The sequence below is a fragment of the Cellulomonas jepli genome (assembly GCF_047229345.1).
Lineage (GTDB): Bacteria > Actinomycetota > Actinomycetes > Actinomycetales > Cellulomonadaceae > Cellulomonas_A.
On sequence record NZ_JBFTER010000010.1, the window covers coordinates 1 to 54,628 of the forward strand.

Consider the following 54,628-nt stretch of genomic DNA (forward strand, 5'->3'; position numbering starts at 1 on the left):
GGCACGCACCGCACCGTCCGCGACGACCCCGCCGTGCACGGCGGCGCGCGCGGCGTCGGCGGGCCCGGCCGCGGCCACGTCGAGCTCCGCGGCGATCGCCTGGGCGGCGTCGGCCTGCGCCTGCACCGCCTCGGCGAGCTCGTCGACCCACGGGCGCAGGGCTGCGAGCGAGCCGCGGAGCGTGCGTCCGATGACGGTGCGCGCGCGGTCGGGGCCGGCGAGCATCGTGAGCCAGCGGTGGATCGGCGCGACGACCGCGGAGCCCAGCAGACCCTCGTGCGGCCCGACGTCCGGCACCACGAACAGCGGCGCCCCCTGCATCCCGTGCGCGCGCAGGCGCTCGAGCAGGTCGCCGCGCACGGTCGGCAGGGACGCCGGGGTCACGCGGTTGAGCACCATCGCGATGGAGGCCCCGCGCGCGACGGCACCCTTGAGCACCTGCCACGGGAGCGCGTCGCCGTAGCGCGCGGCCGTCGTGACGAAGAGCCACAGGTCCGCGGCCTCGAGGAGCCGGTGCGCCGACGCCCGGTTCGACTCGAGCACCGAGTCGAGGTCCGGGGCGTCGAGCAGCGCGACCCCGCGCGGGACGTGCGCGTTCGCGACGACCTCGACGGCCTCGAGGACGGGGTGGTGCGCGAGGAGGTCCTCGTCGTCCGGGTGGTGCACGAGCACGGGGCGGCGCGTCGTCGGCCGCAGCACGCCCGCGGCGGTGACCTCGGCGCCGAGCAGGGAGTTCACGAGCGTCGACTTGCCCGCGCCGGTCGAGCCGGCCACGACGACGACCGCGGGCGCCGAGAGCTCCTCGAGCCGCGGGACGAGGTGGTCGGCGAGCTGGTCGAGCAGGCGGGCCCGGGACGCCCGCGCCTCGGGGACGCCGGGGACGTCCAGGGGGAACCCCGTCCGCTCGACGTCCCGGTGCAGCACGCGCACGGCGTCGAGCAGCGACATCTGCGCCAGGGGCCGGACGAGCAGCTCCTCAGCGACTGCGGTCCCCGCGTGCGCACTCACGTCCCTATAGTCGCGTGCCGACGTGAACAGGCCAAACGCACGCGCCGCAGCGACCGCGGCGGGTCCGCCGGTGCGCGTGTCGACCGTCACAGGCGGCCCGGGCGCCTCGACCCGGCCGCGTGGCACCGGGTCGCGAGCGCGCGCGGGACGAGCCGATACGGTAGGCCGGAGAGACCCGGCGGCCCGGCGCTCCGCGCGAGCACCGACGGCCGGGCCCCGCCCTCATAGCTCAATGGATAGAGCAACGGCCTTCTAATCCGTAGGTTGCAGGTTCGAGTCCTGCTGGGGGCACACCGGCGGCACCGGCGCCGCTCCGTCACCCCGCTCCGCGTCCGCCGTGCGCACCGCGGCGAGGACGGCCTCGACCACGTCGCCCGGTCGCGTCTCGGGCAGCCAGTGCCCGGCGGCCAGCGGTCGGTGCTCGTACGGCCCGCGCACCAGAGGCCGGGTGCCCTCGACCGACGCGGGCGCGAAGAACCGGTCCTGCCGCCCGGTCACGAGCACCGTCGGCACGCACACCTCGCCCGCGGCGAACCTCCGCCCCAGCGGGATCGCGCGGTACCACCCGAGCGCCGCCGTGAGCGCCCCCGGCTCCTGCATCCGGCGCACGTCGTGCTCGGCGAGGTGCTCGGGCAGCCCGGAGCGCACGAGCGCGCGACGGAGTGCCGCACCGCCCCGCGCGAGCAGCAGGCGCTCGGGCAGCCAGGGGACCTGGAAGCCACCGACGTACGCCGAGCGCAGCGCCTGCGAGCTGCGCGTCAGGGCTCGGACCATCGCCGCCGGGTGCGCGGTCGAGAGCACCGTGAGCGACGCCGTGCGCTCGCGGCGCCGGCTCGCGAACGCCCAGCCGACGGCGCCGCCCCAGTCGTGGCCGACGACGTGCGCCCGCTCGGCACCCGCCGCGTCGAGCAATGCCTCGACGTCGGCGACCAGCTCGCGCAGCACGTACGCGCGGCGCCCCGCCGGCCGGGCACCCGGGGAGTAGCCGCGCTGGTCGGGGGCGAGGACCCGGAACCCGGCGGCGACGAGGCCGGGGACGACGGCGTCGAACGAGCGCGCGTCCTGCGGGAACCCGTGCAGGCACACGACCGTCGGGGCCCCCGCCGGCCCCGTGTCGCGGACGTCGAACGTCAGGCCGTCCCGCGTGAAGCTGTCCATCGCCGCTCACCCGTCCCGTCCGTCGCGCCCCGGTGTCGGGGTGCTCAGTCCACCGGTCGCAGCGGTTCGTCGGGCGGCAGGTCGCCCCCGTGCCCCCGCGCCGACTTCCACGCGCGCCACCGGTCCACGATCGTCACGACCCCCGTGATCGCCACCGCGAGCGCGATGGCCGCGAGCACGTCCGTGAGGAAGTGGTAGCCGAGGTACAGCCTGCTCAGCCCGACCACGGCGATGCCGAGCGCTGCCCCGATCGTCCACGTCACGATGCGGGCGGCCGTCGGGCGTCGGCGGCACGCGAGGTAGCCCGCGACGAGCAGGAACGTCGCCGTGCCGATCGTGTGACCCGACGGGAACGAGGCCGTCGTCTCCGCGCCGGGGATGTCCATCGTCTCCGTCGGCGGCCGGGGGCGCGCGACCAGCCCCTTGATCGCGAGCGAGAGCAGCGTCGAGCCCGCCATGGCGCCCGCGAGGAGCAGCGGTCGCCACCACTCCCGCCGTGCGAGGCCCCAGAGCGCGCACGCCACGACGACCACCGCCGGGAGCACGGTCGGCCCGGTGACGAACGTGATGGCCGCGAGCACCGCGGTCGCCGCCTCGCCCCGCTGCTCGACGAGCCACGTCAGCAGCGGGCGGTCGAGCTCCGTCAGGTCGTCCTGCTCCTGCACGCCGTCGAGCAGCCCCCCGAAGACGGCCAGGCCGAACGCGACGAGCAGCAGGCCCGGGACGGTCGCGCGCACGAGCGCGTCACCCGTGACCCGCGACCACGCGCGGCGCAGCGACGAGACGTCGCCGGGGACGGTGTGCTCGTGGGACATGCACCGACGCTACCCAGGCGCGTCGCGACCGGCGCGCCGAGCCCGCGGGTGGACGGGCTCGTCGCGGGGCGGAGCGAGACACGCCCTGCACCCGGTCCGTCGCGGGACCGGCCGCGCGAAAAAGGGATGACCCGGGCACCGGCGCGGTGGTTCCGTGGACGTACCGCGGTGACCTCCCGGGCCAGGCCAGGCCCACTCGCACGACCTCACGGAGACCACCACCATGCACCCCACCACGACCTACGACCTCATCCGTCGCGACCACGAGGAGCGCCTCGCCGCCGCGCGTGCGGAGCGGGCGCGCCGCCCGGTCCTCGACCGCCGAGATCCCGCGTCGGACGCCTCGGGTCGACCACCCCAACAGCGGCGCCGTCCGTGGCTGATCCTCGCGGTCCCGGCTCTCGCCGGCGCCGCACGCTGAGCCCGGCGCCGCACGCCGAGCCCGGCGCCGCACGCTGCGCCCGACGCCGCACGCTGAGCCCGGCGCACGCCGAGCCCGCGCGTGCGAACCGGCGCTCGGGGTCGCACCTCCCGGCACGACGCTGCACCGCACGACCGACGACGCGGACCACCCCCGGGGTCCGCGTCGTCGCGCTGCCCGCAGGGACCGATCCGCGCCCGCCGGTCGGGGCCGCGTGGAAGCATGGGCGCATGACTCCCCGGGTGACGCCGCCGACCGGCTCGCGCGCCCTGCCCGCGTCGTGAGCTCCGGCGACGTCGCGTCGGGCCGCCCCGCCGCACGGCCGGGCCGGGGCCCGCGCGTCCGCGCAGCCCTGCGCGCGCTCGGCGAGCGGGTCGTGCTCGGGACGGTCGCCGGCGGGGCCATGACGCTCGTCCTGGCGTGGGCCGGGCTGCCGTGGCGCACCGCGCTGGTCGCGGGCGGCGTCGCCGCGGTCGTCGTCGTGCTCGCGGGGTGGGTGGCCTCGACCGTTCCCCCCGTCCCGCCCGTGCCGGACGCGCCCGGGACGTCGAGCACCCCGGACGGGACGAGCGACGGCGCGCCAGGCGAACCGGGCAGGTCGGGCCCGCGCCGACCGGCGCCGTAGGCTGGCGGGGTGACGACGACGGGTAACGGACACACGAGCAACGACCGGATCGTGTGGATCGACTGCGAGATGACGGGCCTCGACCTCACGGCGGACGCGCTCATCGAGGTCGCCGCGGTCGTGACGGACTCCGAGCTCAACGTGCTCGGCGAGGGCGTCGAGGTGGTCGTGGCACCCCCGCCGGGCGCGCTCGAGCAGATGAACGACTTCGTGCGGGACATGCACACGACGTCCGGGCTGCTGCTCGACCTGCCCGGCGGCACGACGCTCGCCCAGGCGCAGGAGCAGGTGCTCGACTACATCCGGGAGTGGGTCCCCGAGCCCGGGCGCGCGCCGCTCGCGGGCAACTCCGTGGGCACGGACAAGACGTTCCTCGACCGCGACATGCCCGAGCTCGTCGGCTACCTGCACTACCGCGTGATCGACGTCTCCTCGATCAAGGAGCTCGCCCGGCGCTGGTACCCGCGCGTGTACTTCGCGTCGCCCAAGAAGAACGGCGGGCACCGCGCGCTCGCGGACATCCTCGAGAGCATCGACGAGCTGCGGTACTACCGGGCGGCGCTCCTCGTGCCGCAGCCGGGGCCGGACTCCAAGACCGCGAAGGCCATCGCCGCCGAGGTCGTCGCGACGTCGGTCGCGGGCGGTGCGTCCGCGGCGCCGACGGGCGCCGGGACCGGTGACGCGGCCGGCGCCGCGGTATCCGGTGCACCGCACCCCGCCTGACCTTGTACACTTCTTCTCGCGCCGTCCGCGGCGCAGGCTGGCCGGGACCCGGAGCGACGGGTGCCGCGCAGGCATGGTGGGTATAGCTCAGCTGGTAGAGCACCTGGTTGTGGTCCAGGGGGTCGCGGGTTCAAGTCCCGTTACTCACCCCAGCACGAAGGCCCCGCACTCCTCGAGTGCGGGGCCTTCGTCGTGCTGTCGGCTGCCTCGCCGCCGAGCCGGCCCCGTGGGCCGGACCCGGCTCGCGGGCCGCGGGGCTCAGAGCCTGGCCGCGAGGGCGTCCGCGAAGCGCTCGAGGGACCCGTCGCCGAGCGAGAAGAACAGCGACGGCTCCGTCAGGGCGAGCTCGAGCACGACGGGGTGACCGGCGTCGTCCGGGACCAGGTCGACGCGCGCGTACAGCAGCGGGCCCTCGAGGCCGTCCACGAGCTGCGGCAGCGCCGCGACGACGCGCTCGGCGACCGCGATCTCCTCCGCGCTCGCCTCGCGCGCGGTCATGACCTCCCGCTTCACGGTGTCACCCTCGGCGTCCTCGGCGCGGAACGGGCCCTCGAGCTGCGGGGCCTTGCGGACCGCGTGGCTGAACCGGCCGTCCACGAACACGAGCGCGCTCTCGCCGACGGAGTCGACCTGCCGGAGGTAGCGCTGGACCATGACGTGCCGGCCCGCGGTGAGCAGGTTCTTCGCGTGCGTGATGGCCAGGGCCCGCGACGGGGTCTCCCCGGCGTTGTAGCGGCCGGTGTCCCGCGAGCCCGTCGAGATGGTCGGCTTGATGACGAAGTCGCCGAACGCCGGGAAGCGCGTGTGGATCGCGCGCGAGTCGAAGTTGCGCTCCGGGTCGAGCCAGATGGTCGGGATGATCGGCAGGCCGGCGCTCTCGAGCGCGCGCTGGTACTGCTTGTCGACGTTCCACGCGACGGCCGGCGCCGGGTTGACCAGGCGCGAGACCTCCTGGACCTTGCGGGTCCAGGCGAGGAACTCCTCGGGGTGCTGGGTGTAGTCCCACGTCGAGCGGATCAGCACGAGGTCGTAGGACGACCAGTCGACCGCCGGGTCGTCCCAGACGACGGGCTCGGCGGTGATGCCGCGCTCCGCCAGGGCCGGGACCAGCGGGCGGTCGTCGGCCTCGAGCTCGGGGAGGGCGGACGAGGTCGCGAGGGCGATGCGGGGCTGGGTCACCCGTGCAGCGTAGCGAGCCGCCGTCCGGGCCACAGCGCGGCTGCGGCCCTGGGCGGTCAGGCCGTGCGACCGGCCGGCGCCTCACCGTCGTGCGCCGCGCGCGTCACGCGGTTCAGGGCGGCGAGCAGCGACGCGCCGTCGAGCGAGCCGACGACCCGCCCCTCGTCCGTGACCGGCACGTGCCCGTCGGGGGCAGCCGCCAACCGGGCGAAGGCGGCGTCGAGCGACGCCCCGAGCGGGAGGGCGTCGGCCGGCGTGACGCCCGACCCGTGCGCGTCACCAGCACCGGGAGCGCCCGGGGCGAGCGTCAGGTCCGTCAGCTCGACGCGGCCCAGCGAGAGCAGCCGGACGGCCGCCCCCTGCCCGACGAGGTCGGCCACCGCGGGGCTCGCGGGTGCCGCGAGCACCTGCACCGGGTCGGCGAGCTGCTCGAGGTGGCCTCCCTTGCTCAGCACCGCGATGCGGTCCCCGAGGCGGACGGCCTCGTCGACGTCGTGCGTGACGAGCATCACGGTCGTGCCGAGCTCGCGGCGGATCCGCGCGAACTCCGTCTGGAGGCGGCGGCGCCCGACCGGGTCGACCGCGCCGAACGGCTCGTCCATCAGCAGCACCGGCGGGTCCGACGCGAGCGCGCGCGCGACGCCGACGCGCTGGCGCTCGCCGCCCGAGAGCTCGTGCGGGTACCTCCGGGCGTACACCCCGGGGTCGAGGCCGACGAGGTCGAGCAGCTCCTCGACGCGCGCGGTGGTCCGGCGACGGTCCCAGCGCAGCAGCACGGGGACGGTCGCGACGTTCTGCGCGACCGTGCGGTGCGGGAACAGGCCGACGTGCTGGATCACGTAGCCCATGCGCCGGCGCAGCTCGACCGCGTCGGCGTGCGTGACGTCCTCGCCGCCGAGCAGGATCCGGCCCGACGAGGGCTCGACGAGGCGGTTCGCCATGCGCAGCGTCGTGGACTTGCCGCAGCCCGACGGGCCGACGAGCGCGAGCAGCTCGTGCTCGCGGACCTCGAGCGAGAGGTCCTCGACCGCGACCGAGCCGTCCACGTAGACCTTGCGCACGTGCTCGAACGCGATCGCGGTTCCCATCCCGGGGACGCTACCGGGCCGGACCGACAACGGCCCTCCCGAGCGAGCGTCCGCCCGTCCGCTGCGCGGCCGTCGGTGGACCCCCTGTGCGGCTGTCGGCGGGCGCCGGTACGTTCGCCGGGATGATCCCCTCCCGGGCGCTGCGCGCCGCGACCGAGCCCGCGAACCCGTGGCTGTCGTGGGACTACGTCGTGCGCAACCAGGACGACATCCTGCGCGCGCTCTCCCAGCACACGACGCTGACGTTCCAGGCCGTCGCCATCGCGCTCGTGCTCGCCCTGCCGCTCGGCGCGCTCGCGCACGTCCGACCGCGGCTCGCCGGTCCGCTCGTCGGGACAGCGGGCGTGCTCTACACCGTGCCGTCGGTCGCGCTCTTCGCGATCCTCGCGCCGTGGACGGGGATCGGCCGCACGACCGTGCTGATCGGGCTGGTGACGTACGCGCTGCTCGTGCTGCTGCGCAACATCGTCGTCGGGCTCGCCGGGGTGGACCCCGCGGTGCGCGACGCGGCCCGGGGCCTCGGCTACGGCCGGCTGCGGCTCCTGCTCACCGTCGAGCTGCCCAACGCGCTGCCGGCGATCGTCGCGGGGGTCCGGCTCGCGACCGTGACCACGGTCGCGCTCGTGACGGTCGGGGTCGTGGTCGGGTACGGCGGGCTCGGCCAGCTGATGTTCCGCGGCTTCCGCAGCCGCTACCACGCCGAGATCATGACGGCGACGCTCCTGTGCCTCGCGCTCGCGCTCGTCTGCGACCTCGTGCTGTACGCGGCCGGTCGCGCCGTGACGCCCTGGTCACGGGTGGGCCGGACCGCATGACGCGGGACGGCGTCGTGCGGGACGGCGGCAGGCCGGGCAGCGGCGTGCCGAGCAGCGGCGCGCCCGGCGCGACCAGGGAGGCGTGATGGACGTCGTCTCCGAGGCGCTGCTCTGGCTCAACGACCCCCTCAACTGGACCGGCCCCGGGGGCGTGCTGGCGCTGGCCCGTGAGCACCTGCTGATCTCGGTCGCGGCGGTCGCGCTCGCGGCGGTCGTCGCGCTGCCGCTCGGGGTGTGGCTCGGCCACCGGCGCCGCGGCGGGACGGTCACCGTCGTCGTCGCGAACACGTCGCGCGCGCTGCCGACGTTCGCGCTGCTCACGATCTTCGCGTCCGCCGGGCTGTTCGGGAGCTCGGCGACGACCCTCGCGGTCGCGATCTTCGCGGTCCCGCCCATCCTCACGAACGCCTACACCGGCGTCCTCGAGGTCGACGCCGACGTCCGCGACGCCGCCCGCGGCATGGGGATGTCCGCCTGGACCTCGCTGCGACGCGTCGAGCTGCCTCTCGCGCTCCCCCTGATCGGTGCGGGGCTGCGGACGGCGGCGGTGCAGGTCGTCGCCACCGTGCCGCTCGCCGCGTTCGTCGGCGGGACCTCGCTCGGCTCGATCATCGCGTCGGGCCTGGCCCTGCAGCGCTACGGCGAGGTCCTCGCGGGCGGCGTGCTCGTCGCGGGCCTGTGCCTGCTCGTCGAGGCCGTCCTGGCCGGCGGGCAGCGCGTGCTCACGCCCCGGCCGATGCGTCGGCGCGTCGCGCGCGAGCGCTCGTGAACCCGCCTGCTCCTGACCGTGGCGCGTCGGACCCTGGGCCGTCGGACCGCAGGCCGTCACACCGTGGCCGACCCGGTCAGTGACCGGCACCGGTGATGTCGCCGTGCCCGGTCGGATCGTGACCCGATGGTGACGCGCTGCACTGCCCGTGCTGTTGCCGACGCACGCCAGGACCGATCGAATTGACCCACCACCCCGCCAGGCCTTCGCGAGGAGAACGCCATGCCCGCACGTCGCCCGATCCTGACTGCCGGCGCCGCCGGACTCCTGCTCCTCGTCGCCGCGTGCGGTGCCCCCGGCTCCGGCGGGGGCGAGGAGGAGACCGCCGCCCCGACGGCCGGCGGGACCACCTGCGAGCCGGTCGCGGGTGACGAGCTCGTCGTGCTCGAGGACGACAAGGGGCTGCAGAACGCCGACAACGTCATCCCGGCGGTCAACGCCGCGGCCGTGGCGGCGGACCCGGCGCTCGTCCCGCTGCTCGACTCGGTCTCCGAGTCGCTCGACACGGACGACCTCATCGAGCTGAACCGCTCGGTCGACATCGACCGGCGCACGTCGAGCGAGGTCGCAGGCGAGTACGTCGCCGACGAGGGCCTCGCGGCGGCGGACGCGAGCGCGGGTGCCGGCAAGAAGGTCGTCATCGGCGCCGCCAACTTCTCCGAGAGCGCGACACTCTCCGAGGTCTACGGCGAGGTGCTGCGCTCCGCGGGCTACGAGGTCGAGGTCCAGACGATCGGCAACCGCGAGACCTACCTGCCGGCGCTCGAGAGCGGCCAGCTCACGCTGACGCCCGAGTACGCGGCGACGCTCGCCGAGTTCCTCAACACGAAGGTCAACGGCGACGACGCGGAGCCGGTCGCGAGCGCCGACCCGGCGGAGACCGTCACGGCGCTGACGTCGCTCGGCGAGGAGGTCGGGCTGACGTTCGGCGCGGTCGCCGAGGCGCAGGACCAGAACGCGTTCGCGGTGACGAGCGCGTTCGCCGAGGAGCACGACGTCGAGACGCTCAGCGAGCTCGCCGAGGCCTGCGGCGGCCTCGTGCTCGCCGGTCCCGCCGAGTGCCCCGAGCGCCCGTTCTGCCAGCCCGGGCTCGAGGAGACGTACGGGCTCGACTTCGCGGAGTTCACGTCCTACGACTTCGGGCTGATCGGCGAGGCGGTCCGCCAGGGCGAGGCGGCGATCGGCCTGGTGCTGTCGAGCGACGGCTCGCTCGCGAGCTGACCACGACGACGCCCCGCTCCCCCGGCACGACCGGGCGGGCGGGGCGTCGTGCTGTTTGGACGCGGGCGGCGGCTCCCGTCCCGGTCAGAGGCCCGCGGTCTCCAGCAGGCGGAGCCACACCTCGCTCACGGTCGGGTAGGCCGGCACGGCGTGCCAGAGCCGGTCGAGCGGCACCTCGCCCACCACGGCGACGGTCGCGGCCTGCAGCAGCTCGGCCGCGTCGGGGCCGGTGAAGGTCGCACCGACCACCGTGCCGCGCTGCTCGTCGAGCACGAGCTGGGCCGTGCCCGCGTACCCGTCGGCGGCGACGGCAGCCCCGGCGACGGACCCGATCGCGTAGCGCACCGTGCGCACGTCGAGCCCGGCGTCGCGCGCCTCGCGCTCGGTGCGCCCGACCCACGCGACCTCGGGGCGGGAGAACACGACCTGCGGCACCGCGGCGTGGTCGGCGCTCGCGCGGTACCGGCTCCACGGTCCCGCCGCGCGCTCGCGCTCGGCCGCTCCGTCTGCGCCGCTGAACCGCGCCGAGACCACGTCACCGACGACCCGGGCGTCGTACTTGCCCTGGTGCGTCGTGGCGGTCCGTCCGGTCACGTCGCCCGCGGCGAAGAGCCAGCCGCCCTCGACGCCGGTGACCTGGAGCGCGTCGTCGACGGCGAGCGGCTGCCCCGGCGTGAGCCCCAGCACGTCGAGCCCGAGGTCGGCGGTGCGCGGCGTGCGGCCCGTCGCGACGAGCAGCTCGTCGGCGTCCACCCGCGAGCCGTCGGCCAGCGTGAGGTGGACCCCGTGCTCGTCGCGCACCGCGGCCGTGGCCTCGGCCCGGTAGCGCACGTCGACGCCACGGCCGGCCAGCGACTCCCCGACCTCGTCGCCCGCGAACGGCTCGGCCCGCGGGAGGACGCGCTCACCGCGGACGAGCAGCGTGACCCGCGACCCGAGGTCCGTGTACGCGACGGCCATCTCGACGGCGACGACACCCCCGCCGACCACGACGAGCGTCCCGGGCACCTGCTCCGCGGACGTCACCTCGCGGCTCGTCCACGGCCGGACCCCCGCGAGGGCGTCGGGGACGACCGGCTCGCTGCCGGTCGCGACGACGACCGCGTGCCGAGCCCGCACGGCCTGCTCCTCGCCGTCGGCGCCGGTCAGCACGAGCTCGCGGGGCCCGGTGAACCGGGCGCGCCCGCGCAGCAGCGCGAGCCCGGCACCGTCGAGCCACTCGACCTGACCGTGGTCGTCCCAGTGCGACGTGAACTCGTCGCGCCGCGCCAGGGTCGCGGCGACGTCGACCGTCCCCGTGACCGCCTGGGCGGCGCCGGGGACCGCCCGGGCGGCCTCGAGCACCGCGCCCGGGCGCAGCAGCGCCTTGGAGGGCATGCACGCCCAGTAGGAGCACTCCCCGCCGACGAGCTCCTCCTCGAGCACGACGACGCTGAGTCCGTCCCGGTGCGCACGGTCGGCCGCGTTCTCCCCGACCGCGCCCGCCCCGATCACCACGACGTCGTACTCGTGCACCTGCCGGTCGTCCTGCGCCATGTCCGCTCCCTCGTGAGGTGAAGCCTCATCGTCGCGGCGGACGTCCCGGCGCACCAGCGTCGGCGGACGTCGGCGCGTCGGTCGGCCGGCACCTCGTCGGCGCGGCGCGGCGCGGGGTGAGGCGGCCGGAGCCGGCGGGCGGCCGTGCCCGAAACGGCGAAGGCCCCCGACCATCCAGGTCAGGGGCCTCGCGGTGGTGCGCCATCAGGGACTCGAACCCCGAACCCGCTGATTAAGAGTCAGCTGCTCTGCCAATTGAGCTAATGGCGCGCGGGGCGAAACGTTACCAGGGGTCAGGCCGTGGTTGCGAACCGGATACCGCCTGCGAGCGGCAGTGTGACGCGGTTCACCCTGCGGCCGCGTCGGGGTCGACCGGGAGCTCGTCCTCCGCGCCGCCGGCCGTGTCGTCCGCGGAGGCGGGGCGGTCGTCGCCCTCCCACCAGGCGTCCTCCGGGATGCCCTCGGTCTCGAGGATCGCCTGCGACACCGGACCGTCCGGCGCGGCGAGGTCGGCCAGCAGCGCGAGCGGCACGTGCTCGGCCAGCAGGTCCATCACGGAGGGCGGCGTGACGGCAGGCGTCACCGCGGTCGGCTCCACGGACGCGTCGGCAGGAGCGTCGTCGGCCGGGTTCTCGAGGTTGTCAGTCATCCGTTCATCTCCCTGGTCGACCGTCATCGCAGCATCCGCGGTGCCGTGCGCGCAAGCAGGAGCCCCCCGCGTGCCCCGAGCGGCCGCACCTGCTCGGGCGTCAGCGGGGCCCGCCGGGCGTCCCGTGACCCCGGCGCGCCGGGGGCAGGACCGCCCAGGAGCCGGGTCTCCCCGGACCGCTCCGGAGCCGGGCGTCCCGGAACCGGGCGTCCCGCAGCCGGGCGTCCCGGAACCGGGCGTCAGAGGTACAGCCCGGTGCCCTCACGACCGGCGTGCGGCTGGGCGACGGCGTGGACGTCCTTCTCGCGCAGGAGCAGGTACGTGCGCGCCTCGAGCTCGACCTCGGCGCGCTCGTCGGGGTCGAACAGCACGCGGTCGCCGATCTCGACCTGGCGGACGTGCTGGCCCGCCGCGACGACCACGGCCCAGGCGAGCCGCTTGCCGACGACCGCGGTGGCCGGGATGACGATGCCCGCCGACGACCGGCGCTCGGACGCCTCGTCGTCGAGCTCGACGAGCAGGCGGTCGTTCAGCATCCGGATCGGGAGCTCGGGACGCGAGGTGGGGACGGGCTGGCTCACGGGCCGACGCTACCCGCACGGGCGACAGCCGCGCCCCGCCGTCCCGACGTAGGCTTGCGGGCGCCGACCACCCGCACGAGCCCCTCGGAGACCCATGCCTCGCCTCACCGTCGGAGACACCGCGCCGGACTTCACGCTGCCGACGGCCGACGGCCGCAGCGTGACGCTCTCGGAGCTGCGCGGCCAGCACGTGGTCGTGTACTTCTACCCGGCGGCGATGACGCCCGGCTGCACGACGCAGGCGTGCGACTTCCGCGACTCCCTCTCGGCGCTGCAGGGGGCCGGGTACGCCGTCGTCGGGGTCTCCCCCGATCCGGTCGACAAGCTCGCGCAGTTCGCGGAGCAGGACGGCCTGACGTTCCCGCTCGCGTCGGACACCGAGCGCTCGGTGCTCGAGGCGTGGGGCGCGTTCGGGGAGAAGAAGCTGTACGGCAAGACCGTCACGGGCGTCATCCGCTCGACCGTCGTCGTCGACCCGGACGGGAAGGTCGAGCTCGCGCAGTACAACGTCAAGGCCACCGGGCACGTCGCGAAGCTGCGGCGCGACCTCAAGATCGACTGACGCACCCCGCCCGCCGGACGCGCACCTCCGGCGGGCGGCGGCAGCCGGGTGCGCACGCGGGAGTGGTGAAACGGCAGCCACGCCAGGTTTAGGTCCTGGTGCCCTCACGGGCGTGCGGGTTCGACTCCCGTCTCCCGCACACAGCTAACCCGTCGCCCCGCCTCACCCTCCTCGACCGACGTCCTCCGGAGCCGCAGGGGTCCGGGACCTCACGGGCCCGCCGGGCACAGGACGGTGGCCGCCCCCGCGTCGTCTCGACGCGGGGACGGCCACCGGTCCCGTCAGCGGGTGCGCTCGCCGGTCAGCCTCAGCTGAACGGCAGGCTCACCTTCGAGCTGGTGAGGTCGACCGTGCTGGTCGACCCGCCGAACACGTTCCAGATCTCGACGCGCACGGACCCCTTCGCGAGGTCGCCCAGCGCACCGGACTGGCTCTCCAGGCCGACGGCCTGCGTGTACCGCTCCCAGCCGGTCACCGGGTCGGTCGCGAAGTACCGGTAGGTCTCCACGCGGTCCCAGCTGCCGTTGCCGGTCAGGTCGTACGAGACCCGCACGCGCGTCGCCTGCCCGACCTTCGTCCCGGCGTCGAGCGCGACGTCGAACGACGTCGTCCCGCCGCCGAGCTTCCCGGTGAGCCCGGTCGCCGTGTAGACGAGGCCCTTGCCGGGCTCGCCGACCGCGTCGGCGCCGGTGGCGACGGGCACGGTCGCGGTGGGCGTCGTGCCCGCCTTGGAGCCGAGCGAGCCGTCCGGCTGCAGGTACAGCGTGAAGCCGGTCGGGGCGGTCGACGTCGGGGTCGGCGTCGGCGTGACGGTCGGCTTCGGCGTCGCCGTGGCGGTCGGCGTGGGTGTCACCGTCGGCTTCGGGGTGGCCGTGGCCGTCGGCTTCGGGGTCGCCGAGGCCGTGGGGGTCGGCGTCGGCTCGCCGCCGCCGGGTCCACCGGTGCCCGAGCCGCCGCTCCAGGTGTACTTGCCCGTGGTCGCCGTCGTGCCCGCGGCGACCTTGAGCGTCGTGCCGTCCGAGAAGGTCACGGTGATGTCCTTCGAGGTGACGTTGGCCGCGACGTACGTGCGGTCGCCGTCCTTGCTGAACACCGCCGACAGCGGGTGGTCACCGTGGACGCCGGTGTCGAGCGTCCCGAGCGCCGCCAGGTTGGCGATCCAGTGGTACGTGTGCGCCCGGCTCTCGCCCTCCTCGACGGTGTAGCCGGGGTTGGCGTCGAGCCCCTTCAGCGCAGCCGGCGCGTCACCCAGTGCGAGGTACTCCCACAGGATGTCCTGCCACACCGTCGGCTCGCCCGCGTTGGCCTTGACCAGCTCGGCGTAGTTCGACCGCACGTCCTCGGGACGCATCCCGAGGTACAGGTGCCCGCCGGTGATCGGGAGGGTGTTGATGCCCTGGATCATCTCCGGCTCGGCGCTGAACCACGTGGTGTACGTGGCGCCGTCGCCCCAGACCATGCCGACCGTCGTGTGGCCGAACTTCTCCGGGAGGTTGTCCGCACCGTTGAACCAGTACGCCTGGATGGCGGCGGCCTGCGTCGCGTACATGAAGACACCGGCGTCACGGACCTCGGTGTCACCGGTCGCCTCGCCCCACTGGATCAGGGCGTTGGCGAAGTTCATGCCCTCGGAGCTCGACTCCTGGTTGTTGCCCGCGGCGAACGCGCCGTGGCCCGAGGCCCAGTCGTGACCTGCGTAGATGTCGAAGTCGCGCAGGTACGGGAAGCGGGTCTCGTCCCGGTCGTAGTTGTTCGCGTCGCGGATGAGGAGGTCGACCATGCCGCCGTACTGCTCGTCCGAGGCCCACTTGGGGTCGAAGCGGGCGAGCGTCGCGGCCGCCACGATGTAGTAGCCGTAGTGGAAGTGGTGGTCGTTGAGCTCCTTGTCGGAGCCGTACGAGGCGGGGAACCCGACGAGCGTGCCCCAGTTCTCGTTGTACGCGAACACCTTCTCGGCCTTGCCGGGCGTCGCGGTGAACCACTCGGTCAGCGTCGCCTTCATCTGGGCCAGCGCCTTGTCGCGCACGTCGTCCCGGCCGACCTGGTCGGCGATCTCGGCGATGCGGGTTGCGCGGCCCAGGGCCTTGCCCGTCCAGTACGTGTCGCCGTTGATGATGCCCATCGGGTCGTCCTTGACCTGGTCGAGCAGGCCGTCGAGGCGCGTGTTCGCGGCGCCCTCGCCGGTCGCGACGGCCGGGATCTCCGGCAGCACGCCCGTGAACGGCGTCTCGGTGGTGAAGGACGTCGCGCCGACGTACGTCGTCATGTCGCCGCGGGGCGAGAAGTACTCGCGCTCGAGCTCGGTCGCGGAGCCGTCACCTGCGGCCGCCTCCGTCACGAACTGCGACTGGTGCGGGTAGAGCGAGACGATGGTGCCCGACTGCTCGCCCTCGAGGGCGGTGGTCTCGAGCGCGTACGTGGTGCGCACGGCCCCCGCCGACTCGTCGTACTCGTAGGCGACCGTGGTGCCGGTGACCTCGGCGTACGCGTGCTCCGCGTACTGCTCCGCGAGCGCCTTGCGGTCGGCGTCGGTGTCGTCGGCCGTGGTCGGCAGCGAGGCGACGCTCAGGTAGCCCTTGCCACCGAGGGTGCTGCGCAGCGACGAGCCCGAGACGGTCCAGGTCGAGCCGCTCGGGGCGTACGCGACGTAGTCGGTCCCGCCCGCGGTGAACCCGACGGTCTCGCCGTCGTTGAGCCAGACGGTCTGCTTCTCCGCCGAGCTGAGCACCGCGTCCCCGCCGGTCACGTGGTACCAGCTGAACGGCAGCCCGTGGCCGATCGTGGCGCGCAGCGACTGGTCGGAGTCGGCCCAGGACGCGGTCACGGTCCAGTCGGTCCAGTCCGCGACCTCGACGACACCGGCGGACAGGCCGGCGACGCCGACGACGACGTCCTCCGCGTAGGAGTAGTGGAACTCCCCGACCCCGCCCGGGCGCCCGCTGATCACGGGCGTCGTGGTGTACGACAGCCCGAGCCCGGTGGCGCTGGGCTGGTAGGCGAGCGGGTGCGCGTGCAGCGGCTCGCTCGCCGTGCAGTTCCACTTCTTGAAGAGGAGCGACGACCACCAGTCGTTCGTCGGGACCGGCCCCTCCGGAGCGTCGTCCGTCACGTAGGCGCGCGCGTCGGTCGCCAGGGCGGCGCAGCCCTCGGGCGCGGGGCCGACCTGGTCGGTCGTGTACCCGCCGGCCCCGACGTCGCGCACGGCGGCACCGGCGGACGACGCCACCGTGCCGACGGTCGCCGCGGCGAGCAGCGCGACGAGCGCAGCCGACGTGACCCGCGTCCGGGCGCCGCGCAGCGCGCCCGTGGAGGGTTGAGGTGAATGGTTCTCTGTGCGTGAGTGCATCTCTGGAGCCCCCGCGGAGCCGACGTCTGATCCGACGCTGCCCCGTGTGTCGGACGTCGACGCATCGTTGCGTGACGCCGAGACGCGCTCCCCGTCCGGCCCCCGTTTGGTCAGACTATGAGAGCGGTCTCATGAACACGGTATGTCGCGTCTACCCGCAGGGCAAACCGAAGGATAAGGAGGCACAAACTCCACGTCAACGGACCAAAGGATGCAAAAAGGCCCGCCTGCCGGGTGGCAGGCGGGCCCTCGACGGTGCAGGTCAGGCCTCGGCGGGCTCCGCGGCCTGGGCCGCGATCAGCTGGCGCACCTCGTCCATGTCGAGCTCCTTGACCTTCTGGAGCACGCTCTCGAGCGCCGGGCCCGGCAGCGCGCCGGCCTGGTTGAACACCAGGATGCCGTCACGGAACGCCATGAGCGTGGGGATCGAGGTGATCGCGAGCTCCTGCGCGAGCAGCTGCTCCGCCTCGGTGTCGACCTTGGCGTGCACGACGTCGGGGTGCTTCTCCGACGACTGCTCGAAGACCGGGCCGAACCGCTTGCACGGTCCGCACCACTCCGCCCAGAAGTCGATGAGCACGATGTCGTTGCTCGTGATGGTCTGCTGGATCGTGTCGTGGGTCAGCTCGGTGGTGGCCATGCGGTGCCTCCTCGGGGTCGTGGGTTCCGCCCGGTAGAGCACACGGGAGCGGCCAGGTATTCCCCTCCGGCCCTGCGGGAGCGCACGCGGGGGGAACGCGCCGGAGCGTGCCGCGAGCGGCACGAGGGCCGGGCAGGGTAGAACAGCACGGTGACCGACACCGCCGACTTCCCCCGCGAGCCCGAGCGACCCGCCGGCTGGCTCAGCCCCGACGCCATCCAGAACGCGCGTGCGACCCTCCCGCTGCTCTACGTCGACGCCGTGCCCGTGCGCGTCGACGAGTCCGGCGACGTCGTCGCCGTGGGGCTCCTGCTGCGCGTGACGCCCGAGGGCGTCATGTCCCGCGCGCTCGTCTCAGGCCGCGTGATGTACCACGAGCGCGTGCGCGACGCGCTGCTGCGGCACATCGAGAAGGACCTCGGACCGGTCGCGCTCCCCCAGATCCCCGCGTCGCCGCAGCCGTTCACGGTCGCCGAGTACTTCCCCACGCCCGGGGTCACGCCGTACCACGACCCGCGCCAGCACGCGGTCTCCCTGGCCTACGTCGTGCCGGTCTCGGGCGACTGCCGGCCGCAGCAGGACGCGCTCGACCTCGCGTGGCTCACGCCCGAGCAGGCGGCCGACCACCAGGTGCAGCTCGAGATGACCGGCGGGCAGGGACTCCTCCTGCGCCAGGCGATGGCGCACGTGGGCCGCCTGCCCTGAGCCGCCCGCCCACGCGTCCCCGGTCGGCCGTCCCGGCGGCGGGCACAGGCGAAGGAGCGGCCCCTCGGCTCCGCCCGGGCACCGACCCGGCGTCCGGTGACCGGCGGCTGCCGGGTCAGCCGAGGACGAGCTCCGGCCAGTCGGCGAGGTCGGCGCGCATCTTCCGGTCGTGCGTCGCCACGACGACGGCCGCCGAGGTCGCCCGCAGGGCCTCGGTGAGCTCGTCGACGAGCCCGATCGACAGGTGGTTGGTCGGCTCGTCGAGCAGGAGCACGTGCGGCGCGGCGAGCAGGGCGCACGCGAGGTCGAACCGCCGCCGCTGGCCGACCGAGAGCTCCTCGAGCGGGCGGTCGAGGTCCTCCTCGCTCAGCAGGCCGAGCGAGGCGACCGGCACGAGCCGCGTCGTGTCGAGCGCGCCCGCCTCGAGCAGCTCGAGCGCGCGGCGCGCGTAGGCGTCGAAGCCGCTCTCGCGCTCGGGGGCGCCGGCCCGCGACCCGGCGACCGGTGGCCGCACCCCGCGGGCTCCCCGGCCCGGCGCCACCTCGTCGAGGCCTTCCTGGCCGAGGACGCCCAGGCGCACGCCGGCCGCGACGCTGCGGGTGCCGCGCTCGAGCGCGAGCGTGCCCGCGAGCGCCGCGAGCAGCGTCGACTTGCCCGCGCCGTTCGCCCCGGTCACGAGCAGCCGCCCGCACGGCGCGAGGTCGATGCGGGTCCCCGCGAGGTCGAGCCGGTCGCGCCCACCGGCACCCGCGACCCGGGGCGCCCGGACGTCGAGCAGCGGCCCGCCCGGGTAGCCGTCCGGGACGGACGGCAGGTCGGGGAAGGCGAGCTCGAGCGGCGGGACGGGGACCTCGACGGCCTCGGCCTCGAGCCGCTGCACGAGCCGGTCCGCGGCCTTGACGTGCTGGCGAGCGCGGGTCCCGCGGCGGTGCTTGTCGGAGCCCTTGGGTGGGCGCCACTCGTCGGACAACCCCTCGTACGACGCGTCGAGCCGCTCCGCGAGCCGCACCGCGCGCTTGCGCTCGGCGGTGTACCGGGCGCGCCAGCGCCGCAGCGCCTGCGTCTTGGCGAAGCGGTAGGTCGCGTACCGCGTCGCGCCGTACAGCACGGGGCGCCCGTCCATCGACGGGTCCAGGTCGAGGATCGCGGTCATCACGTCGTCGAGCAGCTGCCGGTCGTGCGTGACGATGACGACGACGCCCGGCCAGCCGCGCAGCTGCGCGGTCAGGTACTCGATGCCGGCGACGTCGAGGTGGTTGGTGGGCTCGTCGAGCAGCAGGATGTCCGCACGCTCGGCCAGGCGGCAGCCGAGGCGCACCCGGTACCGCTCCCCCACGCTGAGCTCGTCGAGGCGTCGACCGGGGTCGCGCGGCGCACCCAGGCGGCTCAGGGCCTCGTCGACCCGGCGGTCCGCGTCCCATGCCGCGAGGTGCTCGACGCGCCCGATCGCCTCGGTCAGCGCGGCGAGGTCGCCGGTCTCGTGATCGAACCCGTCGACGACGTCCTCGAGGCGGGCGGACGCCGCCCGGACCCCGGCGAGCGACTCGCCGACGAGCGTCCCCACCGTCGCCGCCGCTGCGACGTCCAGCTCCTGGGCGACGACCGCCACGGTCCCCGCGCGGCGGACGGCGCCGTCCTGCGGGGTCAGCTCGCCCGCGAGGACCTGCAGCAGCGTCGACTTGCCCGCGCCGTTCTCGCCGACGACGCCCAGCCGCGTGCCCGCGGGCGCCGCGACGTCGACGCGGTCGAGCACCGCGCGCCCGGGGTAGCCGAACGTCACGGCGTCGGCCACGAGGTGCACGGCACCCAGCGCGACCGGGCCGGCAGCCGGGCCGACCGTCGCACCGGGCGGCTGCCCGCGCGTCCCGCCGCGCGTCGCACTCACCGCCCGTCGTCCGCGGTGCCTGCGTCCGAGGCGCCCGCGTCCGAGGCGCCCGCGTCCGGCAGGCCCGCCTCCGCGCTGCCCACCGCCGGTGGGCCGGCGTCCGGTCGGCCCGCGTCCGCGGAGCCCACGTCCGGGGTGCCGCGGCCCGGGCCGCCGTCGCCCAGGACCCGGACCAGCACCGGGACGAGGGCGCGGAACGCCTGCCCGCGGTGGCTGATCGCGTTCTTCTCCGCGGGCGTGAGCTCGGCGCACGTGCGGGTCTCGCCGTCGGGCACGAGGACCGGGTCGTAGCCGAACCCGCCGGCGCCGCGCGGCCCGTGCGTGAGCCGGCCCACGAGGTGCCCGGTCTCGACGTGCTCGAACCCGTCGGGCGTCACGAGCGCCGCGGCGCACGTGAAGCGTGCGCCGCGGTGCTCGGCGCCGATGTCCGCGAGCTGCGCGAGCAGCAGGGCGAGGTTCGCCGCGTCGTCGCCGTGCCGGCCGGCCCAGCGCGCCGAGAAGATGCCGGGCGCGCCGCCCAGCACGTCGACCGCGAGCCCGGAGTCGTCGGCGACCGCCGGCAGCCCGGTGAAGCGTGCGAGCGCCCGCGCCTTGAGCAGCGCGTTCGCCTCGAACGTCACGCCGTCCTCGACGGGCTCCGGGGCACCGACGTCGCGCGCCCCCACGACGCTCGCGGGGTCGAGGCCGGGCAGCGCGGGGCCGAGGATCGCGCGGAGCTCGTCGAGCTTGTGCGCGTTGTGCGTCGCGAGGACCAGCCGGGGGGCGACCGTCATGCGGTCACTGTGCCCGTCACCTCGCCCGCGGGCACGGCCTCGTCGGGCACCGCCTCGGCCGGCGCGGTCCCGGCAGCGGCGTGCACGAGCGTGGACCGCGACGCGCTGCCGTCCGAGGCGGGCGCGTCGAGCGCCGCACGCTGCAGCCGGGTGAGCTCGGCCGTCCCCGCCAGGGCGAGGTCGAGCAGCGCGTCGAGCTCCGTGCGGTCGAACGGCGCGTGCTCGGCGGTGCCCTGCACCTCGACGAACGTGCCCGAGCCGGTCACGACGACGTTCATGTCGGTCTCCGCGCGCACGTCCTCGACGTACGGCAGGTCGAGCACCGGGACGCCGTCGACGATGCCGACGCTCACCGCGGCGACCGAGTCGCGCAGCACGGGCTTCTTGCGGCTGATCGCGCCCTTCTTCAGGCCCCACGCGACCGCGTCGGCGAGCGCGACGTACGCGCCCGTGATGGCCGCGGTGCGCGTGCCGCCGTCGGCCTGCAGGACGTCGCAGTCGAGCACGATCGTGTTCTCCCCGAGCGCGCTCACGTCGATGATCGCGCGCAGCGAGCGCCCGACGAGCCGCGAGATCTCGTGCGTGCGGCCGCCGACCCGGCCCTTGACCGACTCCCGGTCCGAGCGGGTGCTCGTCGCCCGCGGCAGCATCGAGTACTCCGCGGTGACCCAGCCCTCGCCCGAGCCCTTGCGCCAGCGCGGCACCCCCTCGGTGAACGACGCGACGCACAGCACCTTGGTGCCCCCGAACTCGACGAGCACGCTGCCCTCGCCCGCCTCGAGGAACCGGCGGGTGATCGTCACGGGGCGGAGCTGGTCGGGGCGGCGGCCGTCGGGGCGCGTCGCGGGCGTGCCGGAGGTCACGGGAGTCGTGGGGGTCATGCGGACGAGCCTAACGGCGGCCCCGGGCGACGCCGCGGGAGCGCCGGCGGCCGGCAGCGAGGGCGGGTCGGGGCGGGGACGGGCGTCAGAGCACGTGCACGTCGCCGGTCCGGGCGAGGTCGAGCGGGCCCGCGTACACCGCGCGCGCCTCGGCGAGGGCCTCCGCCGGGTCGTTCCACGCGGGGATGTGCGTCAGGACGAGGCGCCCGGCCCGGCCCGCGGCCGCGGCGAGGCCGGCGCGGCGCCCGGTCAGGTGCACGCCGCGCAGCCCGTCGTCCCGGCCCTCGACGTACGCGGCCTCCGCGAGCAGGAGATCGACGCCGTCGGCGAGCTCGGTGAGCCCCGCGCACTCGTCGGTGTCGCCCGTGTACGCGAGCGTCACGGTGCGCGCGGCGTCGTGGTCCGACGGCCCGGTGACGCGGAAGCCGAACGCCGGCACGGGGTGCTCGACGACCACGGGCACGAACGTCAGCGGGCCCACGACGACGGGCACGCCCGGCTCCCACGTGCGGAACGCGAACTGCCCGGACACCTCGGTCGCGGGGTCCTTGCCGGCCATGAGCGCGAGGCGCTCGGACGCACCCTCGGGCGCGTGGACCGCGACCGGCGGGCAGGGTCCGCCGGGCCGGTACCGGCGCAGCACGTTGAGCACCACGAGGTCCGCCACGTGGTCGGAGTGCAGGTGGGACACGGCGATCGCGTCGAGCGCGGTCGGGTCCGCGAGGCGCTGCAAAGGGCCCAGCGCGCCGTTGCCCAGGTCCATGAGCACCGTCCAGGTGCGCACCGTGCCGGTGCGCTCGTCGGGCCCCTCGGCCTGCACGAGGTACCCGGACGCCGCGGCGTCCGGCCCCGGGAACGACCCGGCGCAGCCCACCACCACGAGCCTCATCGTGCGCCCCCCGCGCGGTGTCTCACCGGTGCGCCTGCCAGCGCAGCGCGAGCCGGTCCTCGACCGCTCCGACCTCGGGCCCGAGGAAGCGGCGTGCGAGCACGTGGAACGACTCGGGGTCGCCGGTCGCCAGGAACCGGTGCTCGGGCGGGCCCGCGGCGGGGTCCCGCTCCAGGTCGTGCGCGACGAGCGTGCGGTACACGTCCTTCGCGGTCTCCTCGGCGCTCGAGACGAGCGTGACGCCCTCGCCCATGACGTAGGAGATGACGCCCGTGAGCAGCGGGTAGTGCGTGCAGCCGAGCACGAGGGTGTCCACGCCCGCGTCGCGCACCGGGTCGAGGTACTCGTGCGCGGCAGCGAGGATGTCGGGGCCCGACGTGATGCCCGCCTCGACGAAGCCGACGAACCGCGGGCACGCGCGGGTCACGAGCTCGATGCCCGGCGCGACGGCGAACGCGTCGTCGTACGCGCGGGACTCGACGGTCGACCGGGTCGCGATCACGCCGATGTGCCCGGTCCGGGTGGCGGCGACGGCGCGGCGCGCCGCCGGCAGGACGACCTCGACGACGGGGATGCCGCGGCGCTGGGTGTAGCGCTCGCGCGCGTCGCGCAGGACCGCCGACGACGCGGTGTTGCAGGCGATGACCAGCATCTTCACGCCCGCGTCCACCAGGTCGTCCATGACCTCGAGCGCGTGCGCCCGGACGGCGGCGAGCGGCTTCTCGCCGTACGGGGTGTTGAGCGTGTCGCCGATGTACAGCGTCGACTCCTGCGGGAGCTGGTCGAGGATCGACCGCGCGACGGTGAGCCCTCCGACACCGGAGTCGAAGATGCCGATCGGGGCGTCGTTCACGCGGCCGAGCCTAACGGCTCCGTCGCGGCGGACCGGTGCCTCGCGGGTGTGACGCGCCTCGCGTGCGCGTCGTCGGGGTCACGACGCCGGTCCGACCACCACCGGAGGGTCAGCGCGGGCCTCACCGCGAGCGGCGCAGGTCCTCGAGCATCACGGCGAGCAGCGACTCCTGGAGCCAGCTCAGCGCCGCGTACACCGACCCGAGGTACTGCCGCGCCTGGCCGGCCGCGTCGTCCTCGGCGACCTCTCCCTCGAGCGTCTCGTAGAGCGCGTCGGCGGCCTCCTCGTCGACGATCCCGAGGCGGTCGGCGAGCACGAGCCGGAGGTCGGTGAGCGTCGCCGCGAGCGCCTGCGCGTCGGCGGGCTGCACGACGAGCGCGCCGCCGCGCCCGCCGGTGGCCGTGAGCTGCTGCCACACCGCGCCGAGGCGCGCGATCTTGGTGCGTCGCAGGTCCGCCTCGGTGAGCCGCCGGAACTCGGCGGCGACGGCGGGGTCCTCGCGCGACGCGTCGGGGAGCAGACGGCGCACGGCTGCGTCCTCGGGCGGCGCGACCCACTCCTCGTCCACGCGCAGGCCGAGCGGGTCGGGGTGGGCGCTCGAGGGCGGCGGGCCGTCCTCGAAGCGCGCGGCGCCGAGCAGCTCCGCGACGTCGGCGACGACCGACGCGACGACCTCGCGCTCCTGCGCGTCGAGCTCCGCGACGAACGCCCCACGCTCACGCCGGAAGCCGCGCATCACTGCCCCCCGCGCTGCATCGTCGCCCAGAGACCGAAGCCGTGCATCGCCTGCACGTCGACCTCCATGGTCTCGCGGTTGCCCGTGGAGACGACCGCGCGCCCCTGCTCGTGCACCTGGCGCATGAGCTTCTCGGCCTTGGCGCGCGGGTAGCCGAAATAGGACTGGAACACGTAGCTCACGTAGCTCATGAGGTTGACGGGGTCGTTCCAGACGATCGTGACCCATGCGTCGCCGAGCCCCGTCTGCTCCTCGGCGGCGACGGTCTCCTCGGGAGCGAGCTGGGCGACCACGCGCCCACTCTAGGTGCGGGCGCGACACCCGTCCGCCTACGTTTGCGCCATGAGCGCTCCGCAGACCGCCGCCATGCCCGACGCCGTGGCGGACCGCCGCGCCGCCCGTCACCGCAGCACCGCGCTGCTGACCGACCGCTACGAGCTCACGATGCTCGACGCGGCGCTCACCGACGGGACGGCGTCGCGGCACTGCGTGTTCGAGGTGTTCACGCGGCGGCTGCCCGCCGGACGCCGCTACGGCGTGCTCGCGGGGACGGGCCGCGTGCTCGAGGCGCTCGCCGACTTCCGGTTCGAGGAGACCGAGCTCGAGTGGCTCGCCAGGGCGGGCGTCGTGAGCGCGTCGACCCTCGACTTCCTCGCCGGCTACCGGTTCACGGGGTCGATCACGGGCTACGCCGAGGGTGAGATGTTCTTCCCGCAGTCCCCCGTGCTGGTCGTCGAGGGCACGTTCGCCGAGGCGGTGCTGCTCGAGACGCTCGTGCTCTCGGTGCTCAACTACGACTCGGCGGTCGCGTCCGCCGCGTCGCGCATGACCAGTGCGGCGATCGGGCGGCCCTGCCTCGAGATGGGGTCGCGGCGTGCGCACGAGGACGCGGCGGTCGCGGCGGCCCGGGCCACCGCCGTGGCGGGCTTCGCGGCGACGTCCAACCTCGAGGCAGGCCGCCGCTACGGGATCCCGACGATCGGGACCGCCGCGCACGCGTTCACGCTCCTGCACGACGACGAGGAGTCGGCGTTCCGCGCGCAGGTCGCGACCCTCGGGCCGGGCACGACGCTGCTGGTCGACACCTACGACGTGCGCCGCGGCGTCGAGACCGCGGTCCGGGTCGCGGGTCCCGGGCTCGGTGCCGTCCGGCTGGACTCGGGCGACCTCGGGGTGCTCGCGCACGAGGTGCGCGCCCAGCTCGACGCGCTCGGGGCGACGGGGACGCGGATCGTCGTGACCTCGGACCTCGACGAGCACGCGATCGCGTCGCTCGCGGTCGCGCCGGTCGACTCCTACGGCGTGGGGACCTCGGTCGTGACCGGGTCCGGCGCCCCGACGTGCGGGATGGTCTACAAGCTCGTCGCCCGCGAGGGGCGGGACGGGACGCTCGAGCCGGTCGCGAAGGCGTCGCGGCTCAAGACGAGCGTCGGGGGCCGCAAGGGTGCGGCGCGCCGGCTCGACGACGAGGGCCGGGCGGTCGAGGAGGTGCTCGTCACGGGGGCCGACTCGGACGTCACGTCCTGGAGCCCGGAGGACCAGACGATGCGCCCGCTGCACGTGCCGCTCGTGGTGCACGGCGCCGTCGACACGCGCTGGACCGGGGCCGCGGGCGTCCGGACGGCGGCAGAACGACACCGGGCCTCCCGAGACGAGCTGCCTCGGGGGGCCCGGCGTCTGTCCGCGGACGAGGCCGCGGTCCCGACGGTGACGCTGCGGCTGGGTGGGGGGACCGCCGCCGCGGACGTCGCGTCGTAGGTGTTAGATGCGTGCGCCGCGGCCACGGCCGACGAGGCCGAGGATCAGGCTGACCACGAGGACCGCGACACCGATCCAGAGCAGGAACTGGCCGATCTCGGTCGCGACCCCGAGCACGATGAGGACGACGCCGACGAGGATGAGCAGGAGCCAGGACGGCATGATGCGCCCCTTCCGTTCAGACGGCCCGGAGGCCGTTCGCTTCAGCTGACCGGGGGTACCCGGTGCTGGGTGATGGCTCAACCGTGGCACTGCCCCTTCGGGCCGGCATCCGCTGCGTTGCACTTGCGTCCGGGCCCGTCGCTGGTAAGTGGTCGCGCGTCCAGCGCGCTGAACTGCAGGAACGCTTCGATGAGAGATCAGTGAGAGCGCGCAAGACCCTGTCCATCATGTGAGACGCCGCGCGGGGAGTGCCAGGCTCCGGCCCGCCGGACGAGCGCTCAGCGCTTCCCGACGAACCAGCCGCGGAGCATCTCGACGCGCGCCGCGAGCTGGTCCGGGTCCGCGAGCGCGACCTCCGGACCTCCGCAGCGGCGGCGCAGCTCGGTGTGCACAGCGCCGTGCGGCTGACCGCTGCGCCGCGACCACGCGCCGACGAGCTGCGCGAGCTCCTTGCGCAGCTCCGCCTGCTTGCGGTGGTCCATCTCCGCGAGCCGCTCGGCCTCCTGCTGCGCGCTGGCCTTCGGGCGCCGCTTGCCGCTGAGCTGGTCGGCCTGGCGCTGCCGCAGCAGCGTCGTCACCTGGTCCGCGTCGAGGAGCCCCGGCAGCCCGAGGAAGTCGAGCTCCTCCTCGGAGCCCACGTCCGCGCCCGTGCCGAACTCGCCGCCGTCGAACAGCACGCGGTCGAACGACGCCTGCGCCTCGAGCGCCTCGAACGACCCCTGCAGCCCGTCGGGGCCCACGGCGTCCGCTCCCCCGCGAGCCGAGTTCGCCGCGGCCAGCAGGGCGTCCTCGGGGTTGTAGTCGTCGCCCTGCTCCTCGGCGGTCAGCGGGCGGTCGAGGGCGTGGTCCCGCTCGGCCTCGAGCGTGTTGGCGAGCGCGAGCAGCTGCGGCACGCTCGGCAGGAACACCGACGCGGTCTCGCCGCGCCGACGGGCACGCACGAAGCGCCCGACCGCCTGGGCGAAGAACAGCGGCGTCGCGGTGCTCGTGGCGTAGACGCCCACCGCGAGCCGGGGGACGTCGACCCCCTCCGAGACCATGCGCACCGCGACGAGCCAGCGCGAGTCCGACGCGGAGAACTCGTCGATCCGGTCGCTCGCCCCGTCGTCGTCCGAGAGGACGACCGTCGGCGAGGTCCCGGTGAGGCGCGCGAGGTGCCCCGCGTACGCGCGCGCGTCGGTCTGGTCGGTCGCGATCACCATCGCGCCCGCGTCGGGGACCGAGCGCCGGACCTCGGTCAGCCGGCGGTCCGCGGCGGCGAGCACCGACGGGATCCACTCGCCGTTCGGGTTGAGGGCCGTGCGCCACGCCTGCGCGGTCATGTCCTTGGTCAGGGCCTCGCCCAGGCGCGCGCTGATCTCGTCGCCCGCCTTGGTGCGCCAGCGCATCGCGCCCGAGTACGACAGGAAGATCACCGGCCGGACGACGTGGTCGCGCAGCGCGTCGCCGTAGCCGTAGGTGTAGTCCGCGGCGCTGCGCCGGATGCCGTCCTCACCGCGCTCGTACGTGACGAACGGGATCGCCGCGGTGTCCGAGCGGAATGGCGTGCCGGTCAGCGACAGGCGTCGCGTCGCGCCCTCGAACGCCTCCCGGACCGCGTCGCCCCACGAGAGGGCGTCGCCGCCGTGGTGCACCTCGTCGAGGATGACCAGGGTCGGTGCGGCGCCCGTGCGTGCGGCGTGCAGCGCGGGCTTGCTCGCGACCTGCGCGTAGGTGACCGCGACGCCGTCGAACCCGTGGCCGTGGCGGCCCTGCGCGTTCTTGAAGTTCGGGTCGAGCGTGATCCCGACGCGCGCGGCGGCGTCCGCCCACTGGCGCTTGAGGTGCTCGGTCGGCGCGACCACCGTGACGCGGCGCACCGCACCCGCCTCGAGCAGCTCGGTCGCGATCCGGAGCGCGAACGTCGTCTTGCCGGCGCCGGGCGTCGCGACCGCGAGGAAGTCGCGCGGGTTGCGCGTGCGGTACAGCTCGATGGCCTCGGCCTGCCAGGCGCGGAGCTTGCCCGCGGTCCCCCACGGCGCGCGCGCCGGGAACGCCGGCGGCAGGTGCTGCGCGGCCGACGTGGACGCGTGCGTCGAGGGGACGGAGGGCAGGCGCTGGGGCGCGCTCACTTCCCGCCGGAGGAGTCGCCGGAGCCCTTGTCGTCCTGCGGCGGGCGCAGGCCGTCGTAGATCTCCTTGCACACCGGGCAGACCGGGAACTTCTTGGGGTCGCGCCCGGGGACCCAGACCTTGCCGCACAGCGCGATCACGGGGTTCCCCGAGAGCGCGGAGGCCATGATCTTGTCCTTGCGGACGTAGTGGGCGAACCGCTCGTGGTCACCCGGCTCGACCTGCTCGGTCGTCTCGGACCGCTCGAGGACGCTCGTCGAGGTGCCCGAGCCGGGGTCGGCCCCGAACGGGTCGTCAGGACCGGTGCTGGGGGGCAGGGGCTCGCTCATGGGGTCCGAGTCTACGGCGCCGGACCGACACCGCCGAGGTCCGCCCGCCCGCGCGTCGGGCCGGCGACCGGCGTCGAGCCCGCTCCGCCCCGACGACCCAGGCAACACCGGGGCCGCCGGGCCGCCTGGGCCGCGACTACATTGACGCACTGACTAGTCAGGCGTACTTTCTAGTCATGCCGACCGACGCCCACCCCCGCCCCGCGTCGCCGCCGGTCCCGACCGAGCCGTGGCCCGGTGAGTGGCTGCGCGGCGCGCTCGAGGTCTGCGTCCTCGCGGTGCTCGACGAGGGACCCACGTACGGGTACGCCATCACCACGCGCCTCGAGGAGCTCGGGCTCGGCGTCGTCAAGGGCGGGACGCTCTACCCGCTCCTCGCGCGCCTCGAGGAGTCCGGCGCCGTGACCGTCGAGTGGCGCCCCGGGGACGGCGGGCCCGGGCGCAAGTACTTCACCCTGACCGACCGCGGACGGACGGCGCTCGCGACGCGGGGCGCGGCCTGGACGCGCTTCGCCGCCACGACGGCCGCGGTCGTCGCCGACGCGGCGGCGCGGCACGCGACCGCAGGGCGCCCAGCACCCGTCGGGCCGGCCGAGCCCCGCACGTCCGCCACCACGACCCGCAGCTGAGAGAGGCCACCATGACCACGACCCAGCGGCTCCCCCGCGCCTGGCGCGACGAGCTCGTCCTCACGCTGCGCGAGCGCGACGTGTCCGGCGCCGACATCGGCGACGCGCTCGCGCACGTCGAGTCGTTCTGCGCCGACGCCGGCCAGGACGCCGACGAGGCGTTCGGGCCGGCGCGCGACTACGCGGCGAGCCTCCGGCTGCCGAGCGGCTCGCCGACCCCCACGCCCGGACCGCTGCTGACGCGCGCGATGCTGCTCCGGTACGCCGTGGGGATGGTCGCCGTCGCCCTCGTCGGGATGTCGGCCGCCTCCTGGGCGCGCGCCGAGCCGCTGCGGCTCGGCGCGGCGCACCTCGCCGTGACGGTCGTCGCGCTCGTCTGCCTGGGGCTCCTGGTCCGCCACCTGACCACGTTCGTCCGCTGGTGCACCACGCGCTCGTGGGTCGCGTGGATCGTGACGCAGGCCGGGGCGTGGGTCGCGGTCGGCCTCGGCTTCCTCGCCGCGCACCTGCTGCCCGGCGTCGGGGTCACCGTGCCCGCCGCACCGCTCACGGCGGTCGCCGCCGCGGTCCTCGTCGTGCCGGCCCTCGTCGCCCAGCTCCGCGGCTCGCTCGACGACGCGGACGTCGTCGCCGGCCCGCTCGAGGACCCCGCCGCGGTGGGCCGTCGCTCGCGCCGAGCGAACACGCTGCTGACGTGGGCACTGCCCCTGTGCGGCCTCGTCTCGGCGGGCCTCACCCTGGGCCTGGACCAGCTCCTGCGCGGCTGACGGCGCCGGCGGGAAGCACGCGGCACCCCCACGCGTTGTCGCCCCCATGGAACTCGGCTTCTACACGTTCGGCGACATCCACCCCGACCCGGTGACCGGCGCGGTCACCGACCCGGCGCAGCGCCTCGCCGACGTGCTCGAGCGCGTGCGGCTCGCCGAGCAGGTCGGGCTCGAGTACGTGGGCATCGGCGAGCACCACCGGCCCGACTACGCGATCTCCTCGCCGTCGACCGTCATCGCGGCGGCGCTCGCGCAGACGGAGCGGATCACGGTCGGCAGCGCCGTCACCGTCCTGTCGACCGAGGACCCGGTCCGCGTGTTCCAGCAGTTCGCGACGATGGACCTGCTCTCGCGCGGTCGGGTCGAGCTGCTCGCCGGGCGCGGCTCGTTCATCGAGTCCTACCCGCTGTTCGGCGCGTCGCTCGACGACTACGACGCGCTGTACGACGAGAAGATCGTGCTCCTGCTCCGCCTCGACGCCGACGAGCGCGTCACGTGGTCCGGCCGGTTCCGCCCGGCCCTCGACGACGCGCTCGTGCTGCCGCGCCCGTACGACCGGCCGGGCCGCGGTCGCCACCTGGACATCGCCGTCGCCACGGGCGGGAACCCCGAGTCCTCGGTGCGCGCGGGCGTGCTCGGCCTGCCGATCAGCTACGCGATCATCGGCGGGCAGCCGGCCCAGTTCGCGCCGCTCGTCGAGCTCTACCGCAGCGCGCACGAGCAGTCCGGGCACGACGCGTCGACCCGGAAGGTGTCCGTCGCCGGCATGGGCTTCCTCGCGGACGACGGGCGCGCCGCGCGCGACTTCTTCTACCCGTACTGGCACGACTCGATGCGCCGGATCGCCTCCGAGCGCGGGTTCGCGATGCCGAACCGCATCTCGTTCGAGTCCCAGGCGGCCCGCGGCGGCGCCTACTTCGTGGGCGGTCCGGAGGAGGTCGCGGAGCGCATCGTGGCGCTGCACGAGGTGCTGGGCCACGACCGGCAGGCGTTCCAGATGGACCTCTCGGGCGTGCCGCAGAAGGAGTCGCTGCGCGCGATCGAGCTGCTCGGCACCCGCGTCGCCCCGCTGGTGCGGGAGGCCCTCGGCGGCTGACCAGCGCGGGGCCGTGGGCGCGCTCTCGCAGGTCAGCGCGCTGCCGTGAGACATCTCTCACGTTGTACAACGGTCATTGACGGCATTTCGGACGCCCGTCTACCTTGACGACGCCGCGTGCGGTCGTCGCCTCCCCCGATCGACGTCCTGCGTCAGCGCGGCCTCCCCCGCTGCGCCCCCGCGCGGCGGACGACGGAAGGTAGTGAGCGTGAACATGCAGCAACTCCGACGTGCGCGAGGCGGCCGGTCGGCCTGGTCCCGCACCGTCGCCACCCTCGTGGTCGGCGCGGTCGCCGCCCTCGGCGGCGTGGCCTTCGCCGGCTCCGCGCAGGCAGCGCCCAGCATCGACACCGGCTCCTGGTACTCGCTCGTCAGCTGGCGCAGCAAGAAGGCGGTCGACGTCGCCGGGTCCTCGACCGTCCCCGGCACGGCCGTCGCGCAGTGGACCCCCACGGGTGCGACGAACCAGCAGTTCCAGTTCGTCGCCGTCGGCAGCGGGTTCTACGAGGTCCGCGCGCGGCACTCGGGCCTCGCCCTGACGATCGCGACCGGCTCCGGCTCGCTCGCGACGCAGTCGACGAGCACGGGTGCGGCGACCCAGCAGTTCACGGTCGCTGCCGGCTCCTCGGGCCGCATCAAGCTCGTCAACCGTGCGAGCGGCCTCGCGCTCCAGGTCGTCGGCGCGTCGAAGGACAACGGCGCACGCCTCGAGCAGGCTGCGGACACGAACGCCAACCACCAGCAGTTCACGCTCGTCGCCCAGGGCAGCGCCCCGAGCCCGACGACGCCGGCGCCCACCGCGAGCGCGACGCCCAGGCCCACGACGAGCGCCACGCCCAAGCCGACTGCGAGCGCGACGCCCAAGCCGACCGCCACCTCGCAGCCGACCACGCCGCCCGCGACGGGCGCCTGGCCCACGCCGACGTCGTCGCAGAAGGTCTCGGCGACCATCGAGATCAGCGGCACGAAGGACATGGGCCTCGTGCGCTACCACGGCATCTCCTCGGGCGACCAGGGCGAGAGCCAGCCGCCGATGTTCAAGCTCGCCGACGGCGCCGTGCTGCGCAACGTCATCCTCGGCACGGGCGCGGGTGACGGCATCCACTGCACCGGCACGTGCACGATCGAGAACGTGTGGTTCGAGGACGTCGGCGAGGACGCCGCGACGTTCAAGGGCACCTCGGCCTCGCAGACCATGACCATCAACGGCGGCGGCGCCCGCTCCGCGTCGGACAAGGTGTTCCAGCACAACGGCCCGGGCACCTTCGTCATCAAGAACTTCCAGGTCTCGGACATCGGCAAGCTCTACCGCTCGTGCGGCAACTGCTCCAAGCAGTACGCCCGCACCGTCGTCGTCCAGAACGTCACCGTGACCGCCCCGGCGAAGTCGCTCGTCGGGATCAACTCGAACCTCGGTGACAAGGCCACGCTCTCGGGCCTGACCATCGTCGGGGACTCCTCCAAGAAGATCGCGATCTGCGAGGAGTACAAGGGCGTCACCTCGGGCGAGCCCACCAAGGTCTCCTCGGGGCCGTCCGCCGCGTGCGGGTACACCCCGTCCGCGATCGTCTACCGGTGACGCCGGGGCCGCTCGCCGGCCCCGACCCAGCCGCACCCCCTCGGTGACCTCGGTCACCCCAGGAACCACGCCCGGTTCGCCGCACCCCCCCTGCGGCGGGCCGGGCGTGCTGCGTCCGCCCGTCAGAAGTCGGCGAGCGCCCAGCGGATCGCACGGACCATCGCGTGCCCCGACGCCCGCACCACGGTCGCCTCGACCGGGGGCGCGTACGGCAGGCCGAGCGGGCGGCGCGTCCACCGCGGCAGCATCGCGACCCCCGCCCCGGCGAGCGCGCCGTACGGCATGCGCGCGGCGAGCGGCAGCGGCGGGTGGACGAGCAGGAACCGCGCCGCGTCCCGGGCCGCCTGCGTCCCGCGCAGCTCACCGCGGTACCGGGCGAGCGCGCGCTCGAGCGCGGCGACGTCCGTGGGCACGTCCACACCGCCGAGCTTGCGGGCGACGACCGCCGCCTGCGCGACGTACTCGTCGCAGCCGGTGGGATCGAGCGGGTTCTCGCCGTAGAGCTGGTGCGCGCGCAGGAAGCTGTCGACCTCGGCGACGTGCACCCAGTCGAGCAGGTGCGGGTCGGAGGCCCGGTAGGGGACGCCGTCCTCGTCCTTGCCACGGACGCGCTCGTGCACGTCGCGCACGTGGCCGACGACGCGCTCGGCGTCGGCGGCCGTGCCGAAGGTCGTGACCGCCAGGAACGTGCTCGTGCGCTGCAACCGCCCCCACGGGTCGCCGCGGTAGCCCGAGTGCCCGGCCACCGCCGCCATGGCCTGCGGGTGCAGCGACTGGAGCAGCAGGGCACGCAGCCCCCCGACGAACATCGAGGCGTCGCCGTGCACGCGCTGGATCGCGCTGCCGGGCTCGAACCAGCGGTCCCCAGGGCTGAAGTGGATGCGGTCGTGCTTGTCGCGGTGGTCGTCCCCGGCGACCCGCCCGAGCAGCGCGGTCGCGAGGCGGGCGCGGGCGGACTCGGCGACGGACATGCCTCATGGTCACCGCCGGGCGGTCGGGTCGCGAACCGGGCCTCTCAGCGGCGTCTCAGGTCGGTGTGCCCGCGCGGACCCGCACACGGGGGCGCTCCCGGCGCTCAGCGCACGCGCGTCGAGGCGCCGGCGACCCAGCCGCGCGCACCGCGCGCCTGCACGGACCGGCTCGCGACGCGTGTCGCCGCGGTCAGCGCGAGCACGGGGTCGACGCCGCGCGCGAGCTGCTCCGCGAAGGCGCCGTGCAGCACGTCGCCCGCGCCGAGGGTGTCGACCACGTGCTCCCGCGGGACCACGGGCGGCTCGACCGTGCCGGCCTCGTGGTGCGCACCCGTGACCCGGCGGCGGAACCGCACCGGCCCCGGCCCCGCCGAGCGGGCGACGAACGCCGGGCCGAGGAGCGCGACGGCGGCGAGGTCGTCGTCGCCCGGCGTGCCGCCCGCCAGGACGTGCCCGGCGGGCGCGGTCGCGGCGAGGTCCTGCCCGTCCCGCGCGCCGCTCCTCGGGACCCGCGCCGCGCCGCGGAGGTGGTCGGGCAGGCGGAAGTCCGCCGAGAGCACCGCGTGGTCCACGTGCGCGAGCAGCTGGTCGGTGCGCGGCTTCCAGCTGCCGCCGTCGAGCACGACGGGGACGCCCCGCGCACGTGCAGCCTCGGCGAGCACGAGCGCCGCACCGAGGTGGTGCCCGTCGAGGAGGAGGACGTCCGCGCCGTCCAGCACGGCGGCGGCGCGCCGGCGCGCGGCGGGGGCCAGGTCGCCGGACGCGCTCGCGTTGACGGACACGACCGCGCGCTCCCCCGTCCCGCGGGTCACGAGCACGGTCGAGACGGCCGGCGAGGCCGGGGCGCCGTCGAGCAGGTCGACGACCTCGACCCCCGCCTCGTCGAGGCCCGCACGCACGAGCGCCGCGACCGGTCCCGACCCGAGCGCCGTCACGAGCCGGGCCCGCACACCGAGCGCGACGGCCGTCGCCGCCGCGTTCGCCGCCGGTCCGCCGAAGGTCACGTCGAGCCCGGTCGCGACGAGCTTCTCGTCGGGCGCCGGCACGTGGTCGACGTCCTGCAGCACGTCGAGCGTCACGAGCCCGCAGGCGACGACGAGCGGCGGCGGGGACGTCATCCGCCCATCCTGCCCGGCCGAGCCCGACGCCGGCCCGGAACGGTCAGGCGCGTGCGTCGGTGCTGACGGCACGCACCGCGGCCGCCCGGTCGACGAGCAGCCACACGCCCACGCCCGCCACGAGCGCCGCCAACAGGACCGAGGGCCAGGGCCCGAGCGCGTCCGCGGCCAGGTGCGAGCAGACGAACGCGGCGAGCGCCACAGCCCCGGCCGCGACCGTGCGCAGGAGCCCCGCCGCCCGGAGGGAGCGGGCCGCGCACCAGGCCAGCCCCGCCGCGAGCACGATCCCGCCGAGCCCGCGCACCCCCGTCCCCTGGGCGACGGCGAAGCCCACGACGAGCGTCACGGCGGCGATCACGGCGGTCGGCAGGCGGCTCATGCGCGCCACTCTAGGCAGCGGTCGTCGGCACCGTCGGCCGTCCGGGCTCGCGTGGACCTCGTCGGCCACGAGCCCTCGTCGGCGCGTGCTCCGTGGTCTCCCGTCCCTCCACGTCGGCCCCCTCGCGCCGTCCGGGCGGACGTCCCAGGACCGTCCCCGCCCACCGCAATACGGTGGTGCCACGACATCGCGAGAGGGAGCACCGTGACCACCACACCCACCGACGCCACCACCACGAGCGCCTGGAAGGACCTCACGGCCCACCGGTCGGCGCTCACGCCGGACCTGCGCGGCTGGTTCGCCGCCGACCCCGACCGTGCGACGCGGCTGACCCGGACGGTCGGGGACCTGCACGTCGACCTGTCCAAGAACCTCGTGACCGACGAGACGCTCGAGCTCCTCGTGCGGCTCGCCGACGAGGTCGGCCTCCCCGGGCGCATCGAGGCGATGCTCTCCGGCGAGCACATCAACGTGACGGAGGACCGCGCGGTCCTGCACACGGCGCTGCGGCGTCCCGCGGGCGCCACCCCCGCGCTGCACGTCGACGGCCAGGACGTCGACGCCGACGTGCAGGCCGAGCTCGCGAAGGTCTCGGCGTTCGCCGACAAGGTGCGCAGCGGCGAGTGGACCGGCGTCACGGGCGCGCGCGTCGCGACCGTGGTCAACATCGGCATCGGCGGCTCCGACCTGGGACCCGTCATGGCCTACGAGGCGCTCCGGCCGTACGTGCAGGACGGGCTCGAGGTCCGCTTCGTGTCGAACATCGACCCGACCGACCTCGCCGAGACGGTGCGCGGGCTCGACCCGGCGACGACGCTGTTCATCGTCGCGTCGAAGACCTTCGGGACGCTCGAGACGCTGACCAACGCCCGGCTCGCCCGCACCTGGCTCTGGGAGCAGCTCCTGGCGGCCGGCGCGATCGAGGACACCGACGAGGCGCGCACCCAGGCCGTCGCCCAGCACTTCGTCGCGGTCTCCACCGCGCTCGACAAGGTCGCGGCGTTCGGCATCGACCCGGCGAACGCGTTCGGCTTCTGGGACTGGGTCGGCGGCCGCTACTCGCTCGACTCGGCGATCGGCACGTCGCTCGCGATCGCGATCGGCCCCGACGGCTTCCGCGACCTGCTGGCCGGCTTCCACGCCGTCGACGAGCACCTGCGCAGCACGCCGTTCGCGCAGAACGTGCCCGTGCTCATGGGGCTGCTGAACGTCTGGTACGTCAACTTCCTCGACGCGCACACGCACGCGGTGCTCCCGTATGCGCAGTACCTGCACCGCTTCCCCGCCTACCTCCAGCAGCTCACGATGGAGTCGAACGGCAAGTCCGTGCGCTGGGACGGCACACCCGTCACGACGGACACCGGGGAGATCTTCTGGGGCGAGCCCGGCACGAACGGCCAGCACGCGTTCTACCAGCTCATCCACCAGGGCACGCGGCTCATCCCGGCGGACTTCATCGCCGTCGCGACCCCCGCGCACCCGCTGCGCGACGGCGACGCCGACGTGCACGAGCTGTTCCTGTCGAACTTCTTCGCGCAGACCAAGGCGCTCGCGTTCGGCAAGACGGCCGACGAGGTGCGGGCCGACGGCGTCGCGGAGGAGATCGTCCCGGCGCGGGTGTTCCCGGGCAACCGCCCGACGACGTCGATCATGGCGCCGTCGCTCACGCCGTCCGTGCTGGGCCAGCTCATCGCGCTCTACGAGCACATCACGTTCGTGCAGGGCGTCGTGTGGGGCATCGACAGCTTCGACCAGTGGGGCGTCGAGCTCGGCAAGGTGCTCGCGATGCAGATCTCCCCCGCCGTGTCCGGCGACGCCGAGGCGATCGCGGCGCAGGACCCGTCGACGCGCGGGCTCATCGAGTACTACCGCGCGCACCGCGACGCCTGAGGCTGCGTCCGGCCGGGTGGCGCACGTGCGCTGCCCGGCCGACAGGCGGCTCAGGCCGCCGGCGGCTCAGGCCGTGGCGTACCGCTCGGCCGACCGGGCCCGGCGCTTCTCGGCCTCGACGTCGCGGTCCTTGGGCGGCGCGGACGTCACGAGCGCGTCGAGGAGGTGGCGCGTCGCGTGCGCGATCTCCTCGACGGCCCGGTCGAACGCCTCGCGGTTCGCCTGCGACGGCACGGTCGAGCCGCTGACCTTGCGCACGTACTGCAGCGCTGCGGCGTGCACCTCGTCCTGCGAGGCGGGCGGCTCGAAGTTGTGGAGGGTGTGGATGTTCCGGCACATGCTCCCGACGGTACGGCGGACCCTGCCCGCGCGGAACCCCGGGTGCGCGCCCGGCCCCCGCGCGGACCGTGCCGGGGCGCACGGCGGGCCGAGAACCGCGGAGCACCGCGTGATCACCCGCTCCAGCAGTCGCGCTCACCCGCGCCGGGAGCGGACACTGAGGAGCCCGGAACCGTCCGCGGGGAGCGGACACGCCAGCAGGTCTCGCATCCGGGCCGCACACCGGCTATTGTCGTGCCCGGAGTTACTGTGATTCGCACGTCCTTGACCGTCGAGGCTGAGCCTCGGCGTTGCGTTCTCTAGGGAGCGGACGACGACACCGTGATATCGCCCCCGACACCCGGGGTCGTCCCCTAACCCGCAAGGGAGCAACCATGACGACTGGAACCGTGAAGTGGTTCAACGCCGAAAAGGGCTTCGGCTTCATCGCGCCTGACGACGGCGGCGCCGACGTCTTCGCGCACTACTCGGCGATCCAGAGCAGCGGCTACCGCTCGCTCGAGGAGAACCAGAAGGTGCAGTTCGACGTCACGCAGGGCCCGAAGGGCCCGCAGGCGGAGAACATCCAGCCCCTCTGATCCTCGGATCGGCTCGCTGACCCTCATCGGTCGGCACACAGCACGCAGAACCGCCCCGGCCTCGGCCGGGGCGGTTCTGCTGTTCCCGGCCCCGGACCCGGTCGTGAGCGTGACGTCCGCCCCCGTCCCAGCCGGGACGGCTCTGCGGTTCTCGACCCCCCCACGCACACGGTGCCCCGACCCGTGAGGGCCGGGGCACCGCGGCTGACGCGGCCCTGCGCCGGTCAGCCCACCGGCGTCCGCCCGCCGGTCGTCGGCGCACCCGGGGGCGCGCCGGCGTTCGTGGTCAGCGTGCGGAGCAGCTGACTGTCGCACCCGCGCCGGAGCCGGTGCCCTGGAAGCCGACGTCGGTGCTGCGGCCCGCGGCGAGCGAGCCGTTCCAGGCGGCGTTCTGCACGGTCACCGAGCTACCGGACGAGCTCGCCTGCCCGCCCCAGACGTTCGCGACCCCACCGTTCGGGAGCGCGAGGGTCACCGTCCAGCCGCTCACCGGCGCCGAGCCGGCGGTCACCGTGACGGCGCCGATGAAGCCGCCCTGCCAGCTGTTCGCGACGCGGTAGACCGCCGTGCAGCCGGCACCCGCGGTCGGGGTCGGGGTGGGCGTGGGCGTCGGGGTGGGCGTGGGCGTCGGGGTGGGCGTGGGCGTCGGGGTGGGAGTCGGCGTGGGCGTGAGGGTCGGGGTCACGCCGTCGAGCACGCCCGCGAGCGCCGGGTACCACCGGTCCGCGAGCTTGGCGATGCCGGCGTCGTTCGGGTGCACGCCGTCGGACGTGTCCGCGGCGGGGTTCCAGCCGGTCCACTGGTCGACGACCGTGATCGGCGACGCGCTCGTGCTGAGCGACGCGGCCCACGCGGGGATCGCGGCGTTGAGGGCCAGGGTCCGCTGCGCGCACTCGCCGCACGTCGGGGGTGCGACCGGGATGATCTGCGCCACGAGCACCTTCATGCCGGGGTTGCTCGCGCGCATCTGGTTCACGAGCGTCGTGTAGGCCGCGAGGATCTGGGTCGTCGAGCGGTTGCTCCACACGTCGTTGGTGCCGAAGTGCATGAGCACGACGTCCGGCCGGGTCTGCGCGAGCCACCCGGTCAGGAGGCCCTCCGAGGCGACGTTCGTCGCGAGCAGGCCGCCGTGGCCCTCGTTGTCGCCGTCGTGCGCGATGCCGCAGCCCTGCGTGGGCAGCGTCCCGACCATGTCGACGTCGGTGTACCCGCCGCTCTGGAGCTTCTGCCACAGCAGCGCCCGCCAGCACCCCGGTGACCCGGTGATCGAGTCGCCGAGGGCCATGATGCGGACCGGTGCGGCTGCCGCGCGGCTCGGGGCCGCCGCGGCGAGGACACCCGTGAGGAGCACCGCGACGACCGCGACGAGGGCCAGGAGCGAGCGGTGGGCGGGGCGTGCGGACGACGTCGTCATGGCGCAGGTCTCCCTCTCGAGGGGGCTGGGGACGGGACGCGCGGGGACAGCGCGCGGCCGGACTGGCAGCCTGACGGGCCCGCCGAGGACCGCGCCAGGACGCGCGCGGGGTCAAATCGATTAGGGCGCCACCGCCCGGTGATCGACCTCACCGCTCCTCACCTGGGCGGTCGGGCGGGTGCGTGCGACCCTGGAGGCAGGGCCCCCACGGGTTCCCGGACGAGGTGCGCCGTACCCGGAGTGCGACAAGACGGCGCCGAGGGAGATCGTCATGTCCTGGCTCGTGCTGGTGCTGTCCGGTGTTCTCGAGGCCGTCTGGGCGACCGCGCTCGGCCGGTCGGAGGGGCTCACGCGGGTGGGGCCCACGGTGGCGTTCGCCGTCGCGCTCGTGCTCAGCATGGGCGGGCTCGCGTACGCGATGCGCGAGCTGCCGACGGGGACCGCGTACGCCGTGTGGGTCGGCGTCGGTGCGGCTCTGACCGTCGCCTACGCGATGGCGACCGGTGCCGAGCCGGTGTCGCTCGTGCGGATCCTGCTGCTGCTCGGGATCGTGGCCTGCGTCGTCGGCCTCAAGGTCGTCGGCTAGCGCGCCCGGCGCCGGCTCGGCCGGCCAGGGGCTGCCCTGCAGGCCAGGGCGCTCCCCGGCCGGGTCCGGCGCACCCGCAGCGTCCGGACGGGCACCTTTCACCCCGCGCACACCTCGCACGCCGCCGTCCCCGGCCGATCACCTCGACGAAGGACCCGCCGGGGTCCGGCCGCCGCGCGGCCGGCGTCCCGGCGACGTGGGGCCTCGTCGTCGATGCGATTGGTGCGTGATCTGGGTGAGGAGCGCGTGGTCCCGCTGGCTCGCGGTCTCCGCGACCGTCACCCTCGTGCACCTGGCGCTCCCCCTGGGGTTCCCGCGCGGCATCATCTACCAGCTCGTCGGCTTCGTGTCCGTCGCGGTCATGCTCGTCGGGATCCGTCGCAACAGGCCCTCGCGCCGGGTGCCCTGGTACCTGCTGACGGCCGGCATCGCGCTCATGACGGTCGGGGACTTCCTGTGGTCCTGGTTCGAGCTCGTGCTCGGGACGGACCCGTACCCGTCGGCCGCGGACGTCGTCTACCTCGCCGCCTACCCGTTCCTCGGTGCGGGGCTGCTCGTGCTCGCCCGGGCGCGCGGCAGCGAGCGGCACCCGACCGCGGCGATCGACAGCCTGCTCGTGTCGATCGGGCTCGGGCTCGTCGCGTGGGTCACCCTCGTCGCCCCCGCGCTCCGCGACCCCGAGCTCGACCTCGCGAGCACGGTCGTCGGTGCGGCGTACCCGATCGTCGACATCATCCTCATCGGGCTCCTGGTCCGGCTCCTGACCGCGCCCGGCGCCCGGTCGACCGCGTCGGTCCTGCTCGTGAGCGCCACGGGTCTGCTGATGGCGGTCGACGCGCTGTTCCAGCTCTCCGCGATCGTGCCGGCGCTCGAGGCGCACGTGCTCCTGCTCGACGCGGGCTGGCTCGTCGCCTACGCGCTGTTCGGCGCCGCGACCCTGGACCCCGGCATGCGCCTGATGTCCGAGCGCGCCGTCGAGCCCGAGCAGCGCAAGGGCCGCCAGCGGCTCATGCTCGTCGGCCCTGCCGTGTTCATGGCGCCGACGGTCCTCGTCGTGCAGCTCGTGCTCGGCGGCACCGTCGACGTGTGGGCCGCCGCGGTCGCGGCCGTCGCCCTGACGGTGCTCTCGCTCATCCGGATGGCGCGCATGACCCGGTGGCTCGAGGAGCAGGCGCAGAGCCTGCGCGGGGCCGCCGACACCGACATCGTGACCGGGCTCGCGAACCGCCGGCTGCTCGTGCGGGCGATCCGGGACGCCCTCGCGGCACCGCGGGCCCGCGTCGCGCTCGTCCTCGTCGACGTCGACCGCTTCAGCGAGATCAACGAGACGTTCGGGCACCGCATCGGCGACGAGGTCCTGATCCGCATCGGCGAGCGGCTGCGGTCCGTGGCGGGCCACGCCGGGCTCGTGGCGCGGCCGGGCGGCGACGAGTTCGCGATCCTGTTCCGCGACGTGCCCGGCAGCGGCACGGCGATGAGCCTGGCGCAGTCGGTGCACGACGCGCTCGCCCGCCCGGTCCGCCTCGACGACCTCGAGGTGCGGGTGCAGGTGAGCGTCGGGCTCGTCGTCGCGCCCGACGACGGGACGGACCCGCTGGACCTGCTGCACCGCGGCGACGTCGCGCTCTCGACCGCCAAGCGCGGCTCGCGCCTGCCCGCCCGGTACGACGTCTCGATGAGCTCGGGCAGCACGCTCGCCCCCGCTCTGGGCGGCACCCTGCTCGGCGCCATCTCGCGCGGCGAGCTCGTGCTGCACTACCAGCCGATCGTCGAGGTCAGCACCGGTCGCGTCGTCGCCGTCGAGGCGCTCGTGCGCTGGCAGCACCCCGAGCACGGCCTGCTCACCCCGAACCTCTTCATCCCCACCGCCGAGCGCACCGGGGTCATCGGCCCGCTCACGCGCGACGTCCTCGACCAGGCGCTGCGCGCGGTCGCCGGCTGGCGCGCGGACGGCCTCGACATCGCCGTGGCAGTCAACCTGGCCGCGCAGAACCTGCTCGACCCGGAGATCGTCTCCGACGTCCGCTCCGCGCTCGCGCGCCACGGGCTGCCGGCGTCCGCGCTCGAGCTCGAGATCACGGAGAGCAGCGCGATGAGCGACCCCGAGCGCGCGCTCGAGGCCCTCGACGCGCTCGAGCGCCTCGGTGTCGAGCTCGCGGTCGACGACTACGGCACCGGCCACAGCTCGCTCGCGTACCTGCACCGCCTCCCCGTCGGCCGGCTCAAGCTCGACCGGGCGTTCGTGGGCGGCATCGCGCAGGACCGGGCGAGCGAGGCGATCGTGCGCTCCACGATCGAGCTCGCCCGCCACCTCGGGCTGTCGGTCGTCGCCGAGGGGGTCGAGGACGACGCGACGTTCGCGATGCTCGCCGAGATGGGCTGCTACGCCGCCCAGGGCTTCGGCCTCGCCCGTCCCGGACCGCAGGCGGGGATCCCGGCGGTCATCGCGGAGATCACGCGGACCCGCGCCCCCGCGGTGCCGGTCCGCCGGGACGCCGTCCCGGCCCCCCGCGCGGCGGCGGCACCGGCACCTCGCTGACCCCGCGCGGGGCCGGACCGGGTCGCCGCGCCGCTAGCGTGGACCGATGACCCCCTCCCGGCCGCGCCCGGCCTCCCCCGCGTCCGCCGCCGTGCTCGGCGCGGTCCTCGCCCTCTCGGGCGTGCTGCACCTCGTCGTGCCACGCGTCTACGAGCCGCTGATCCCGCGCCCGCTCGGGAACCCGCGTGCCTGGGTCCTCGGCAGCGGCGTCGCCGAGCTCGTGTGCGCCGCGGCACTCGTCCCCGCCCGCACCCGGAGCGCCGGGGCGCTCGCGACGGCCGCCCTGCTCGTCGCCGTCTTCCCGGGGAACGTCACGATGGCGCTCCGCACGCGCCGCGGAGCACCGGGGATCACCACGCGGCGGGTCGTCGCGTGGGGGCGGCTGCCGCTCCAGGTGCCGCTCGTCGGCTGGGCGCTCGCGGTCGCCCGGGGGGCGCGCACCGCTGCGGCCGCCGCACCTGCCGCCCAGGTCACGTCGGGCACCACCCGATGACGGCGTCGAGCGCACCCGCGCCCACGACGACCCAGTACCCCGTCCCCGGCCTCGTCGTGCGCGAGCACCGCGTCGCGGTCCCCGTCGACTGGTCCGCGCCCGAGCGGTACGCGCCGATCGAGGTGTTCGCGCGCGAGCTGGTCGACCCGCGCCGCGCCGGGGACGACCTCCCGCTGCTGCTGTTCCTGCAGGGTGGGCCGGGCGGTGCGAGCCCGCGGCCGCTCGGGAGCGGCTGGTGGACGACGCTGCTCGCGACGCACCGGGTCGTCCTGCTCGACCAGCGCGGGACCGGCCGCTCGACGCGTGTCGCGGCCCGCGAGGTGGCCGCCCTCGGGACCCCTGCGGAGGCCGCGGACTACCTCGCGTGCTTCCGCGCCGACGCCGTCGTCGCCGACGCCGAGCACGTGCGGCGCACCGTCTACGGGGGGCGGCGCTGGGCGACCCTCGGGCAGTCCTACGGCGGCTTCGTCACGCTCGCGTACCTGTCCCGGCACCCCGAGGCGCTCACCGAGTGCCTCGTGACCGGAGGCCTGCCGCCGCTGACCGCGACCGCCGAGGAGACCTACGCGCGCACCTACCCGCGACAGGCGGCCCGCAACCGCGAGCTCGCGCGCCGGTACCCCGGGGACGTGGCGCTGCTCGGCCGGGTCGCCGACCGCGTGTCCGCCGGCGACGTCCATCTGCCCGACGGCGACCTGCTCACCGTCGAGCGGCTGCAGCTGCTCGGGATGCCGCTGGGCATGAGCACCGGCGTCGACGCGCTGCACTGGCTCCTCGACACCGCGCTCGACACCACCGGCGAGCTCGCGGACCCGTTCCTCGCGGCGCTCGCGCACGGGACGTCGTTCGTCGACAACCCGCTGTATGCGGTGCTCCAGGAGGTCATCTACCACCAGGGCGAGCGCAGGGGCGGCTGGGCCGCGCAGGCCGAGCACGAGCGGTGGGACGCGTTCGCGCCGGGCGCCCGGCCGCTCCTGCTGACCGGCGAGGCGATGTTCCCGTGGATGTACGAGCAGATCGGCTCGCTGCGGCCGTTCCGGGCGGTCGCCGAGGAGCTCGCCGGGCGCACGTCGTGGCCCGCGCTCTACGACGCCGAGCGCATCGCGTCGAACGAGGTCCCCGTCGCCGCCGCGCAGTACTACGACGACCCCTACGTCGACCTCGACCTCGCGCTCGACACGGCGTCGCGCGTGGGGGCGACCCAGGTGTGGGTGACCAACGAGTTCCTGCACGACGGCCTGCGCGTCGCGGGCGACGTGATCCTGCCGCGCCTGCTGGACCTCGCGGCCGGCCGGTGGAGCGTCACCGGACGCTGACCCGCGGGGGGCCGCGGCCGGGCGCCGCCCCGGCACGGGCGACCGGCGCTCACCCGGCGAGGCGCTCGCGCCGCTCGACGACCCGCCCGGCCTGCGCGGCGTCGTCCCACGCGTAGACGCCCACGCCCTCGATGAGGACGTGCTCGACGCGGGAGTGCACGTCGAGCGGGTCCCCGGACCAGACCACGACGTCACCGTCGAGACCCGGGCGCAGCGACCCGACCCGCTCGTCGAGCCCGAGGATCGCCGCCGGGTTGACGGTGAGCGCCTCGAGGGCGGTCGTGCGCGGCAGCCCCTCCTTGACCGCGAACGTCGCCTGGTGCACGAGGAAGTTGACCGGCACGACGGGGTGGTCGGTCGTGATCGCGACGCGCACGCCCGCGGCGGCGAGCGTCGCGAGGTGCTCGATGCCGCGGTCGCGCAGCTCGACCTTCGACCGGTTGGTGAGCATCGGGCCGTAGATCACCGGGATGCCGCGCTCGGCGAGCACGTCGGCGATCTTGTGGCCCTCGGTCCCGTGGTTGACGACGAGCCGGTACCCGAACTCGTCGGCGAGGCGGATCGCGGTCGCGATGTCGTCGTGGCGGTGGCAGTGCTGGTCCCACGCGAGCTCGCCGTCGAGCACCCGCACCAGCGTCTCCAGGCCGAGGTCGCGCGCGAACGGCTCGCCCTTCGTGGCGGCCGCGGCCCGAGCGGCGGCGTAGTGCTGCGCCTTGACGAACGCCTCGCGGATGACCTTCGCGACCCCGAGGCGGGTCGAGGGCGTCTGACCCTTCTCGCGGTACACGCGCTTGGGGTTCTCGCCCAGGGCGGACTTCACGCTCACCGAGGCCGAGAGGACCTGCTCGTCGATCGTCCGGCCGCCCCACGACTTGAGCGCGACGGTCTGCCCGCCGATCGGGTTGCCCGACCCCGGCTTCACGACCACCGACGTGACCCCGCCCGCGAGCGCGTCGCGGAAGCCCTCGTCGTCGATGTTCACGGCGTCGACCGCGCGCACCGCCGCCATGTCGGGGCCCGTCATCTCGTTGACGTCGTCCCCCGCGACGCCCTCGCCCTCCTCCCAGATGCCGACGTGCCCGTGCGCCTCGACGAACCCGGGCAGCACCCAGCGGCCGGTCGCGTCGACCACGTGCGCGCCGTCCGGGACGGCGACGTCGAGCCCGACGGCGACGATGCGCCCGTCCTCGATGAGGACCGTGCCCCCGTCGAGCGGCTCGGAGGAGACGGGGACGACGTACCCGCCGGTGACGGCGACGACGGACGGGGTGCTCGCGCTGCGGTGGACCATGCCCAGCACGCTAGCCCCGGCGGGAGGCGCGGGCAGGTCGGCGGCCGCGCCCACCGTGGCGGCACGAGCAGCGGGCACGAGCACGCCGACGCCGTGACGGACGCGTGCGACACAATGAGGCAACCCCTGCCCGTCCTGACGAGAAGGCCGACCGTGAACCAGCCCCGCATGAACGTCGAGTCGTTCAACCTCGACCACCGCACCGTCGCCGCGCCCTACGTCCGCCTCGCGGACCGCAAGGTCCTGCCCGCGGGCGACGTCCTCAGCAAGTTCGACGTGCGCTTCACGCAGCCGAACGTGGGCCACCTCGAGATGCCGGTCGTGCACTCGCTCGAGCACCTGTTCGCGGAGCACTCGCGCAACCACTCGACGCAGGTCATCGACTTCTCCCCGATGGGCTGCCAGACCGGCTTCTACCTGATCCTCGAGGGCGAGTGGGAGCCCGAGGCCGCCATGGGCCTGGTCCAGGAGACGCTGGAGGACGTCACGCGGGCGACCGAGGTCCCCGCCGCGAACGAGGTGCAGTGCGGCTGGGGCGCGAACCACACGCTCGAGGGCGCGCAGGAGGCGGCCCGCACGTTCCTCGCCGCCCGCGACGGGTGGAGCCAGGTGACCGCGTGATCGCGGTCGACGCGGTCGTCGTGACCGCGATGGCCGACGAGGCGGAGGCGTTCGTCGAGCGCGCCGACTTCGTCGGGCCCGTCGCCCAGGTCGGGCACGCGCTGCACCGGGTCCTGTCGGTCGAGAGCCGCGGGGTCCTGCTCGTGCAGTGCGGCATCGGGCTGGTCAGCTCGGCGACCGCCGCGGCCGTCGCGATCAGCGGGACCCGCCCGAGCGTCGTCATCAGCGCGGGGAGCGCCGGCGGCATCGGCGAGCAGGTCCGGGTCGGCGACGTCGTGGTCGGCACCGAGTTCGTGTACTCGGGTGCCGACGCGCGCGCCTTCGGGTACGCGCTCGGGCAGGTTCCCGGGATGCCGGCACGGTTCGTCGCGAACGAGGCGCTCCTCGAGGCGACCCTCGGCGTCCCGCACGACGGCCTGACGGTGCGCGCGGGCACGATGCTCTCGGGTGACGCGTTCATCGACGCCTCGCTCGTGGACGCGGTCCGGGCGTCGTTCCCCGACGCGCTCTCGACCGACATGGAGACCGCGGCGCTCGCCCAGACCTGCCACCTCTACGGGGTCCCGTTCCTCTCGGTGCGCGGGATCTCCGACCTGTGCGGTCCCGCGGCGAACGACGACTTCCTCACGCACGTGGACGACGCCGCGCAGCGGTCCGCGAGCGTCGTGCTCGCCGCGCTGCACCGGGTCGTCCCGCGCGACTGACGCGCCGCCGCCGGGCCTCAGGGGCCGTTCAGGGGCCGGGTCAGGGACGTACCCGATGACCCGGCCCCCGACCGGTGCGAGCGTGGTGCACGGCCCGGACGTCCCGGGCCGCGTGCTCATCGTGAGGTCACCCATGTCGCTGCGTCCCGTGCTCGCCGTCACCTCCGTCGGTGCCCTGCTCCTGCTCACGGGGTGCGGGGCCGCCGCGTTCGGTCCGTCCACCACCGAGGAGCGCCCGGCCGACGGCGTCACGGCCGTCGAGCTCTCCACGTCGGGGACGCTCGTGGTCGAGCACGGCGACGAGCCGTCGCTCACGGTCACCGCGGGCCGCAACGTGCTGGCGCAGCTCACGAGCGAGGTCCGCGACGGCGTGCTCGTGCTCGACCACGACGACCGGCCGGGCTGGTCGCGCACCGGCGTGGTCGAGTACCGCCTCGTGGTCGACCACCTCGACGCGATCCGGGTCGAGGGCTCGGGGGGCGTGCAGGTCGACGGCGAGGTCGCGACCGGCGACGAGCTCGCGGTCCTGGTCGAGGGGTCGGGCGACGTGGACGTCGAGGGCGTCGACGTCGACGAGCTCGACGCCAGCAACCAGGGGTCCGGCCGCATCACGCTCGCCGGCGCGGCCGAGGTGCAGCGCGTCACGGTCGCCGGCTCGGGGGGCTACGACGCCGCGGCGCTGCGCACGCGTGAGGCGGCGGTCGCGGTCGAGGGATCCGGCGACGCCGTCGTGGACGTCACCGGGACGCTCGACGCGAGCGTGTCCGGGAGCGGGTCGGTCACGCACACCGGCGGCGCACGGGTGACGTCGGACGTCGACGGCTCGGGGTCGGTGCGCGAGGGGTCGTGAGGCCCGCTCCCCGGCTCATCCCTCCCGCCCGGCCCTGACCAGGCGCACGTGCGTGACCGCCGGTGAGCTCACGAGCTCGACGCACGTGAAGCCCGTCGGTCCGCCGCCGAGGTCGTCGAACAGCCGCTCGCCCGCGCCGAGGAAGAGCGGGACGACCGCCAGGTGCAGCTCGTCGACGCGGTCGGCGCGCAGGTAGAGCTGGACCGTGCGGGCGCCGCCGCCGAGCCGGACGTCGCGGCCGCCCGCGAGGTCGGACGCGAGGTCGAGCGCCGCGTCGGGGTCGTCGACGAAGTGGAACGTCGTCCCGCCCTCCATCGTCAGGGCGGGGCGCGGGTGGTGCGTCAGGACGACCACCGGGTGGTGGAACGGCGGGTTCGGCCCCCACCAGCCGCGCCACGACTCGTCGGGCCACGGGCCGCGCACCGGACCGAACATGTTCCGGCCCATGAGCGTCGCGCCGATCCCCGTCTCGCCGCGGCGCACGAAGTCGTCGTCCACGCCCCGCTCGCGCGTGGTGTCGCCGTCGCGTCCCTCGCCGCCGTGGAACGAGGGCGTCGCGAACTGCCAGTCGTGCAGGCGCTCGCCGCCGACGCCGAGCGGGTGCTCCCGGCCCTGGTGCGGGCCGGCGACGTAGCCGTCGAGCGACATCGCGAGGTTGTGGACACGCAGCAGCGGCACGGGGACCTGCCTCCTCGGGGCTCGGGCGGCGGACACCGGGAAGACCGGGCAGACGCGCGGAACTCATCGGTGACCCCGGCTGCGCGACACCCGGGCACCGGGATCACCCGGTCCGCCGGTCGCCGCCGTCTCCCCGCGGTCCTCGCCGCGGCCCGCTCAGGCGAGCTCGGCCCGGCGCCGCACGAGGAACGCCCGCTCGCCCTGGTTGGCGCACCGGTCCAGCGCCGCCTCGTACGCCGCGACCGCCTCGCCGCCGCGACCGAGCCGGCGCAGCAGGTCGGCGCGGACCGCGTGGAAGACGTGGAACGTCGTGAGCCCGAGCGGGTCGACGGCCGCGAGCGCGACCTCCGGGCCCTCGACCTCCGCGAGCGCGACCGCCCGGTTGAGCGCGACGACGGGTGAGCCCGTGAGCGCGAGCAGGTGGTCGTAGAGCGCGAGCACCTGCGCCCAGTCGGTCGAGGCGACGTCCGGCGCGTCGGCGTGCACCGCCTGGATCGCCGCCTGCAGCTGGTACGGCCCGGGGCGCCCGCGGCGCAGGCACCACCGGACGAGCTCCTGCCCCTCGGCGACGAGCGCCTGGTCCCACCGGCTCCGGTCCTGCTCCGCGAGGGGGACGAGCGAGCCGTCGGGCGCGGTCCGGGCGGCGCGGCGGGAGTCGACGAGCAGGAGCAGCGCGAGCAGGCCCGCGACCTCCTCCTCGTCGGGCATGAGCTCGGCGAGCAGCCGGGCGAGCCGGACCGCCTCCGCGCACAGGTCGGCCCGCACGAGGGCGTCGCCCGCGCTCGCGGTGTGCCCCTCGGTGAACACGAGGTACACGACCGCGAGCACCGCGCGGAGCCGGTCGGGCAGCTCCGCGTCGTCGGGGACCCGGTACGGGATGCGGGCGTCGCGGATCTTGCCCTTGGCGCGCACGAGCCGCTGCGCCATCGTCTGCTCCTCGACGAGGAACGCGCGGGCGATCTCGGCGGTCGTGAGCCCGCCGACCATCCGCAGCGTGAGCGCGACGCGCGCCGCCGGGGAGAGCGCGGGGTGGCAGCAGGTGAACACCAGGCGGAGCCGGTCGTCGCGCACGGGGCCCTCCTCGACGGGCTCGGACGGGGCGTGCAGGAGGGCGGCCTGCGCGTGCCGGTCCGCGCGGCTCGACTCGCGCCGGATCCGGTCGATGGCCCTGCGGCGCGCGGTCGTGAGGATCCAGCCCGCCGGGCTGGGCGGGAGGCCGGTCACGGGCCAGCGCTCGACGGCGGTGGCGAACGCGTCCTGCACCGCGTCCTCGGCGAGGTCCAGGTCGCCGAGGACGCGGGTCAGGACGGCCACGGCCCGCGCGTGCTCCTCGCGGAACACGCGCTCGACGTCCGCGAGGCCGATCGTGGTCATGCGGCGGTCAGCGCCCCTGCGCGAACTGGAAGGGGCGGACCTCCACGGGGAGCGTGGTCGCCTGCGCCATCCGGCGACCCCAGTCGAGCGCCACGTCGAGGTCCGGCACGTCGATGACCGTGAGGCCGCCGAGGTGCTCCTTGCCCTCGAGGTACGGGCCGTCGGTCACGAGCACGTCGTCGTCCTTCGCCCGCAGGACCGTCGCGGTGCTCGCGTCGTGCAGGCCGCCCGTGAACAGCCAGACCCCGGCGGCACGGAGCTCGGCGTCGAGCGCCTCGACCGCCGCCATGATCGGCGCGAAGACCTCCGGCTCGGGCGGCGGGCCGTCGGGCTGCATCACGCTGAGGAGGTACTGCGTCATGGGAACCCCTCCTTGGGGATCTCGGCCGGCCCTGCGCCGGCCTCTCACCTTCTACACGAACGGCCGGCCCCGAGATCGACGTGCGGCGACCGATGAGTTCTCGCCCGGAATCAGGTCGACCCGTGTCGGTGGGGGCGAGCACACTGGTCGCTCCCCCGCCCGCGCCGCACCACCGGCGCGTGCGCTCTGCGCGACGCCGCGCGTCCCCGTTCCTCCCCAGCGACAGGTGTGACTTGTGACCGAGACCCGGACCGAACCGGCCCCGCACGCCCTACCGGGCGCCTCCGGGCCCACCGACCCGTCCGACCCCGCCCCCGACCGGATGACGGCCCGCGACCGCACCGCGGTCTCGCTGCTCCTCGTGTCGGCGTTCGTCGTCATCCTCAACGAGACCGTCATGGGGGTCGCGCTCCCGCGGCTCATGGAGGACCTCGCCATCACGGCGAGCGCCGCCCAGTGGGTCACGACCGCGTTCATGCTCACGATGGCCGTGGTCATCCCGATCACGGGCTTCGTGCTGCAGCGCACGACGACGCGCGCGGCGTTCCTCGCGGCGATGGGCCTGTTCAGCATCGGGACGCTCGTCTGCGCGCTCGCGCCCGGGTTCGAGGTGCTCCTGCTCGGCCGGGTCGTGCAGGCGGGCGGGACGGCGATCATGATGCCGCTGCTCATGACGACCGTCATGACCGTCACCCCGCCCGCGAGCCGCGGTCGCACGATGGGCAACATCTCCGTCGTCATCTCGGTCGCCCCGGCGCTCGGCCCGACGATCTCCGGCGTGGTGCTCAGCGTCCTCGACTGGCGGTGGCTGTTCGGCCTCGTGCTCCCGATCGCCGTGGGCGCGCTCGCGCTCGGGGCGGCGCGCCTGGTCAACCTCACGACGCCGCGCGAGGCCCGCATCGACGTGCTCTCGGTGATCCTGTCGGCGCTCGCGTTCGGCGGGATCGTGTACGGCCTGAGCCGCGTCGGCGAGTCGGCGGCGGGCGGCGGGGCGGGCGAGGCGTGGACCGCGCTGGGAGTCGGGCTCGTGACGCTCGCGCTGTTCGTCGCGCGCCAGCTCGTGCTCCAGCGGACCGACGCGGCGCTGCTCGACCTGCGCACGTTCCGCTCCCCGGTGTTCACCGTCGCGATCGTGCTCATGGCGATCAGCATGATGTCGCTGTTCGGCACGATCATCCTGCTGCCGCTCTACGCGCAGCAGGTGCTGGGCCTCGAGGCGCTGCAGACGGGCCTGCTCATGCTGCCGGGCGGCCTGCTCATGGGGTTCCTGGCCCCCTCGGTGGGGCGCGCGTACGACCGGTTCGGGCCGCGCGTGCTGCTCGTGCCGGGCGCGACGATCGTCAGCGTCGCCGCGTGGCTGCTCGCGACGCTCGGGGAGCAGAGCTCGCCGTGGCTGCTGCTGACCGGGCACGTCGTGCTCAGCATCGGGCTCGCGCTCATGTTCACGCCGCTGTTCACCGCGTCGCTCGGCTCGCTCACGCCGAACCTGTACTCGCACGGCAGCGCGATGGTCGGCACCGTCCAGCAGGTCGCGGGCGCCGCGGGGACAGCGCTGTTCGTCACCGTGCTCACCGCGCAGGCGGCGTCGCTCACCGAGACCGGGGCGGGACCCGTCACGGCGATGGCGGGCGGGGTGCACGCCGCGTTCCTCGTCGGTGCCGTGATCTCGGTCCTGGCGATCCCGGCGGCGTTCGCGGTGCGCGTGCCGAAGACCGACCGGGGAGCGGTGGACGCCGGGTCGGCACCCGTCGGGGCGCACTGACCGGGACCCGGACGTAGCAGACGTAGCGGACGCCACCCGTGTGCGGTGCGTCACGGTTCCCGCTCGGGAGCCGTGACGCGCTTGCTCCGGGTGGCGTCCGTCTGCCTACGGTGGGGTCACCGACGTGCCACCGACCGGGGGGAGCTGCGCCGTCGTGCGACGCCTCATCCCTGCGCTGGTCCTCGCGGCCGGCGCCCTCGTCCTCGTCGTGGTCCTGCTCGCAGGGCCGCTCTCGCCGAGCCAGGAGCCCGAGCCGACGGCCGCGGCACCCGCCACCTCCGCCGCACCCCAGCGCGTCAGCACCGTCCTGTCGAGCGAGTTCGAGGACGGCACCGACGGCTGGGAGGGGCTCGGGACCGCCGAGGTCACGACGCGCGAGGGCGACGCCCGCAGCGGCGCGTCGAGCCTGCTCGTGAGCGGGCGGACGGAGGCGTGGAACGGTGCCCTGCTCGGGCTCGAGGGGGTCCTGACCGCCGGGACGGAGCACACGCTCTCCGTGTGGGTCCGCCTCGCGCCGGGTTCCGGGGGTGCGGAGCCGGCCGCCGGGGACTCAGGCGACGACGACTCCGGCGAGTCCGGCGAGTCCGGCGAGTCCGGCGAGTCCGGCGAGTCCGGCGACGAGGCTGCCGCCGGCGGCGGGGCCGACGAGCTCCAGCTCACCGTCCGGCGCGACGCCGACGGCGAGCGCGTCTACGACCACCTCGTGCACACGCCCGTCGGCACCGACGCCTGGGTCGAGCTGCGCACCGCGTACACGCTGCCCGAGGGCTCGGAGCACCCGGAGCTCTACGTCGAGTCGACCGGCACGCTCGCCGACGTGCTCGTCGACGACGTGACCGTGACCAAGGAGGCACCCCCCGTGCAGACCGACGTCCCCGCGCTGCGCGACGCCCTCGCGGGCGACTTCCCGGTCGGCACCGCGGTCGGGCGCCAGGACCTCGACGGCGCGCCCGCGGAGCTCCTGACCCGGCACTTCTCGACCATCACGCCCGAGAACGCGCTCAAGCCCACGAGCCTGCAGCCCCACGAGGGCGAGTTCACGTTCGAGCAGGCCGACCAGGTGCTCGACTTCGCCGTCGAGCACGGGCTCGCCGTGCACGGTCACACCCTCGTGTGGCACCGCTCGACGCCGGACTGGTTCTTCCGGGCCGCCGACGGGCGGGAGCTGGGGCAGAGCCCCGAGGACCAGGCGCTGCTGCTCGCGCGGCTCGAGGCGCACGTCCGGACGGTCGCGGACCACCTCCGGGAGCGCTACGGCGACGCGAACCCGGTCCGCACGTGGGACGTCGTCAACGAGGCCATCGACCCCGAGGAGGACGACGGCCTGCGCCGCAACCAGTGGTACGCGGTGCTCGGCCCCGAGTACGTCGCGCACGCGTTCCGGATCGCCCGCGAGGCCTTCGGCCCCGACACGGTGCTGTACCTCAACGACTACGGGACCGAGGGAGCGGCGAAGCGGCGGGCCGCGGCGGACGTGGTGCGGAGGCTGCTCGACGAGGGCGTGCCGGTCGACGGGGTGGGCCACCAGATGCACGTGAACCTCGGCGTCCCCGTCTCGCGCATCGAGGACACGATCGCGACGTTCGAGGACCTCGGCGTCCGGCAGGCCGTCACCGAGCTCGACGTCGCGATCGCGGAGTCGCCCGACGAGGCGCTCGACCACACCCCGCGCGAGCGGCTCGACGAGCAGGGCCGGTACTACCAGGACCTGCTCGCCGCGTTCCGGCGCCACCCCGGCGCCGTCTCGTCGCTGAGCGTCTGGGGGCTCTACGATGCGCGGAGCTGGCTGCGCGCCTGGCCGACCGAACGCCCCTACGAGGCGCCCCTGCTGTTCGACGGGGACCTGCAGGCGAAGCCGGCGTACTGGGGTCTCGTCGACCCCGCGCGGCTGGACTGAGGCCGGGGCAGCCCCCCGAGGGCGTGCACCGACCCGCCCGGGTCCCCCGGACGTCAGGCGGGCGTCCCGTCCCGGGCGAGCCCCGCGGCCTCGCGCGTGCGCCGGTTCGCGTGCGGCGACCAGCGCGGCACCGTGACCCCGAGCGCGACGGCCGCGAGGAGCGCCAGCCCGCCCGTCGCGGCCACGCCGAGCGCGAGGCTGCCGAGCGCCGCTCCCCCGGCGACGACGAGCGGACCGGCGGCGACGCCGGAGTCCTGCAGGAGCCGCCACGCCCCCAGGAACTGCGACCGGGCAGCCGGCGGCGCGACGTCCGCGCCGAGGGTCATGAGCAGCCCCGAGCCGATGCCGTTGCCGAGACCCAGCGCCATCGCGGCGACCGCGAGCGCGGGCAGCGTGCCGGCGAGCGGCAGGAGCAGCAGCGCGACGCCCATCACCAGCATCGACGGGATCGCGACCCACAGCCGCCCGCGCCGGTCCATGACGTGGCCCGCGGGGTAGAAGAGCAGCATGTCGACCGCGCCGGAGAGCCCGAAGACGAGGCTCGTGGTGGCCGGCGCGAGCCCGAGGTGCTCGGACCACAGCGGCAGCACGACCTGGCGGGCGCCTCGCACCGCGCCGACGAGGAGCACCCCGACACCCAGGGACGTCAGGACGCGCCGGTGCTGGCGCAGCACCGCGCGCACCGGGACCCGGGCCGCGGTGCGCCGCCGCACCGTCTCGGCCCCCGCGGCGTCCGGCACCGCGAGCACGACGGCACCGGCGAGCAGCGCGGTGGCCACCGCGAGGCCGAACGCCGCGGACGTCCCGCCGAGGTGCACCGCGAGCGCCCCGGCGAACGGCCCCAGGAACAGCCCGATGCGGCTGACGCCGCCGAGCGTCGACAGCGCCCGGGCACGGGTCTCGACCGGGGTGATCTCCGTGAGGTACGACTGCCGGGCCAGCTGGTAGACCGACGCCGTCGCACCGGTCCCGAGCACGGACACGGCGAGCACGAGCAGGTCCTGGGACAGCGCCGCGCCCGTGAGCGTGAGCGCCGCGACGCCCGAGGCGACGAGCATCGCCCGGCGGTCGCCGACGCGCGCCGCGAGCCAGCCCGCGGGCACGTCGCCGAGGATCTGGCCGACGCCGACCATCGCGGCGAGCAACCCGGCGAGCGCGAGCGACGCGCCGCGCTGGGA

Annotated in this window: 53 protein-coding genes, 4 tRNA genes, 1 pseudogene and 1 riboswitch (1 of these 59 cut by a window edge); of the genes and pseudogenes, 27 read left to right on the forward strand and 31 right to left on the reverse strand. The window is 75.1% G+C overall.

Going from position 1 to position 54,628, the window contains the following annotated elements; translation table 11 throughout:
• Window positions 1–948: dynamin family protein (locus tag AB6N24_RS03910; RefSeq protein ID WP_489672051.1), on the reverse strand; the 948-nt coding region annotated here is incomplete at its 3' end.
• A gap of 278 nt (window positions 949–1,226) precedes the next feature.
• On the opposite strand from AB6N24_RS03910, the gene AB6N24_RS03915 reads away from it, so the two are divergent.
• Window positions 1,227–1,299, forward strand: a tRNA-Arg gene (locus AB6N24_RS03915).
• Here the strand turns inward: AB6N24_RS03915 and AB6N24_RS03920 are convergent.
• On the reverse strand, window positions 1,261–2,166 hold the full coding sequence (locus AB6N24_RS03920; protein ID WP_412868184.1) for an alpha/beta fold hydrolase: 906 nt from the start codon (window positions 2,164–2,166) through the stop codon (window positions 1,261–1,263). The genes AB6N24_RS03915 and AB6N24_RS03920 overlap by 39 nt on opposite strands.
• Window positions 2,167–2,210: 44 nt before the next feature.
• Window positions 2,211–2,981, reverse strand: a complete 771-nt coding sequence (locus AB6N24_RS03925; RefSeq protein ID WP_412868122.1) for a phosphatase PAP2 family protein — start codon at window positions 2,979–2,981, stop codon at window positions 2,211–2,213.
• Window positions 2,982–3,204: 223 nt separating this feature from the next.
• Between AB6N24_RS03925 and AB6N24_RS03930 the strand changes: the two genes are divergently transcribed.
• The 4 genes from AB6N24_RS03930 to AB6N24_RS03945 all read left to right on the forward strand — a co-directional run bounded on the left by AB6N24_RS03930 (window position 3,205) and on the right by AB6N24_RS03945 (window position 4,902).
• Window positions 3,205–3,402, forward strand: a complete 198-nt coding sequence (locus tag AB6N24_RS03930) for a hypothetical protein (protein ID WP_412868123.1) — start codon at window positions 3,205–3,207, stop codon at window positions 3,400–3,402.
• Window positions 3,403–3,616: 214 nt separating this feature from the next.
• Window positions 3,617–4,027: a hypothetical protein gene (locus AB6N24_RS03935; RefSeq protein ID WP_412868124.1), complete on the forward strand. Its 411-nt coding sequence runs from the start codon at window positions 3,617–3,619 to the stop codon at window positions 4,025–4,027.
• 9 nt (window positions 4,028–4,036) lie between these two features.
• Window positions 4,037–4,750 (forward strand): oligoribonuclease, encoded by a 714-nt coding sequence (orn, locus tag AB6N24_RS03940; RefSeq protein ID WP_412868125.1) that lies wholly within the window; start codon window positions 4,037–4,039, stop codon window positions 4,748–4,750.
• A 76-nt stretch (window positions 4,751–4,826) separates the two neighbouring features.
• A tRNA-His gene (locus AB6N24_RS03945) sits at window positions 4,827–4,902 on the forward strand.
• A gap of 106 nt (window positions 4,903–5,008) precedes the next feature.
• Here AB6N24_RS03945 and AB6N24_RS03950 read toward each other — a convergent pair.
• Both AB6N24_RS03950 and AB6N24_RS03955 read right to left on the reverse strand, forming a co-directional pair.
• On the reverse strand, window positions 5,009–5,929 hold the full coding sequence (locus tag AB6N24_RS03950) for an ATP-grasp domain-containing protein (RefSeq protein ID WP_412868126.1): 921 nt from the start codon (window positions 5,927–5,929) through the stop codon (window positions 5,009–5,011).
• A gap of 56 nt (window positions 5,930–5,985) precedes the next feature.
• Window positions 5,986–7,017, reverse strand: a complete 1,032-nt coding sequence (locus AB6N24_RS03955; protein ID WP_412868127.1) for an ABC transporter ATP-binding protein — start codon at window positions 7,015–7,017, stop codon at window positions 5,986–5,988.
• Window positions 7,018–7,139: 122 nt separating this feature from the next.
• On the opposite strand from AB6N24_RS03955, the gene AB6N24_RS03960 reads away from it, so the two are divergent.
• The 3 genes from AB6N24_RS03960 (at window position 7,140) to AB6N24_RS03970 (ending at window position 9,822) form a co-directional block, all read left to right on the forward strand.
• A complete protein-coding gene (locus tag AB6N24_RS03960; RefSeq protein WP_412868128.1) occupies window positions 7,140–7,832 on the forward strand; it encodes an ABC transporter permease in 693 nt (230 codons plus the stop codon).
• 85 nt (window positions 7,833–7,917) lie between these two features.
• The gene (locus tag AB6N24_RS03965) at window positions 7,918–8,601 is read left to right on the forward strand and encodes an ABC transporter permease (protein WP_412868129.1); all 684 of its coding nucleotides are present in this window, start codon (window positions 7,918–7,920) and stop codon (window positions 8,599–8,601) included.
• Window positions 8,602–8,823: 222 nt separating this feature from the next.
• Window positions 8,824–9,822, forward strand: coding sequence for a glycine betaine ABC transporter substrate-binding protein (locus AB6N24_RS03970; protein WP_412868130.1), 999 nt, complete (start codon window positions 8,824–8,826; stop codon window positions 9,820–9,822).
• An 84-nt stretch (window positions 9,823–9,906) separates the two neighbouring features.
• Here AB6N24_RS03970 and AB6N24_RS03975 read toward each other — a convergent pair whose 3' ends face one another.
• The 4 genes from AB6N24_RS03975 to AB6N24_RS03990 all read right to left on the reverse strand — a co-directional run bounded on the left by AB6N24_RS03975 (window position 9,907) and on the right by AB6N24_RS03990 (window position 12,543).
• A complete protein-coding gene (locus AB6N24_RS03975) occupies window positions 9,907–11,358 on the reverse strand; it encodes a dihydrolipoyl dehydrogenase family protein (RefSeq protein WP_412868131.1) in 1,452 nt (483 codons plus the stop codon).
• A gap of 194 nt (window positions 11,359–11,552) precedes the next feature.
• Window positions 11,553–11,628 (reverse strand) — tRNA-Lys (locus tag AB6N24_RS03980).
• A 76-nt stretch (window positions 11,629–11,704) separates the two neighbouring features.
• On the reverse strand, window positions 11,705–12,007 hold the full coding sequence (locus tag AB6N24_RS03985) for a hypothetical protein (protein ID WP_412868132.1): 303 nt from the start codon (window positions 12,005–12,007) through the stop codon (window positions 11,705–11,707).
• A gap of 239 nt (window positions 12,008–12,246) precedes the next feature.
• Complete coding sequence (locus tag AB6N24_RS03990) at window positions 12,247–12,543, reverse strand: GroES family chaperonin (RefSeq protein WP_412868185.1); 297 nt, start codon at window positions 12,541–12,543, stop codon at window positions 12,247–12,249.
• 139 nt (window positions 12,544–12,682) lie between these two features.
• On the opposite strand from AB6N24_RS03990, the gene bcp reads away from it, so the two are divergent.
• Both bcp and AB6N24_RS04000 read left to right on the forward strand, forming a co-directional pair.
• The gene (gene bcp / locus AB6N24_RS03995) at window positions 12,683–13,150 is read left to right on the forward strand and encodes a thioredoxin-dependent thiol peroxidase (protein WP_412868133.1); all 468 of its coding nucleotides are present in this window, start codon (window positions 12,683–12,685) and stop codon (window positions 13,148–13,150) included.
• 56 nt (window positions 13,151–13,206) lie between these two features.
• A tRNA-Leu gene (locus AB6N24_RS04000) sits at window positions 13,207–13,289 on the forward strand.
• A 168-nt stretch (window positions 13,290–13,457) separates the two neighbouring features.
• Here AB6N24_RS04000 and AB6N24_RS04005 read toward each other — a convergent pair.
• Together AB6N24_RS04005 and trxA are read right to left on the reverse strand one after the other, a co-directional pair.
• Window positions 13,458–16,496, reverse strand: a complete 3,039-nt coding sequence (locus AB6N24_RS04005) for a glycosyl hydrolase (RefSeq protein ID WP_412868134.1) — start codon at window positions 16,494–16,496, stop codon at window positions 13,458–13,460.
• A gap of 262 nt (window positions 16,497–16,758) precedes the next feature.
• A complete protein-coding gene (trxA, locus tag AB6N24_RS04010) occupies window positions 16,759–17,136 on the reverse strand; it encodes a thioredoxin (RefSeq protein ID WP_412868135.1) in 378 nt (125 codons plus the stop codon).
• Between the two features lie 150 nt (window positions 17,137–17,286).
• Here trxA and AB6N24_RS04015 point away from each other — a divergent pair, with 150 nt between their 5' ends.
• Complete coding sequence (locus AB6N24_RS04015; protein WP_258726567.1) at window positions 17,287–17,841, forward strand: NUDIX hydrolase family protein; 555 nt, start codon at window positions 17,287–17,289, stop codon at window positions 17,839–17,841.
• A 115-nt stretch (window positions 17,842–17,956) separates the two neighbouring features.
• Here the strand turns inward: AB6N24_RS04015 and AB6N24_RS04020 are convergent, their stop codons facing one another.
• The 7 genes and pseudogenes from AB6N24_RS04020 to clpS all read right to left on the reverse strand — a co-directional run bounded on the left by AB6N24_RS04020 (window position 17,957) and on the right by clpS (window position 24,151).
• A complete protein-coding gene (locus tag AB6N24_RS04020) occupies window positions 17,957–19,642 on the reverse strand; it encodes an ATP-binding cassette domain-containing protein (protein WP_412868186.1) in 1,686 nt (561 codons plus the stop codon).
• A 242-nt stretch (window positions 19,643–19,884) separates the two neighbouring features.
• Window positions 19,885–20,499 (reverse strand): annotated as a pseudogene (rdgB, locus tag AB6N24_RS04025) (RdgB/HAM1 family non-canonical purine NTP pyrophosphatase); the annotation flags it as partial.
• On the reverse strand, window positions 20,496–21,380 hold the full coding sequence (gene rph / locus AB6N24_RS04030; RefSeq protein ID WP_412868136.1) for a ribonuclease PH: 885 nt from the start codon (window positions 21,378–21,380) through the stop codon (window positions 20,496–20,498). The gene rph and the pseudogene rdgB, both read right to left, overlap by 4 nt.
• Window positions 21,381–21,465: 85 nt before the next feature.
• Window positions 21,466–22,269 carry an MBL fold metallo-hydrolase gene (locus AB6N24_RS04035; RefSeq protein WP_412868137.1) on the reverse strand — a complete coding sequence of 268 codons (804 nt, stop codon included), beginning with the start codon at window positions 22,267–22,269 and terminating at the stop codon, window positions 21,466–21,468.
• A 22-nt stretch (window positions 22,270–22,291) separates the two neighbouring features.
• On the reverse strand, window positions 22,292–23,122 hold the full coding sequence (gene murI / locus AB6N24_RS04040; RefSeq protein WP_412868138.1) for a glutamate racemase: 831 nt from the start codon (window positions 23,120–23,122) through the stop codon (window positions 22,292–22,294).
• Window positions 23,123–23,243: 121 nt separating this feature from the next.
• Window positions 23,244–23,858 (reverse strand): DUF2017 domain-containing protein, encoded by a 615-nt coding sequence (locus AB6N24_RS04045; RefSeq protein ID WP_412868139.1) that lies wholly within the window; start codon window positions 23,856–23,858, stop codon window positions 23,244–23,246.
• Entirely contained in the window at window positions 23,858–24,151 is a 294-nt protein-coding gene (gene clpS, locus AB6N24_RS04050) for an ATP-dependent Clp protease adapter ClpS (RefSeq protein ID WP_412868140.1), read from the reverse strand. The genes AB6N24_RS04045 and clpS overlap by 1 nt, the downstream gene beginning before the upstream one ends.
• A gap of 73 nt (window positions 24,152–24,224) precedes the next feature.
• On the opposite strand from clpS, the gene AB6N24_RS04055 reads away from it, so the two are divergent.
• Window positions 24,225–25,616 (forward strand): nicotinate phosphoribosyltransferase, encoded by a 1,392-nt coding sequence (locus AB6N24_RS04055; protein ID WP_412868187.1) that lies wholly within the window; start codon window positions 24,225–24,227, stop codon window positions 25,614–25,616.
• Between the two features lie 3 nt (window positions 25,617–25,619).
• Here AB6N24_RS04055 and AB6N24_RS04060 read toward each other — a convergent pair whose 3' ends face one another.
• The 3 genes from AB6N24_RS04060 to AB6N24_RS04070 form a co-directional block, all read right to left on the reverse strand.
• On the reverse strand, window positions 25,620–25,778 hold the full coding sequence (locus AB6N24_RS04060) for a hypothetical protein (RefSeq protein WP_258726559.1): 159 nt from the start codon (window positions 25,776–25,778) through the stop codon (window positions 25,620–25,622).
• Window positions 25,779–26,056: 278 nt separating this feature from the next.
• Window positions 26,057–27,889, reverse strand: a complete 1,833-nt coding sequence (locus AB6N24_RS04065) for a DEAD/DEAH box helicase (RefSeq protein WP_412868141.1) — start codon at window positions 27,887–27,889, stop codon at window positions 26,057–26,059.
• A complete protein-coding gene (locus AB6N24_RS04070; RefSeq protein ID WP_258726557.1) occupies window positions 27,886–28,218 on the reverse strand; it encodes a DUF3039 domain-containing protein in 333 nt (110 codons plus the stop codon). Before AB6N24_RS04070 ends, AB6N24_RS04065 begins: the two co-directional genes overlap by 4 nt.
• Before the next feature lie 176 nt (window positions 28,219–28,394).
• Between AB6N24_RS04070 and AB6N24_RS04075 the strand changes: the two genes are divergently transcribed.
• From AB6N24_RS04075 to AB6N24_RS04090, 4 genes are all read left to right on the forward strand, one after another.
• Window positions 28,395–28,847: a PadR family transcriptional regulator gene (locus AB6N24_RS04075; RefSeq protein WP_412868142.1), complete on the forward strand. Its 453-nt coding sequence runs from the start codon at window positions 28,395–28,397 to the stop codon at window positions 28,845–28,847.
• Window positions 28,848–28,858: 11 nt separating this feature from the next.
• Window positions 28,859–29,614: a hypothetical protein gene (locus AB6N24_RS04080; protein ID WP_412868143.1), complete on the forward strand. Its 756-nt coding sequence runs from the start codon at window positions 28,859–28,861 to the stop codon at window positions 29,612–29,614.
• A gap of 46 nt (window positions 29,615–29,660) precedes the next feature.
• Window positions 29,661–30,710 carry an LLM class flavin-dependent oxidoreductase gene (locus tag AB6N24_RS04085; protein WP_412868144.1) on the forward strand — a complete coding sequence of 350 codons (1,050 nt, stop codon included), beginning with the start codon at window positions 29,661–29,663 and terminating at the stop codon, window positions 30,708–30,710.
• Window positions 30,711–30,924: 214 nt separating this feature from the next.
• Window positions 30,925–32,289, forward strand: coding sequence for a pectate lyase (locus tag AB6N24_RS04090; protein WP_412868188.1), 1,365 nt, complete (start codon window positions 30,925–30,927; stop codon window positions 32,287–32,289).
• A 122-nt stretch (window positions 32,290–32,411) separates the two neighbouring features.
• On the opposite strand, the gene AB6N24_RS04095 is transcribed toward AB6N24_RS04090, so the two are convergent.
• The 3 genes from AB6N24_RS04095 to AB6N24_RS04105 all read right to left on the reverse strand — a co-directional run bounded on the left by AB6N24_RS04095 (window position 32,412) and on the right by AB6N24_RS04105 (window position 34,757).
• Complete coding sequence (locus AB6N24_RS04095) at window positions 32,412–33,260, reverse strand: oxygenase MpaB family protein (protein WP_412868145.1); 849 nt, start codon at window positions 33,258–33,260, stop codon at window positions 32,412–32,414.
• A 104-nt stretch (window positions 33,261–33,364) separates the two neighbouring features.
• The gene (locus tag AB6N24_RS04100) at window positions 33,365–34,378 is read right to left on the reverse strand and encodes a PfkB family carbohydrate kinase (protein ID WP_412868146.1); all 1,014 of its coding nucleotides are present in this window, start codon (window positions 34,376–34,378) and stop codon (window positions 33,365–33,367) included.
• Between the two features lie 43 nt (window positions 34,379–34,421).
• Complete coding sequence (locus AB6N24_RS04105) at window positions 34,422–34,757, reverse strand: hypothetical protein (protein WP_412868147.1); 336 nt, start codon at window positions 34,755–34,757, stop codon at window positions 34,422–34,424.
• A 204-nt stretch (window positions 34,758–34,961) separates the two neighbouring features.
• Here AB6N24_RS04105 and pgi point away from each other — a divergent pair, with 204 nt between their 5' ends.
• Window positions 34,962–36,647: a glucose-6-phosphate isomerase gene (pgi, locus tag AB6N24_RS04110; RefSeq protein WP_412868148.1), complete on the forward strand. Its 1,686-nt coding sequence runs from the start codon at window positions 34,962–34,964 to the stop codon at window positions 36,645–36,647.
• A gap of 66 nt (window positions 36,648–36,713) precedes the next feature.
• Here pgi and AB6N24_RS04115 read toward each other — a convergent pair whose 3' ends face one another.
• Complete coding sequence (locus tag AB6N24_RS04115; protein ID WP_412868149.1) at window positions 36,714–36,986, reverse strand: DUF2277 domain-containing protein; 273 nt, start codon at window positions 36,984–36,986, stop codon at window positions 36,714–36,716.
• 374 nt (window positions 36,987–37,360) lie between these two features.
• Here AB6N24_RS04115 and cspE point away from each other — a divergent pair, with 374 nt between their 5' ends.
• Window positions 37,361–37,564, forward strand: a complete 204-nt coding sequence (cspE, locus tag AB6N24_RS04120; protein ID WP_034634923.1) for a transcription antiterminator/RNA stability regulator CspE — start codon at window positions 37,361–37,363, stop codon at window positions 37,562–37,564.
• A 286-nt stretch (window positions 37,565–37,850) separates the two neighbouring features.
• Here cspE and AB6N24_RS04125 read toward each other — a convergent pair whose 3' ends face one another.
• A complete protein-coding gene (locus AB6N24_RS04125) occupies window positions 37,851–38,978 on the reverse strand; it encodes a GDSL-type esterase/lipase family protein (RefSeq protein WP_412868150.1) in 1,128 nt (375 codons plus the stop codon).
• A 196-nt stretch (window positions 38,979–39,174) separates the two neighbouring features.
• Window positions 39,175–39,238, forward strand: a riboswitch (guanidine-III (ykkC-III) riboswitch).
• An 11-nt stretch (window positions 39,239–39,249) separates the two neighbouring features.
• Between AB6N24_RS04125 and AB6N24_RS04130 the strand changes: the two genes are divergently transcribed.
• The 4 genes from AB6N24_RS04130 (at window position 39,250) to AB6N24_RS04145 (ending at window position 43,912) form a co-directional block, all read left to right on the forward strand.
• Window positions 39,250–39,564, forward strand: a complete 315-nt coding sequence (locus AB6N24_RS04130) for a DMT family transporter (protein WP_412868151.1) — start codon at window positions 39,250–39,252, stop codon at window positions 39,562–39,564.
• A gap of 226 nt (window positions 39,565–39,790) precedes the next feature.
• A complete protein-coding gene (locus tag AB6N24_RS04135; RefSeq protein WP_412868152.1) occupies window positions 39,791–42,103 on the forward strand; it encodes a putative bifunctional diguanylate cyclase/phosphodiesterase in 2,313 nt (770 codons plus the stop codon).
• A 46-nt stretch (window positions 42,104–42,149) separates the two neighbouring features.
• On the forward strand, window positions 42,150–42,596 hold the full coding sequence (locus AB6N24_RS04140; RefSeq protein ID WP_412868153.1) for a DoxX family protein: 447 nt from the start codon (window positions 42,150–42,152) through the stop codon (window positions 42,594–42,596).
• The gene (locus AB6N24_RS04145; RefSeq protein ID WP_412868154.1) at window positions 42,593–43,912 is read left to right on the forward strand and encodes an alpha/beta fold hydrolase; all 1,320 of its coding nucleotides are present in this window, start codon (window positions 42,593–42,595) and stop codon (window positions 43,910–43,912) included. Before AB6N24_RS04140 ends, AB6N24_RS04145 begins: the two co-directional genes overlap by 4 nt.
• Window positions 43,913–43,961: 49 nt before the next feature.
• On the opposite strand, the gene AB6N24_RS04150 is transcribed toward AB6N24_RS04145, so the two are convergent.
• Window positions 43,962–45,203, reverse strand: coding sequence for an amidohydrolase (locus tag AB6N24_RS04150; RefSeq protein WP_412868155.1), 1,242 nt, complete (start codon window positions 45,201–45,203; stop codon window positions 43,962–43,964).
• A 168-nt stretch (window positions 45,204–45,371) separates the two neighbouring features.
• On the opposite strand from AB6N24_RS04150, the gene AB6N24_RS04155 reads away from it, so the two are divergent.
• Genes AB6N24_RS04155 through AB6N24_RS04165 form a run of 3 tightly spaced genes read left to right on the forward strand, consistent with a single transcriptional unit; the run spans window position 45,372 to window position 47,378 of the window.
• Window positions 45,372–45,824 (forward strand): S-ribosylhomocysteine lyase, encoded by a 453-nt coding sequence (locus AB6N24_RS04155; RefSeq protein WP_412868189.1) that lies wholly within the window; start codon window positions 45,372–45,374, stop codon window positions 45,822–45,824.
• A complete protein-coding gene (mtnN, locus tag AB6N24_RS04160; protein ID WP_412868156.1) occupies window positions 45,821–46,528 on the forward strand; it encodes a 5'-methylthioadenosine/S-adenosylhomocysteine nucleosidase in 708 nt (235 codons plus the stop codon). The genes AB6N24_RS04155 and mtnN overlap by 4 nt, the downstream gene beginning before the upstream one ends.
• 55 nt (window positions 46,529–46,583) lie before the next feature.
• Entirely contained in the window at window positions 46,584–47,378 is a 795-nt protein-coding gene (locus tag AB6N24_RS04165) for a head GIN domain-containing protein (protein ID WP_412868157.1), read from the forward strand.
• A gap of 15 nt (window positions 47,379–47,393) precedes the next feature.
• On the opposite strand, the gene AB6N24_RS04170 is transcribed toward AB6N24_RS04165, so the two are convergent.
• The 3 genes from AB6N24_RS04170 to AB6N24_RS04180 all read right to left on the reverse strand — a co-directional run bounded on the left by AB6N24_RS04170 (window position 47,394) and on the right by AB6N24_RS04180 (window position 49,791).
• Window positions 47,394–48,056, reverse strand: a complete 663-nt coding sequence (locus tag AB6N24_RS04170; protein ID WP_412868158.1) for a dihydrofolate reductase family protein — start codon at window positions 48,054–48,056, stop codon at window positions 47,394–47,396.
• Between the two features lie 156 nt (window positions 48,057–48,212).
• Complete coding sequence (locus tag AB6N24_RS04175) at window positions 48,213–49,430, reverse strand: RNA polymerase sigma factor (RefSeq protein WP_412868159.1); 1,218 nt, start codon at window positions 49,428–49,430, stop codon at window positions 48,213–48,215.
• A gap of 7 nt (window positions 49,431–49,437) precedes the next feature.
• Window positions 49,438–49,791 (reverse strand): YciI family protein, encoded by a 354-nt coding sequence (locus tag AB6N24_RS04180; RefSeq protein ID WP_412868160.1) that lies wholly within the window; start codon window positions 49,789–49,791, stop codon window positions 49,438–49,440.
• Window positions 49,792–50,113: 322 nt separating this feature from the next.
• Here AB6N24_RS04180 and AB6N24_RS04185 point away from each other — a divergent pair, with 322 nt between their 5' ends.
• Window positions 50,114–51,553: an MDR family MFS transporter gene (locus AB6N24_RS04185; RefSeq protein ID WP_412868190.1), complete on the forward strand. Its 1,440-nt coding sequence runs from the start codon at window positions 50,114–50,116 to the stop codon at window positions 51,551–51,553.
• A 154-nt stretch (window positions 51,554–51,707) separates the two neighbouring features.
• On the forward strand, window positions 51,708–53,450 hold the full coding sequence (locus AB6N24_RS04190) for an endo-1,4-beta-xylanase (protein ID WP_412868161.1): 1,743 nt from the start codon (window positions 51,708–51,710) through the stop codon (window positions 53,448–53,450).
• A 53-nt stretch (window positions 53,451–53,503) separates the two neighbouring features.
• Here AB6N24_RS04190 and AB6N24_RS04195 read toward each other — a convergent pair whose 3' ends face one another.
• Window positions 53,504–54,628, reverse strand: partial view of an MFS transporter gene (locus AB6N24_RS04195; protein WP_412868162.1) — the 3' portion only. It continues 123 nt past the right edge of the window; only the last 1,125 of its 1,248 coding nucleotides appear in the window; its start codon lies off the right edge, out of view; the stop codon is at window positions 53,504–53,506.

Coding starts and splice junctions, on each gene's coding strand:
- AB6N24_RS04085 (WP_412868144.1), top strand. CDS start 29,661: ATGGAACTCGGCTTCTACACGTTCGGCGACATCCACCCCGACCCGGTG.
- cspE (WP_034634923.1), top strand. CDS start 37,361: ATGACGACTGGAACCGTGAAGTGGTTCAACGCCGAAAAGGGCTTCGGC.
- trxA (WP_412868135.1), bottom strand. CDS start 17,136: ATGGCCACCACCGAGCTGACCCACGACACGATCCAGCAGACCATCACG.
- AB6N24_RS04005 (WP_412868134.1), bottom strand. CDS start 16,496: ATGCACTCACGCACAGAGAACCATTCACCTCAACCCTCCACGGGCGCG.
- AB6N24_RS04035 (WP_412868137.1), bottom strand. CDS start 22,269: ATGAGGCTCGTGGTGGTGGGCTGCGCCGGGTCGTTCCCGGGGCCGGAC.
- AB6N24_RS04130 (WP_412868151.1), top strand. CDS start 39,250: ATGTCCTGGCTCGTGCTGGTGCTGTCCGGTGTTCTCGAGGCCGTCTGG.
- AB6N24_RS03990 (WP_412868185.1), bottom strand. CDS start 12,543: ATGCTGAACGACCGCCTGCTCGTCGAGCTCGACGACGAGGCGTCCGAG.
- AB6N24_RS04070 (WP_258726557.1), bottom strand. CDS start 28,218: ATGAGCGAGCCCCTGCCCCCCAGCACCGGTCCTGACGACCCGTTCGGG.
- AB6N24_RS03955 (WP_412868127.1), bottom strand. CDS start 7,017: ATGGGAACCGCGATCGCGTTCGAGCACGTGCGCAAGGTCTACGTGGAC.
- AB6N24_RS04145 (WP_412868154.1), top strand. CDS start 42,593: ATGACGGCGTCGAGCGCACCCGCGCCCACGACGACCCAGTACCCCGTC.
- AB6N24_RS04045 (WP_412868139.1), bottom strand. CDS start 23,858: ATGCGCGGCTTCCGGCGTGAGCGTGGGGCGTTCGTCGCGGAGCTCGAC.
- AB6N24_RS03920 (WP_412868184.1), bottom strand. CDS start 2,166: ATGGACAGCTTCACGCGGGACGGCCTGACGTTCGACGTCCGCGACACG.
- AB6N24_RS04100 (WP_412868146.1), bottom strand. CDS start 34,378: ATGACGTCCCCGCCGCCGCTCGTCGTCGCCTGCGGGCTCGTGACGCTC.
- AB6N24_RS03985 (WP_412868132.1), bottom strand. CDS start 12,007: ATGACTGACAACCTCGAGAACCCGGCCGACGACGCTCCTGCCGACGCG.
- rph (WP_412868136.1), bottom strand. CDS start 21,380: ATGACCCCCACGACTCCCGTGACCTCCGGCACGCCCGCGACGCGCCCC.
- AB6N24_RS04180 (WP_412868160.1), bottom strand. CDS start 49,791: ATGACGCAGTACCTCCTCAGCGTGATGCAGCCCGACGGCCCGCCGCCC.
- AB6N24_RS03965 (WP_412868129.1), top strand. CDS start 7,918: ATGGACGTCGTCTCCGAGGCGCTGCTCTGGCTCAACGACCCCCTCAAC.
- AB6N24_RS04185 (WP_412868190.1), top strand. CDS start 50,114: ATGACGGCCCGCGACCGCACCGCGGTCTCGCTGCTCCTCGTGTCGGCG.
- AB6N24_RS04155 (WP_412868189.1), top strand. CDS start 45,372: ATGAACGTCGAGTCGTTCAACCTCGACCACCGCACCGTCGCCGCGCCC.
- AB6N24_RS04165 (WP_412868157.1), top strand. CDS start 46,584: ATGACCCGGCCCCCGACCGGTGCGAGCGTGGTGCACGGCCCGGACGTC.
- AB6N24_RS03970 (WP_412868130.1), top strand. CDS start 8,824: ATGCCCGCACGTCGCCCGATCCTGACTGCCGGCGCCGCCGGACTCCTG.
- AB6N24_RS04055 (WP_412868187.1), top strand. CDS start 24,225: ATGCCCGACGCCGTGGCGGACCGCCGCGCCGCCCGTCACCGCAGCACC.
- AB6N24_RS04060 (WP_258726559.1), bottom strand. CDS start 25,778: ATGCCGTCCTGGCTCCTGCTCATCCTCGTCGGCGTCGTCCTCATCGTG.
- AB6N24_RS04090 (WP_412868188.1), top strand. CDS start 30,925: ATGCAGCAACTCCGACGTGCGCGAGGCGGCCGGTCGGCCTGGTCCCGC.
- AB6N24_RS03960 (WP_412868128.1), top strand. CDS start 7,140: ATGATCCCCTCCCGGGCGCTGCGCGCCGCGACCGAGCCCGCGAACCCG.
- AB6N24_RS04150 (WP_412868155.1), bottom strand. CDS start 45,203: ATGGTCCACCGCAGCGCGAGCACCCCGTCCGTCGTCGCCGTCACCGGC.
- AB6N24_RS04140 (WP_412868153.1), top strand. CDS start 42,150: ATGACCCCCTCCCGGCCGCGCCCGGCCTCCCCCGCGTCCGCCGCCGTG.
- AB6N24_RS04105 (WP_412868147.1), bottom strand. CDS start 34,757: ATGAGCCGCCTGCCGACCGCCGTGATCGCCGCCGTGACGCTCGTCGTG.
- bcp (WP_412868133.1), top strand. CDS start 12,683: ATGCCTCGCCTCACCGTCGGAGACACCGCGCCGGACTTCACGCTGCCG.
- AB6N24_RS04125 (WP_412868150.1), bottom strand. CDS start 38,978: ATGACGACGTCGTCCGCACGCCCCGCCCACCGCTCGCTCCTGGCCCTC.
- AB6N24_RS03975 (WP_412868131.1), bottom strand. CDS start 11,358: ATGGCGCAGGACGACCGGCAGGTGCACGAGTACGACGTCGTGGTGATC.
- AB6N24_RS03930 (WP_412868123.1), top strand. CDS start 3,205: ATGCACCCCACCACGACCTACGACCTCATCCGTCGCGACCACGAGGAG.
- AB6N24_RS04080 (WP_412868143.1), top strand. CDS start 28,859: ATGACCACGACCCAGCGGCTCCCCCGCGCCTGGCGCGACGAGCTCGTC.
- AB6N24_RS04115 (WP_412868149.1), bottom strand. CDS start 36,986: ATGTGCCGGAACATCCACACCCTCCACAACTTCGAGCCGCCCGCCTCG.
- AB6N24_RS04075 (WP_412868142.1), top strand. CDS start 28,395: ATGCCGACCGACGCCCACCCCCGCCCCGCGTCGCCGCCGGTCCCGACC.
- AB6N24_RS04175 (WP_412868159.1), bottom strand. CDS start 49,430: ATGACCACGATCGGCCTCGCGGACGTCGAGCGCGTGTTCCGCGAGGAG.
- AB6N24_RS04095 (WP_412868145.1), bottom strand. CDS start 33,260: ATGTCCGTCGCCGAGTCCGCCCGCGCCCGCCTCGCGACCGCGCTGCTC.
- AB6N24_RS03925 (WP_412868122.1), bottom strand. CDS start 2,981: ATGTCCCACGAGCACACCGTCCCCGGCGACGTCTCGTCGCTGCGCCGC.